General features: G+C 55.8%; 45 protein-coding genes (1 of these 45 running past the window's edge). 35 read left to right on the forward strand and 10 right to left on the reverse strand.

Features of this window, described 5'->3' with window-relative positions; genetic code table 11:
• Positions 1 to 205: 205 nt before the first annotated feature.
• Positions 206 to 1036 carry a late competence protein ComER gene (gene comER / locus DQG13_RS24225; RefSeq protein ID WP_113022757.1) on the reverse strand — a complete coding sequence of 277 codons (831 nt, stop codon included), beginning with the start codon at positions 1034 to 1036 and terminating at the stop codon, positions 206 to 208.
• A gap of 365 nt (positions 1037 to 1401) precedes the next feature.
• Between comER and DQG13_RS30575 the strand changes: the two genes are divergently transcribed.
• The 6 genes from DQG13_RS30575 (at position 1402) to holA (ending at position 8505) form a co-directional block, all read left to right on the forward strand.
• On the forward strand, positions 1402 to 1917 hold the full coding sequence (locus DQG13_RS30575; protein WP_181592969.1) for a ComEA family DNA-binding protein: 516 nt from the start codon (positions 1402 to 1404) through the stop codon (positions 1915 to 1917).
• Between the two features lie 153 nt (positions 1918 to 2070).
• Positions 2071 to 2583, forward strand: coding sequence for a deoxycytidylate deaminase (locus tag DQG13_RS24235; protein ID WP_113022758.1), 513 nt, complete (start codon positions 2071 to 2073; stop codon positions 2581 to 2583).
• 143 nt (positions 2584 to 2726) lie between these two features.
• Positions 2727 to 5270 (forward strand): DNA internalization-related competence protein ComEC/Rec2, encoded by a 2544-nt coding sequence (locus DQG13_RS24240; RefSeq protein ID WP_181592970.1) that lies wholly within the window; start codon positions 2727 to 2729, stop codon positions 5268 to 5270.
• A gap of 193 nt (positions 5271 to 5463) precedes the next feature.
• Complete coding sequence (locus tag DQG13_RS24245; protein WP_113022760.1) at positions 5464 to 6012, forward strand: RNA polymerase sigma factor; 549 nt, start codon at positions 5464 to 5466, stop codon at positions 6010 to 6012.
• Positions 6009 to 7250 carry a zf-HC2 domain-containing protein gene (locus DQG13_RS24250; RefSeq protein WP_113022761.1) on the forward strand — a complete coding sequence of 414 codons (1242 nt, stop codon included), beginning with the start codon at positions 6009 to 6011 and terminating at the stop codon, positions 7248 to 7250. Before DQG13_RS24245 ends, DQG13_RS24250 begins: the two co-directional genes overlap by 4 nt.
• Positions 7251 to 7485: 235 nt before the next feature.
• Complete coding sequence (gene holA / locus DQG13_RS24255; protein WP_113022762.1) at positions 7486 to 8505, forward strand: DNA polymerase III subunit delta; 1020 nt, start codon at positions 7486 to 7488, stop codon at positions 8503 to 8505.
• A 99-nt stretch (positions 8506 to 8604) separates the two neighbouring features.
• Here the strand turns inward: holA and rpsT are convergent, their stop codons facing one another.
• Entirely contained in the window at positions 8605 to 8874 is a 270-nt protein-coding gene (gene rpsT, locus DQG13_RS24260) for a 30S ribosomal protein S20 (RefSeq protein ID WP_113022763.1), read from the reverse strand.
• A 284-nt stretch (positions 8875 to 9158) separates the two neighbouring features.
• Here rpsT and gpr point away from each other — a divergent pair, with 284 nt between their 5' ends.
• From gpr to dnaJ, 11 genes are all read left to right on the forward strand, one after another.
• Entirely contained in the window at positions 9159 to 10172 is a 1014-nt protein-coding gene (gene gpr / locus DQG13_RS24265; RefSeq protein WP_113022800.1) for a GPR endopeptidase, read from the forward strand.
• A 663-nt stretch (positions 10173 to 10835) separates the two neighbouring features.
• Entirely contained in the window at positions 10836 to 11588 is a 753-nt protein-coding gene (locus tag DQG13_RS24270) for an HAD family hydrolase (RefSeq protein WP_113022764.1), read from the forward strand.
• A 151-nt stretch (positions 11589 to 11739) separates the two neighbouring features.
• On the forward strand, positions 11740 to 13005 hold the full coding sequence (gene spoIIP / locus DQG13_RS24275) for a stage II sporulation protein P (RefSeq protein WP_113022765.1): 1266 nt from the start codon (positions 11740 to 11742) through the stop codon (positions 13003 to 13005).
• Between the two features lie 28 nt (positions 13006 to 13033).
• Positions 13034 to 13450 (forward strand): hypothetical protein, encoded by a 417-nt coding sequence (locus DQG13_RS24280; RefSeq protein ID WP_113022766.1) that lies wholly within the window; start codon positions 13034 to 13036, stop codon positions 13448 to 13450.
• 95 nt (positions 13451 to 13545) lie between these two features.
• Positions 13546 to 15360 (forward strand): translation elongation factor 4, encoded by a 1815-nt coding sequence (gene lepA / locus DQG13_RS24285; RefSeq protein WP_113022767.1) that lies wholly within the window; start codon positions 13546 to 13548, stop codon positions 15358 to 15360.
• Positions 15361 to 15777: 417 nt separating this feature from the next.
• Entirely contained in the window at positions 15778 to 16944 is a 1167-nt protein-coding gene (gene hemW, locus DQG13_RS24290; RefSeq protein WP_113022768.1) for a radical SAM family heme chaperone HemW, read from the forward strand.
• A gap of 76 nt (positions 16945 to 17020) precedes the next feature.
• A complete protein-coding gene (locus DQG13_RS24295) occupies positions 17021 to 17479 on the forward strand; it encodes an N-acetyltransferase (protein ID WP_113022801.1) in 459 nt (152 codons plus the stop codon).
• A gap of 137 nt (positions 17480 to 17616) precedes the next feature.
• A complete protein-coding gene (gene hrcA, locus DQG13_RS24300; RefSeq protein WP_113022769.1) occupies positions 17617 to 18642 on the forward strand; it encodes a heat-inducible transcriptional repressor HrcA in 1026 nt (341 codons plus the stop codon).
• A gap of 178 nt (positions 18643 to 18820) precedes the next feature.
• Positions 18821 to 19381, forward strand: coding sequence for a nucleotide exchange factor GrpE (grpE, locus tag DQG13_RS24305; protein ID WP_397334017.1), 561 nt, complete (start codon positions 18821 to 18823; stop codon positions 19379 to 19381).
• Between the two features lie 31 nt (positions 19382 to 19412).
• Entirely contained in the window at positions 19413 to 21260 is a 1848-nt protein-coding gene (gene dnaK, locus DQG13_RS24310) for a molecular chaperone DnaK (RefSeq protein ID WP_113022771.1), read from the forward strand.
• Between the two features lie 626 nt (positions 21261 to 21886).
• Positions 21887 to 23011 carry a molecular chaperone DnaJ gene (gene dnaJ / locus DQG13_RS24315; RefSeq protein WP_113022772.1) on the forward strand — a complete coding sequence of 375 codons (1125 nt, stop codon included), beginning with the start codon at positions 21887 to 21889 and terminating at the stop codon, positions 23009 to 23011.
• A 210-nt stretch (positions 23012 to 23221) separates the two neighbouring features.
• Here dnaJ and DQG13_RS24320 read toward each other — a convergent pair whose 3' ends face one another.
• The gene (locus DQG13_RS24320) at positions 23222 to 24046 is read right to left on the reverse strand and encodes an undecaprenyl-diphosphate phosphatase (protein WP_113022773.1); all 825 of its coding nucleotides are present in this window, start codon (positions 24044 to 24046) and stop codon (positions 23222 to 23224) included.
• A 167-nt stretch (positions 24047 to 24213) separates the two neighbouring features.
• On the opposite strand from DQG13_RS24320, the gene DQG13_RS24325 reads away from it, so the two are divergent.
• The 9 genes from DQG13_RS24325 (at position 24214) to DQG13_RS32045 (ending at position 39712) form a co-directional block, all read left to right on the forward strand.
• Positions 24214 to 24369, forward strand: a complete 156-nt coding sequence (locus DQG13_RS24325) for a YfhD family protein (protein ID WP_113022802.1) — start codon at positions 24214 to 24216, stop codon at positions 24367 to 24369.
• The gene (locus tag DQG13_RS24330; RefSeq protein WP_309472254.1) at positions 24369 to 24743 is read left to right on the forward strand and encodes a hypothetical protein; all 375 of its coding nucleotides are present in this window, start codon (positions 24369 to 24371) and stop codon (positions 24741 to 24743) included. The genes DQG13_RS24325 and DQG13_RS24330 overlap by 1 nt, the downstream gene beginning before the upstream one ends.
• A 226-nt stretch (positions 24744 to 24969) precedes the next feature.
• Entirely contained in the window at positions 24970 to 25929 is a 960-nt protein-coding gene (locus tag DQG13_RS24335) for a carbohydrate ABC transporter permease (protein ID WP_113022774.1), read from the forward strand.
• Positions 25926 to 26765 carry a carbohydrate ABC transporter permease gene (locus tag DQG13_RS24340; RefSeq protein WP_113022775.1) on the forward strand — a complete coding sequence of 280 codons (840 nt, stop codon included), beginning with the start codon at positions 25926 to 25928 and terminating at the stop codon, positions 26763 to 26765. The genes DQG13_RS24335 and DQG13_RS24340 overlap by 4 nt, the downstream gene beginning before the upstream one ends.
• An 84-nt stretch (positions 26766 to 26849) precedes the next feature.
• The gene (locus DQG13_RS24345; RefSeq protein ID WP_181592971.1) at positions 26850 to 28568 is read left to right on the forward strand and encodes a cache domain-containing sensor histidine kinase; all 1719 of its coding nucleotides are present in this window, start codon (positions 26850 to 26852) and stop codon (positions 28566 to 28568) included.
• Positions 28569 to 28581: 13 nt separating this feature from the next.
• Positions 28582 to 30144: a response regulator transcription factor gene (locus tag DQG13_RS24350; protein WP_113022777.1), complete on the forward strand. Its 1563-nt coding sequence runs from the start codon at positions 28582 to 28584 to the stop codon at positions 30142 to 30144.
• A gap of 120 nt (positions 30145 to 30264) precedes the next feature.
• Positions 30265 to 31593, forward strand: a complete 1329-nt coding sequence (locus tag DQG13_RS24355) for an ABC transporter substrate-binding protein (RefSeq protein WP_113022778.1) — start codon at positions 30265 to 30267, stop codon at positions 31591 to 31593.
• A 99-nt stretch (positions 31594 to 31692) separates the two neighbouring features.
• Positions 31693 to 33750: a glycosyl hydrolase 115 family protein gene (locus DQG13_RS24360; RefSeq protein WP_397334018.1), complete on the forward strand. Its 2058-nt coding sequence runs from the start codon at positions 31693 to 31695 to the stop codon at positions 33748 to 33750.
• Between the two features lie 226 nt (positions 33751 to 33976).
• On the forward strand, positions 33977 to 39712 hold the full coding sequence (locus DQG13_RS32045; protein ID WP_113022779.1) for an S-layer homology domain-containing protein: 5736 nt from the start codon (positions 33977 to 33979) through the stop codon (positions 39710 to 39712).
• A gap of 346 nt (positions 39713 to 40058) precedes the next feature.
• On the opposite strand, the gene DQG13_RS24370 is transcribed toward DQG13_RS32045, so the two are convergent.
• A complete protein-coding gene (locus tag DQG13_RS24370; RefSeq protein WP_113022780.1) occupies positions 40059 to 41000 on the reverse strand; it encodes a hypothetical protein in 942 nt (313 codons plus the stop codon).
• 137 nt (positions 41001 to 41137) lie between these two features.
• Between DQG13_RS24370 and prmA the strand changes: the two genes are divergently transcribed.
• The 6 genes from prmA to deoC are packed head-to-tail and all read left to right on the forward strand — an operon-like array spanning position 41138 to position 46134.
• Entirely contained in the window at positions 41138 to 42109 is a 972-nt protein-coding gene (prmA, locus tag DQG13_RS24375) for a 50S ribosomal protein L11 methyltransferase (protein ID WP_113022781.1), read from the forward strand.
• Positions 42110 to 42116: 7 nt separating this feature from the next.
• Positions 42117 to 42824, forward strand: coding sequence for a site-2 protease family protein (locus DQG13_RS24380; protein ID WP_113022782.1), 708 nt, complete (start codon positions 42117 to 42119; stop codon positions 42822 to 42824).
• Between the two features lie 47 nt (positions 42825 to 42871).
• Positions 42872 to 43642 (forward strand): 16S rRNA (uracil(1498)-N(3))-methyltransferase, encoded by a 771-nt coding sequence (locus DQG13_RS24385; RefSeq protein WP_113022783.1) that lies wholly within the window; start codon positions 42872 to 42874, stop codon positions 43640 to 43642.
• Complete coding sequence (mtaB, locus tag DQG13_RS24390; protein WP_113022784.1) at positions 43642 to 44976, forward strand: tRNA (N(6)-L-threonylcarbamoyladenosine(37)-C(2))-methylthiotransferase MtaB; 1335 nt, start codon at positions 43642 to 43644, stop codon at positions 44974 to 44976. Before DQG13_RS24385 ends, mtaB begins: the two co-directional genes overlap by 1 nt.
• A gap of 29 nt (positions 44977 to 45005) precedes the next feature.
• Positions 45006 to 45473: an NUDIX hydrolase gene (locus tag DQG13_RS24395; protein ID WP_113022785.1), complete on the forward strand. Its 468-nt coding sequence runs from the start codon at positions 45006 to 45008 to the stop codon at positions 45471 to 45473.
• A complete protein-coding gene (gene deoC / locus DQG13_RS24400; RefSeq protein WP_113022786.1) occupies positions 45460 to 46134 on the forward strand; it encodes a deoxyribose-phosphate aldolase in 675 nt (224 codons plus the stop codon). The genes DQG13_RS24395 and deoC overlap by 14 nt, the downstream gene beginning before the upstream one ends.
• A gap of 32 nt (positions 46135 to 46166) precedes the next feature.
• On the opposite strand, the gene DQG13_RS24405 is transcribed toward deoC, so the two are convergent.
• Complete coding sequence (locus tag DQG13_RS24405) at positions 46167 to 47144, reverse strand: Na/Pi cotransporter family protein (protein WP_113022787.1); 978 nt, start codon at positions 47142 to 47144, stop codon at positions 46167 to 46169.
• A 145-nt stretch (positions 47145 to 47289) separates the two neighbouring features.
• Between DQG13_RS24405 and DQG13_RS24410 the strand changes: the two genes are divergently transcribed.
• Positions 47290 to 48660, forward strand: a complete 1371-nt coding sequence (locus tag DQG13_RS24410) for a class I SAM-dependent rRNA methyltransferase (protein ID WP_113022788.1) — start codon at positions 47290 to 47292, stop codon at positions 48658 to 48660.
• A 173-nt stretch (positions 48661 to 48833) separates the two neighbouring features.
• Positions 48834 to 49343: a ferritin gene (locus DQG13_RS24415; protein WP_113022789.1), complete on the forward strand. Its 510-nt coding sequence runs from the start codon at positions 48834 to 48836 to the stop codon at positions 49341 to 49343.
• A gap of 269 nt (positions 49344 to 49612) precedes the next feature.
• Here the strand turns inward: DQG13_RS24415 and DQG13_RS24420 are convergent, their stop codons facing one another.
• From DQG13_RS24420 to DQG13_RS24440, 5 genes are all read right to left on the reverse strand, one after another.
• The gene (locus DQG13_RS24420) at positions 49613 to 49813 is read right to left on the reverse strand and encodes a hypothetical protein (protein ID WP_113022790.1); all 201 of its coding nucleotides are present in this window, start codon (positions 49811 to 49813) and stop codon (positions 49613 to 49615) included.
• Positions 49814 to 49838: 25 nt separating this feature from the next.
• On the reverse strand, positions 49839 to 50711 hold the full coding sequence (locus DQG13_RS24425; protein ID WP_113022791.1) for a carbohydrate deacetylase: 873 nt from the start codon (positions 50709 to 50711) through the stop codon (positions 49839 to 49841).
• A gap of 127 nt (positions 50712 to 50838) precedes the next feature.
• Positions 50839 to 51849 carry a FecCD family ABC transporter permease gene (locus tag DQG13_RS24430; protein WP_113022792.1) on the reverse strand — a complete coding sequence of 337 codons (1011 nt, stop codon included), beginning with the start codon at positions 51847 to 51849 and terminating at the stop codon, positions 50839 to 50841.
• Positions 51827 to 52879 (reverse strand): FecCD family ABC transporter permease, encoded by a 1053-nt coding sequence (locus DQG13_RS24435; RefSeq protein WP_258525842.1) that lies wholly within the window; start codon positions 52877 to 52879, stop codon positions 51827 to 51829. The genes DQG13_RS24430 and DQG13_RS24435 overlap by 23 nt, the downstream gene beginning before the upstream one ends.
• The gene (locus tag DQG13_RS24440; RefSeq protein ID WP_258525843.1) at positions 52876 to 54849 is read right to left on the reverse strand and encodes an AraC family transcriptional regulator; all 1974 of its coding nucleotides are present in this window, start codon (positions 54847 to 54849) and stop codon (positions 52876 to 52878) included. The genes DQG13_RS24435 and DQG13_RS24440 overlap by 4 nt, the downstream gene beginning before the upstream one ends.
• A 236-nt stretch (positions 54850 to 55085) precedes the next feature.
• Here DQG13_RS24440 and addB point away from each other — a divergent pair, with 236 nt between their 5' ends.
• Positions 55086 to 57671 carry the 5' portion of a helicase-exonuclease AddAB subunit AddB gene (gene addB / locus DQG13_RS24445; protein WP_113022793.1) on the forward strand. It continues 1038 nt past the right edge of the window, so the window shows 2586 of its 3624 coding nt (coding positions 1–2586); it begins with the start codon at positions 55086 to 55088; the stop codon falls past the right edge of the window.

Consider the following 57671-nt stretch of genomic DNA (forward strand, 5'->3'; position numbering starts at 1 on the left):
AGGAGCCGCCTGTCAAAAAAGGACTTTGACAGGCTCTAGTTGGAGCATGCCAAAAACGAAGGTGCGATAGCGGCGCTTGACAGGTTTCGTTCATATCAGCGGAAATAAGCTTCCGCTATGAAGAACCTGTGTTTGGGGACCGGACAAACGAAAAGGAGGGCGCGGCGCCCTCCTTCGATGGATTGCTTTTGGCTTGTTGGCTGCCTTATTCGATAGCATTCAGAAAGGCTGCGTCCACCTTGGCCAGGTCCTCGTAAAACTTGGCGTGGGTGATGCGGATCAGCCTGTTGAACATGCTGTCCAGCTCATGGTCCATGAGCCGGAGGCCCTCCTCTGTAATGCCTCCCGGCACGGCAACCCTCCTCTGCAGGGTTTCCGGCGTAAAGCCGCCTTCCGTCAGCAAGAGCCCTGTGCCCAGCAGCATCCGGGACGCCATCCGTGTGGCTTCCTCGTAGGGAATGCCGGTTTCCACCGCCGCCGCATCTACAAACCGCTGGAGCAGAAGGGCAAAAAAGGCCGGACCGCAGCTGGACAAATCGGAGGTAATCCGGGTGTGTTTTTCATCGATGCGGATGGGTTCGCTGATGTGGGCCAACAGCTGCTCCAATGCCGCTTTATCCGCTTCCTCCATCCGAGCCCCGTACATGCACAGGGCAGCGCCGTTTTGGACGAAGTTGGTGATGCTGGGAATGACTTTGGCGATTTTGCAATTGAGCTGCTCCTCCAGATGGCGGATCAGCACGGGAGAAGTAATGGAGACGATAATTTGCTCCGGCATGGTGAGCTTCCTGATTTCATCCAGCACCCGCTTGTATTCGGCAGGTTTGACGCAGATAAAAATCAGATCCGCTTCCAGCACCACTTCTATATTGGAACGGGCGGCTAGAAGACCGGGATACCTTTCGGCCAGGACCAATACCTTGTCATGGGTCCGGTTGGCCGCGATCATGCTTGAGGGGGCCAAAGCGCCGGACTGGATCAGGGCTTCGATCAAAATGCTGCCCATGCTGCCGGTTCCAATGAAGCCGACCTTCATGAACTCCTCCTCCTCACTTTGGGTAGGTGAGCCCTATGGCTGTGGATAGGGACGTTTTGTGCATGTATATGCGCAGAGGTTGCCGATTATGCAAAAGACAGGGGCAAATGGCACGGACAAACATGGTCTTGAAGAAAACTGCCGGTTTGCGCTATAATGGGCACAGTTGAGCATATGGGAGCGGAAGCACCGCCGTCCAAAGCCTGAGGGCTTTGTGACGGCGGTTTTTTGTTGAAGTTTCAGAAAGTATAAACGGGGAAGCTGCTCAACTTCTTGACAAACGTTCGGCGCCAAAAGACGCCGCAGGCGTTTATCCTCGCCGGCAGACGCAGGAGCGCGCTCAATAAAGGGGGAGAAGCGAAGGGATGGAAATCTGGCTACGGCTTCATTGGAAGAAAATTGTGTTTGTGGCGCTGCTGCTGGGGGCGGCGGGCTTCGGGTTTGTACGCAAGGGAGTGGAGGAGCGTTTGGCATCGGAATGGACCGGGGTGAATCAGGAGATGCAATCCTTGCTGTCCGCGTCCGGTCAGGATAAGGCCGCCGCGGCTTCGCCCTCCCCGCCCGGGCAGACTGCGGCAGTCCCGTCTGCCGCTCCGGCGGCAACAGCCCCGCCGGGGGAAGCCGCGACGCCTGCTGCGTCGACCGGAAAGCCTCAAGCGGCAGCGCCTGCCAAAAACGGCCTGATCGATATCAATACGGCGTCGGCCTCCCGCTTGGATGAGCTGCCCGGCATCGGACCGGGCAAAGCCCAGGCAATTGTGGCTTACAGACAGGCGAATGGTCCTTTTCGCACCCCGGAGGAGCTGAAGAAGGTGAAGGGCATCGGTCAGAAAACCTATGATGGCTTAAAGGACCGGATTACGGCTTCGGCTGCGCCTTAGAGTGTGTTTGGAAGAAATTAGGTGACGGGGAAGGCAACCGGAACGCCCCATTGGCGAATGTTGGCGCCGATGATATAATGTAGGCCATAATCATCGGAGACACGGAGCCTTCGTGTCACGCCGGGAAAGCGAGGGCGGCATAGCCGCACAACCATGAGCATTCGCAAGGATTGGGATACCTATTTTATGGACATCGCCTATATGGCCTCCACCCGCTCCCAATGCTCCAGACGGCATGTGGGAGCCGTGCTGGTTCAAGGCAAAAAGCTATTGGGCAGCGCCTATAACGGGGCGCCTATGGGAGTGGCCGATTGCGGCGAAGCAGGCTGTATGATTGTTGAGGAATTTGAAGCCCGGATAGTGGACGGCAAGGAGGAGCTGGTTAAAAAGCAGCGCTGCATCCGCACCATCCACGCCGAGCAGAATCTGATCCTCTTTACGGACCGCAAGGACCGGGAGGGATCAACCGTTTATGTCACGGACGAACCGTGCTGGACCTGCGCCAACATGCTGGCCAACAGCGGCGTCAAGGAGATTGTGTTCCACCGCCCTTATCCCAAGGATACGGCCAAGGTGGCCAAGCTGCTGCAGGAGCGGGGGCTGGTATTCCGCCGTTTGGAAGCCTACGAGCCCCCCAGCGGATGTGTGGAGCCGGTTCAAAACTAACAGAGCATTCGATGAAGCGGGGAAGCACCCTGCTGCGCCAGTCCAGCGCGGCAGGGTGCTTTTTTGTTGAGTTGTGCATCGGAATAAGCATCGGAGCAAAGCGTCAATTATGGGGGGATTTATCAGTTAAGGGAGGAGAAACCATGAGCAGGACAGCGATTCAAACCGCGGCCGTGTTTGCGGCGGGAGCCGGGCTGGCGGCGGCCGGTTACCGGCCGTTGTTTTGGGGATGGGCCGTCATAGCGGCCATATGGATGCTTGCGGTGTTGGCCGGCCGCCGGAAGACGGCCATGCAGGTCCTATGGCTAAGCGCCGCGCTGTTGGCGGGCAATAGTTATTACGCCTGGGCGGATGCGCGGCTGTCCAGTTCGGTGGTGTCTCCGTCAACCGGCTGGAACGCGGCTGCGGACGAAGCGGGAGCCGAGCTGGCCGGACGGCTGGATACCCCTGTGGAGGTGGACGGAGACAGGGCAGTGTTTTATGTGCGGACGGAGGAATGGATATGGACGGATGGCGAAGCGGTCAGGGCCGGAGGAGAGCTGGTTTACGTGACGGTCCGCCTGCAGGAGCAACCAGAGCAGAAGGTGGCCGCAGGCTGGAGAAGAGGGGACCGCATCCGGTTGACGGGAACGGTCAAAATGCCTGAGCCCGCCAGAAATTTCGGGGGCTTCGATTTCCGCGAATATTTGCGGAAGAAGGATGTACATTGGATGGTCACCGTCAAAGGCGCCTCCGCCATCGAGCTATCCCCGCCCGGCAAATGGGACGCCGCCCGGCTCCTGCGCTGGAACGACAGTCTGCGGGAGGGAGCGGGCAGCCGGTTGGCGGAGCTTTTTCCCGGGGAAGAGGCGGGTTATATGAAGGGGCTTTTGATCGGCATCCGCGAGGACCTGGACCCGGAGCGCTTCCGGAATTTTTCCCGCTTGGGCCTAACCCATATTCTGGCGATCTCCGGACTGCATGTGGGCGTTTTCCTCTGGGCGGTCACGGCCTTGTGCCGCCGTTTGGGCGTAACCAAGGAAATGGCGGCGCGGATCGGCTTTTGGACCATCCCTCTATATGTGGTGTTTACCGGATCTTCGCCTTCGGTGGTGCGCTCCGGCTTGACAGCTATGGCGGGATTGTATGCAGCGGGCAAAGGCTGGCTCAAGGACGGATTATCCCTCCTGGCTCTGGCTTTATTGGGGATGCTGGTGTGGAACCCGCTGTACATTACCGATGTGGGCTTTCAGCTGTCCTTTCTGGTAACTGCCGGTTTATTGGCAGGGGTTCCCGCCATAACCAGACTCATCCCGGGCATTCATCCCCTTTGGAAAAGCAGCCTGTCCGTCGCCCTGACAGCGCAGCTGGTATCATTCCCTATTTCAGTATATTACTTTAACCAATTTTCCCTGCTTTCTCTGCCTGCCAATCTGCTGCTGGTGCCGTTGATCAGCTTCGTGGTGACTCCGCTGGGCTATGGGGTTTTGCTGCTGTCCTTTGTGTGGCCCTGGGCGGCAAAAGCGGCGGCGGTACTTGTTTCCCTATTGAATCGCTTCACATTCTATACGATAGATTTATCGGAGAGGCTTCCGTCGATGCATCTCAGTTGGCCCACACCCTCCTTCCTGTGGATAGCGGCCTATTATATGCTGCTGGTCTGGCTGGTTCTGCAGGCGGGAGTGCTGAAGCAGCACGGAGAGCTGAACCGGCAGCGGATTTTCCTGGTGCCGGATGGAGCGGGCTTCCGCCGCAGATGCATAAGGATGACGGTGCTTGCCTCCGCACTTTGGACAGGCTGCCTTCTGTATGGCTATGCCCCGACCCTGTTTACGGAACGGGGAATGGGAACTGTCTCTTTTTTGGATGTGGGACAGGGGGATTGCGCCTGGGTGCGGACATCGGAAGGAAAGCATATCCTGATCGACGGCGGCGGCACCATATCGTTCCGCAAAGCCGGGGAGGAATGGAAGGAACGGCAGGACCCTTTTGAGGTGGGCCGGAAAACGGTGGTTCCGCTGCTCAAAAAACGCGGAGTGCACAAGCTGGACACCCTCATTATCTCCCATCAGGATACCGACCACATCGGCGGTCTACAGGCGGTGCTGGAGGAAATTCCAGTGGGCCGGATTTTGTTCAACGGAACGTTGAAATCCAGCCCCGGCGCGGTGAAGCTGTTTCAGACGGCAGTAAGTCTGGGCATTCCGCTGATCCCGGTGCAGCAAGGAGACGAATTTACTACCGGAAAATCGGCTGTTTGGAAGGTGCTGGCCCCGCTCCCTGAAGAAGGGGGAACCCAGGTGCGGCTTCTCGAGGAGCAAAATGATGAATCTGTGGTTATGCTGCTGACTATGAAGGGGAGGCGCTTCTTATTTACCGGCGATATCGGGGAAAACCAAGAGAGGCGGCTGCTTGACGAGCTGTCCGATGCAGGAAATGCTTCTCCGCTGGATGTGATGAAGATTGCCCATCATGGCAGCCGGTATTCTTCCTCGGGAGATTGGCTGTGGTACTGGAGCCCAAGGCTGGCGGTGATCTCTGCAGGCAAAAACAATGTCTACGGCCACCCCAGCCCTTATGCCTTGGAGCGGCTGACAGAATCGGGCGCGGGAGTTTATCGGACGGACCGCCAGGGCGAGGTGGAGTTTTCCGTGCGCGATGAAGGCTTGTTTGTGCGGACGAAGCTTGCGGAGGGGCATGGAAAATAGTAGAAAGTTTGGATTGGGGGATGAAGTAAACGCCATTTTGCTATAAAATGAACATATTGAAGGAAAGCGCCGTCAAATACAATAAACGGTGTACGGAACTTTTAACCAATACCGGCGTATAAACTTTTCTTGAGTGCAATGCAACATTTCTGCAGCCTGGACCGTTTATAAGGTTGCAAGAAAGGGGGTTCCCGTGGTATCGATTGAAACCATTAAGGCTGCGCAAGCAGGGGACCGTGAGGCCTTAATTGCCCTTTTGCGAGATATTGAATCACATGTATACAGGACGGCTTATTACATTCTGGGCAATGAGCAGGATGCGATGGATGCCTCCCAGGAAGCACTTATCCGGATTTATACCAAAATTACATCATACGAGGAGAAGGCGTTGTTCAAAACCTGGGTGCAGCGGATTGTCACCAACATCTGTATCGACAAGTTCAGAAGGACCAAACCCTCGGTGTCCATCGACGAGCATGAGATGGTGTTTGCCTCCGAGCAGGACGTGGAATCCGCCGTTCTCCGCAAGGACGCGGCCAGAGACATTCACGCGGCCATCGAAAAGCTGCCCGAGCATCACAGGGCTGTGGTGGTGCTCCGTTATTTGAATGATTTTTCGTACAATGAGATTGCCGATACCCTTAATCTTCCCATCAACACAGTGAAGTCGTACCTGTTTCGGGCCAGACACCAGCTTCAGGGCATGCTGCAGGAATATCAGAAAGGAGGGGTGCGGGGATGAAATGCGAGGAGATGATGAATCTGATGCAACAAAGCCTGGATCAGGACTTGACAGCCGAAGAAGAGCGGGCCATGCTGGCTCATCTCAAGCAATGCCCCGGCTGTTCCGACCTGTATGTCCGGCTGAAGCTGCTCCACGAGGAATTGGCCCAGCTTCCCAAGGTGAAGCCCGCTTATAGTATTGTGGATGCCATTCTGCCGCAGCTGGAGGAGATGCCGCTGTGGAGCGTTGACTCCGCAGAAGGACCCGAGACCTCTGCCGCGGCCAAGGAGCAGGTTGTTGCGCTTCCAGAGGCGCCGGTCCGCCGCAGCAGGCGCGGTTTGATTTCCTGGAGGATTTTTTCCGGGGTGGCCGCGGCTGGCATTGTAATCGGCCTGCTCTTGTCCAATCAGGACAACCTTAACCTGAACAAAACCGCTTCGGAGAGCGTAGCGCTGGAGAGCCGGATGGGCGCACCCCAGGCTGCCTCCGGTGCGGAGGAATCCTCCGGAATAAATAATAAGGAGGCTCCGCCTTCAGAGGCGGGGGGCGCTCATAATTCCGCGGTGGTTCCCACCCAAACGGAGGCGGTAAAAGCGGCTCCGTCGGCGATGCCTGAACCATCCCCGGAGGCGGGTACGGAGCCGAAGGACCTTTCGGGAAGGGTAACCATGGCTTCTCCCGCGGATTCCTATATGAAGGATCAGTTTGGCCAGATGCAGCAGCAGTCTGCGGCTGAGGACCGGGGAACAGCCTACGGAGCCGCTTCCGAGCCTTCAGAGGTCAAGCAGGAGCAGGTGGCGGGCAATCCGGAGGCGGCTGATTCCGTACCGGAAAGTTTGCCTGGTGAAACTTCGGATGAAAAGCGCTTCTCCCTTACAATAGCGGATCAGGCCGGTGCCGGCGAGACAGCCCCGGAGCCGGAGCAAGGAGATGCGGCATCCTCCCTTTCTGCGGATGCCGACGCCAAGCGGGTAGAGGTTCAGTCGCTGGCAGGTCTTGCCGCTGCAGAAGCCCCGGAGCCGCTAACCTCCCCGGACGGGTTGTACACGGCATCGGTGGCCGACGGAAAAGTGACCATTACCAACAAGGACGGTGCGTCTGTATTTGTCTCGTCCATCCATCTTGGACCGGAGGTTCAGGTAAGATTTGGAGAATGGACGGATGCGCATACCTTCTCGTACACCGTCCGAACTGTTTCCGGTACGGAGACCGTCTATGTGATTTCCGCAGCCAAAGGGAAAGAATGGAAGAAATAAGCCGAAATTTAACCGGAACAAGTTTTGTTCCGCAAGCATAGAATAGAATCGTAACCCAATGAATCGGCTTTAAGGGTATGCCGCCCGGGCGGAGGTTTCTAGAGCCTTTGCCCCGGCGTTCACATATACCGCTTTTTGGTTGCCGGAACAAAAAGACAAAGCGTTTCTTTTTTGCGCATTGTCTTTTTGTTTTTTGGATGGGGGTTTGGTAAGATGGTAACCGGGGTGTTGAGAGATGGATGCCAGAACATGGATAAAAGAGCTGGACAAGGGAACGGTCCGGCCGCTCTATATTTGCTATGGTCCGGAAAAATACCGGATGCGGGAATTTATTGATTATGTGCTTCGCAAATGTGTGCCTGAGGATGTGCGGGAGTTTGCAGTAACCAAATATGATCTCACTGAAACTTCCTTGGACGATGTGCTGGAGGATGCCCAAACCATGCCGTTTATGGCGGAGCGCAAGGTGATTCTGGCATCCAATGCAGCCTTTCTGACCGGCGCCAAGGAGAATGCCAAGGTGGAGCACCGGCCGGAAAAGCTTCTGGATTATATGAAGGCTCCCGTCGATTTTTCCGTTCTGATTCTGACGGTGGATGCGGACAAGCTGGATGAGCGCAAAAAAATCGTCAAGCTGCTGAAGGACAACGGAAGCATGGCGCCCTTTGTGCCGCTTTCGGCGGATGATCTGCTTCAATGGGTGAAGCGGCAGGCGGAGGCTCTTTCCTTCCGGTTTGCGGCGGGAGCGGCAGAGGCGCTGCTGCTGTCGGCGGGAACGGATTTGCAGGCCCTGCGGTCCGAGCTGGAAAAGCTCTCGCTGTACGCAGGAAGCGGCGGCACCGTATCCGTGGAGGATGTGGACGGCATGGTGGCCCGAACCACGGAGCAGGATGTGTTTATGCTCATCGACCATATTGTGCGGCTGCGCAAGGAAAAGGCCATGACCGTGTTCCACGAGCTGCTGCTGAAAAAAGAGGAGCCCATCAAGATTGCCGCGCTGATGACGCGGCAGTTCCGCATGCTGCTGCAGGTGAAGGAGCTGGAGCGCCAGGGGTATTCCCAGCAGCAGATGGCCTCCCAGCTTGGCGGCCATCCTTACGGCATCAAGATTGCTTCGGAGCAGTCCAGGCGCTTCAGCTTTGAACAGCTGGCGTCCATTCTCTCCAGTTTGGCGGAGCTGGATTACGGCATGAAGACGGGCAAGGTGGAGAAAACGCTGGGAATGGAGCTGTTTATCCTGAAGCTGGCGGTGTAGCAGGCCGGACTGGCGTTCGTTATTGCCGGACCGGCGAATGTCAAAAGCCCGGGGCGCATCCAAATGGATGTACGCTCCGGGCTCTGTTGGCATCGGTTATTAGGCTTTGGTCAACGCGTTCAGCTTTTTGGCCAAACGGGACTTTTTGCGGTTTGCTGCGTTCTTGTGGATCAGACCCTTGGTAGCAGCCTTGTCCAGCTTCTTGGTAGCAGCAAGCAGCAATTCCTTCGCAGAATCAACGTTTTGATTATTCAGAGCACTCTCTGCGGACTTGACCGCGGTGCGAAGTGCGGATTTTTGGGAAGCGTTTTGCAGACGACGCTTTTCGCTGACCTTCACGCGCTTGATTGCGGACTTAATATTCGGCATATCGTTCACCTCCTACAACTACTGTACATCCTGCCGGTTCTTGCCGATTGGCAGAACCTTCCGGGCAGCGTCAACTATAGACAACTTTAAACATTCTATCACGGCAATTTTGAAAATGCAAGAGCCGAGGCGCACCTGCTCATGGAAAATCTCATGTTTCCTTTCCATTTGAGGGGCGCATAACCCATTGGTTTTGTTGGCAAACTATAGCGGCAATCTTCGAGAAGGGAGCGGAATCAATGGAGAGACGCATGGATATGCGCAGACGGACAATGGATTTCGACATGGAGGAGCAGCTGCACGATGATTTGCTGTCGGCATCCCACGCGGACCTGGCGCTGGAGGCCCGGGACTTGGCTTCTAAGGGAGCCGGCGTCCACGGGATAGAAGGTTTGCTGAGCCATGTGGAGGAAGACGGCGAGATCAAAATTACCCGCATCCGGGTGGAGACGGCCGAGGCCGGACGGCAAATCGGCAAGCTCCCCGGCAACTATATTACCATTGAAGTACCCGGTCTCCGCCAGCAGGATTCCCAGCTTCAGGACCGGGTTGCATCCAAATTCGCCGAGGTGTTCGAGGATTTCCTGGCGGATGCGGGCATTGCCAAGGATGCCAAGGTGCTGGTTATTGGCCTGGGAAACTGGAATGTGACGCCTGACGCCCTTGGCCCCATTGTGGTGGAGAATGTCATGGTGACGCGGCATTATTTTGAGCTGATGCCGGACCATGTGAGCCCGGGCTACCGTCAGGTCAGCGCCGTGGCTCCGGGGGTGCTGGGCACCACCGGCATTGAAAGCAGCGAAATTGTGCAGGGCATTGTGGAAAAATCCAAGCCGGATGTGGTGATCGCCATTGACGCTCTGGCCTCTCGTTCCCTGGACCGGGTTAACTCCACCATCCAGATTGCCGACACGGGGATTCATCCCGGCTCCGGCATCGGCAATAAGCGCAAAGGGCTGACCAAGGAGATTCTGGGGGTCCCGGTGATCGCCATCGGCGTGCCTACGGTGGTGTATGCCTCCACCATTGTCAACAATGCCATCGATCTGATGCATCATCACTTTTCCCGGCAAACCGCCAACACCAAGGAAATTATGGGGCTTTTGGACAACCTGCAGGAGCAGGAGCGGCTGGAGCTGGTGAAAGAGGTGCTGAATCCGGTGGGGCATGATCTTCTGGTAACCCCCAAGGAGATCGACCAGTTTATCGAGGATATCGCTAATATCATCGCCAGCGGTCTGAACGCCGCCCTGCATGAAGCGGTGGAGCCGGATAACGTGGCCGCGTATACCCACTGATTTGTTTGCCGGGCTTCCGGCTGATGCGCTTTGTTGGCGCATGGGCCGGAAGCTTTTTTGGGTCGGTTGCGAAGGGGGGAGTGCGGATGGGGGAGGCGTGTACTCGAAAAATCAGCTATAATTCCGGGAAAAGTGCTCAAGAAGAGTATTGTATATGAAATTTCATATATATTTCAGGCTTATGCCAGTTTAAGAGAGATATATATATGAAATTTCATGCTTATTAGGCTAAAATGGGCTACTTTCGAAAATTAAACTCGAAAAATCATATACAGCACCGGGAGTACGGGGCCCCTGCCGCAGGTCGGATAAGTAATGGACACCTCGAAATTGTTCGCATCAGCACTGCACCCACTACAGAGCCTCCCCTTCGCTGATCGGCATAAAAAGCTTCCGCTAAAGACGGACCCGCTCCTCCGAGCTGCTTCGGTCAGAAGCTTTTTTTCCCGCATCAGCACTGCACCCACTACAGAGCTTTCGCATCGCTGATCGGCATAAAAAGCTTCCGCTAAAGACGGACCTGCTCCTCCGAGCTGCTTCGGTCAGAAGCTTTTTTTACAATCCGCCCCAAATGCGCTATCATAATGCTTATCCGGTTCCATTGCCAGATGAAGCGCCGGACTCTGCGGCGCCAGACTATAGCCAGAACGGGAGGAGAGCTCTATGAATCAACCTAAACCGCAAATCATTCTGTTTGATCTGGATGATACCTTAATTCACTGCAATAAATATTTTGATATCATACTGGAGCAGTTTTCGGATTTGTTGCGGACCTGGTTCGCGGCTTATCCTTTGACGGACGAAACCATTAAAATGAAGCAGCTCGAGATCGATATTGCCGGGGTGCATATCCACGGCTTTTCCACGGACCACTTCCCTGCTTCCCTGGTGGATACGTACCGCTATTTCTCCGATTTGTACGGCCGCGCCACCTCGGTGATGGAGGAAGAAGAGCTGCTCCAACTGGGCAAATCCGTGTATGAGCTGCAGGTGGAGCCATATCCTGGCATGGAAGCCACGCTGGAGCGCCTCAAAGCGGCGGGCCACCAGCTTTACCTTTATACAGGCGGCATTGTTACCCACCAGCAGAAGAAAATCCATGCCGTACAGCTGGACCGGTTTTTCGGAGACCGCGTATTCGTGCGTCAGCATAAAACGGCGGAGGCCTTGGAGGAGATCCTTCAGCAAAACGGGTTTGACCGCTCCCGCACCTGGATGATCGGCAATTCCATCCGGACGGACATTGTCCCTGCCCTAAGGGCGGGAATCAACTGCATTCACATCCCCGCTATTACCGAATGGGAGTACAACATTGTGGAAATTAACGAAACCCCTAAGGGGCTGTTCCTGGAGCTGCCCAACCTGGAATCCGTTCCGGATGCCATTGCCCGCTCCATCGAAAGCGCCGCCAGCTGACGCATTTCCCCTTCTATATCTAGCAAATTGCCAAAGAAGTCTCGCATTTTAAAATGCGGGCTTCTTTTTTGTTCTACTCTCGCATTTCCATTCATAGATTGGTAGTAAAGTAAACAACCCCGCAAAAGACCATCTTCAAATGGAGGAATGGATGATGAAACGGTCGATGTTCACACTGGATCTGAGCAAATTGCGCAAACTGTCCCAAACCGCAGGCTTTTTCGGCAAAACCTACTTGGTGCTGACAGGCTGCACCTTTCTGATCTTCGTTCTGGTAGGGTTCATCGGCTTTGGCCAGCAGCGGCTGGGCATGACTCCCGTTTCCTCGATGAAGGGATTGGCTGCATCCGTCTCCGACGGCTTTTTTATGGATATGCTGGGCTTGGAGGTGCCGCATCTGGCGGAAACCCGTCAGGTCCCCTCTACCTTTTCCCAGGAAAATGTGCTTGGCTTTATCTTCCGGTTCGTCACCGATATTAATCCGCGTGATCCCAAAACACTTCTGGCCCGGGAGCTTCCCGGCATGGGCCTGGACACCTCGTACCTGATCCGCAAGCCTCCCGGCTCCCAGCAGATTGCCGGACCGCTGGAATATCCGCCGGGCAATGCCGCTCCGGAAGGAAGCTCTCCCGGCGGCCCGGGGGGCCAGGATAGCCAGCCGGTAACGGCGCCTTCCGCTTCACCCGCCGCGCCGTCCACACCTGCGGCTCCCACTCCTCAGCCGACCATCGGCCATCCCACCACCGACGGCAAAAAGGTAGTCCTGATCTACCACTCCCATAACCGGGAATCCTGGGTGCCGGAGCTGGGGTTGTCCGCCAAGGACGCCAACCTGGCCCAGGACGCCAAGCTGAACATTACTCTGGTAGGCAAAGAGCTGGCCGACCGTCTGGAGGACAAGGGTGTGGGAGCTGTCCATTATGCCACTGACTACGCCAGCAGCGTAGAGAAATACAATTGGTACTATTCCTATAAATACTCCAACAAAACGGTGAAAGAGGCTTTTGCCGCCAATCCGGAAATCCAGTTTGTGTTTGATCTTCACCGGGATGACTCCTCCAAGGAGAAATCCACCCTGACCGTGGACGGGAAAAATTACGCCAAGGTGTTCCTGATTCTGGGCCAGAAAAATCCCAAATGGCAGCAGAACGAAAAATTCGCCTCGCAAATCCAGGAGAAGCTGGAAAAGAAGCTTCCCGGCCTGTCCCGGGGAATCTGGGCCAAAGAAGCCCATGACGGCAACGCGGAATATAACCAGTCCCTGTCCCCCAACAGTGTTCTCATTGAGATCGGCGGCGTATACAACACCCTGGAGGAATGCAAACGGACAGCGGGAGTGCTGGCAGAGGTCATTGCGGATATGTACTGGGATGCGGCCAAGGTGGATGCGCCGGCCGCTTCGAGCAACCGGAGCTAAGAGAACAGAAGGGCAAGGGGGAGCATGTATGGGAAGAATCCGCCCGGGCAGGGTGCTGTTGACCATATTTGTACTGGGGTTCTGTTTGTTTTTCGGCATTGACCTGGTGAGCCGGAGCAGCGCTGTTCCCGCGGCGGAGCCGCCTGCGGCCACCCTCAAACCGGCGGCGTCCGCACCGGCGAAGACGGCCTCCGCCAACAGCCGGCAAGCCGTCCCGGCGGCAGCCAAGGCAAGCCCGCAAGCCGCCTCTGCAGCGAAAAACGGGGCTGTTCCGGCAGGGGCCAAAAGCTCCGAAGCCACGGATCAGGCGCAAGCCGCACCCCGGGTGAAGGTCAAGGAGTCCTTCATGAACCATCTGTCCAACCGCCTGGGGGATGCCCTGCACAATCTGGCCAAAGGGCTGATGAGTCTGGTCGTTTCCATTTTCAACGCGCTGATTTCCTGATCCATCACCCTAAAGCCCGCAGCCTCCATTGATGCGGCCCCTCCTAACTGCTATAATTGATCTATTGTTCAGTTGTTTTTACTCGGGAGGGACACATGAAGGACGTACAGGCTAGGCAGAAAAAAATCCGCAATTTTTCGATTATCGCCCACATTGACCACGGCAAGTCCACGTTGGCGGATCGGATACTTGAATATACAGGGGCGCTCTCCCAGCGGGAAATGCAGGAGCAGGTGCTGGACAAAATGGATCTGGAGCGGGAACGGGGCATTACCATCAAGCTTCAGGCGGTCCGTCTGCAATACCAGGCGGACGACGGGGAGCAGTATATCCTGAACCTGATCGACACCCCGGGCCACGTGGATTTCACCTACGAGGTATCCCGGAGTCTGGCGGCCTGCGAAGGCGCGCTTTTGGTGGTGGACGCCGCCCAGGGTATTGAAGCCCAGACGCTGGCCAACGTTTATCTGGCGTTGGACAACAACCTGGAGATCATTCCGGTGATCAACAAAATCGATTTGCCCAGCGCCGAACCGGAACGGGTGAAGCAGGAGATCGAGGATGTGATCGGCCTGGATTGCAGCGGGGCGGTGCTGGCATCCGCCAAGGCGGGCATCGGCATCAAGGAGATTCTGGAGCAGGTGGTGCGCAGTGTGCCGGCGCCTACAGGCGACCCGGAGCAGCCCTTGAAGGCGCTGATTTTCGACTCCCACTATGATCCGTACAAAGGGGTTATCGTCTATGTGCGGGTGGTGGACGGGTCCATCCGCTCCGGCTCCAAAATCAAGTTTATGGCTACAGGCGCTGTTTTCGAGGTTATCGAGGTGGGGGCGTTTATGCCCCGGATGGGCATTGTGGACGAGCTTCAGGTAGGGGATGTAGGCTTTATTGTGGCCGGCATCAAGAACGTGAAGGATACCCGTGTGGGCGATACGGTGACGGACGCCAGGAACCCTGCCTTGGAGCCCTTGCCCGGCTACCGGAAGATCAACCCCATGGTGTACTGCGGCTTGTACCCAATAGAATCCACGGAATACAACGATCTGCGGGACGCGCTGGAAAAGCTGGTGTTAAACGATGCTTCCCTGAAGTTTGAGCCGGAGTCCTCCACCGCCTTGGGCTTTGGCTTCCGCTGCGGCTTCCTGGGACTCCTGCACATGGAGATCATTCAGGAGCGGATCGAACGGGAGTTTAATATTCCGCTGATTACCACGGCGCCCAGCGTCGTGTTCAAGGTGACCCTGACCAACGGCGAGGTCATGACCATCGACAACCCCTCCAACTATCCGGAGGTGGGCAAAATCAACTTTGTCGAGGAGCCGTATGTGAAGGCGGCGATTATTGTGCCCAAGGATTATGTGGGCGTGGTGATGGAGCTGTGCCAGAACAAACGCGGCGACTTTGTGAATATGGAGTATCTGGACGCCAACCGGGTTACGCTGACCTACGAAATGCCGCTGTCCGAGATTGTATACGACTTTTTCGACCAGTTGAAGTCCAACACCCGGGGCTACGCCTCCTTCGACTACGAGATGTCCGGCTACAAGCAGTCCAATCTGGTCAAAATGGATATTCTCTTAAACAGCGAGCAGGTGGACGCCTTGTCCGTCATTGTCCACCGCGACCGGGCTTACCAGCGGGGCAAGGTGATTTGCGAAAAGCTCAAGGAGATTATTCCCCAGCAGATGTTTGAGGTGCCGATTCAGGCGGCTATCGGGCAGAAGATTATTTCCCGGGAAACCATCAAGGCCATGCGGAAAAACGTGCTTGCCAAGTGCTACGGCGGCGACATCTCCCGGAAGCGGAAGCTCCTGGAGAAGCAGAAGGAAGGCAAGAAGCGCATGAAGCAGGTGGGCAGCGTAGAGGTTCCCCAAGAGGCTTTTATGGCCGTGCTGAAAATCGACGAGTAAAGGATCAGACAGTAGCCATTTCCGACAATGGCTGCTGTTTTTGTTAGCGGCGCACCGAGGCTGGCAGAGATACTCCGGCCGCCGCGGCCCAAATGCAAAAGTGCAGTTATTTTCAGGGAAAAGGGCGGTTTGGCCCGGTTTCCCTGCAAAAGTGCAGTTAAATATTCAACTATGCACCCTTCAGGCCGCTCAAACACAGAAATAACTGCACTCTTGCAGGATGGACAAGCGGGATAGCTGAAGGTTGGCGAAATAGATGCACTTTTGGAGGATGAGTAAGCTGGTACTGTGCACTTACAGCGTGGAAACCAGCGATAAGACCCATGTATAGGCCACCGGCGGTCGGGAGAGGCCCCGCAAGGACTCCCTCACTCAACTCTGGAAGAATATATCCTGCGATACAGGAAGGAGCCGCTTATGACGGACTATCGGTTGGACCCGCCGACGGCGGTGTATATTCATATCCCATTCTGTTCGAACAAATGCCATTACTGCGACTTTACCTCCTATGTAGTGAAGGGACAGCCGGTGGATGAATATCTGGATGCCCTGGAGCGGGAGATGGAGCGGACCGTATCGCTTCTGCCGCCCGCCCGGGTGGAGACCATCTTCGTGGGAGGCGGCACGCCTACGGTGCTTACGCCCCCGCAGATGGAGCGTTTCCTGCGGATGACCCGGGATTATTTTCCCCATTGGGCCGAAGACATAGAGTTTACCATGGAGGCAAATCCCGGCACCACCGATCCCGACAAGCTGGCGGTTATGAAGGAGGGGGGCGTCAACCGGGTAAGCTTCGGCGTCCAGTCCTTCGACAACGGTCTTCTGTCCGGCATCGGCCGGATTCATCAGACAGAGGATGTATACCGGAGCCTGGAATATGCACAGCAGGCAGGCTTCCGCAATCTCACCATCGACCTGATGTTCGGCCTGCCGGGCCAGACCCTCCCCATGCTGGAGGATACCCTGGACAAGGCCTTGGCGCTGTCGCTTCAGCATTATTCCATCTACGGGCTGAAGGTGGAGGAGAATACCCTGTTTCATAACCTCTATATGAAAAACCAGTTGCTGCTTCCCGAGGAGGAGACGGAGGCGGAGATGTTCCGGCTCATTATGCGCCGGCTGGAGCAGGAGGGCTTCCGGCAATACGAAATCAGCAATTTTGCCAAGCCTGGCTTTGAAAGCCGCCACAACTCCATGTACTGGCGGAACCGGGCCTACTACGGACTGGGCGCGGGAGCCCACGGTTATGCCAACCGGGAGCGGCACATGAACCTGAAGGGAATCCGCCCCTATATTGAAGCCTGCAAATCCGGCCTGCCGCGGCTCACCACGGACCCGGTTGCCCGGGAGGAGGCCATGGAGGACTTTATGATGGTAGGCCTGCGGCTTTTGGAGGGAGTGCGGGGGGAAGATTTCAGGAGGCAATTCGGGACTTCCATGGAAGAGGCCTTCGGCCCGGTGCTGGAGAAGCTTATGGCGGACAAGCTGCTGGACAAAACCGCGGAGGGCTACAAGCTGCCCCAACATGCCGTCATGTACGGCAATGTGGTGTTCGGAGCGTTCATCGGGCATCTCACTGCATAAATTTTGCTTGTAACATTATACGTCATGTTGTATATTTATTCATATCAAAGATAGGGGTGGGATGTTGATGGCAACCATGGCGGTAACCTGCAGAAGGGCGGCGGAAAGTGACGTTGAAGCCCTGTACACGTTAATCAAGGGATATGCGGAGAAGGGGATTATGCTGTACCGGACCCGGGAAACCCTGCGGGCCATCATCGACACCTTCGTGATCGCGGAGGCGGACGGCAAGCTCATCGGCTGCGGCTCCTTAAGCAAGCTGGGCAAGGATCTGGTGGAGATCCGCTCCCTGGGCATGACGGAAGGCTTCAAGGGCCAGGGAATCGGCTCCCTGATTGTGGGAATGCTGGTGGAGGAAGCGTCCCGGCAGGGAATCCCCACCATAATGGCGCTGACCTACGAGGTGAAGTTCTTCGAGAAGAACGGCTTCGAGGTAGTGCCCAAGGAGATTTTTCCGGAGAAGGTCTGGAGAGACTGCATCCATTGCAAAAAGCAGCATTGCTGCGATGAAATAGCTGTCCAAAGACGCCTGTGATCACTTGACACAGGCGTTTTTCTTTGATATTTTTGTAATAACGGTTAGCACTCGTCTCGAATGAGTGCTAACGATTCGCAGAAAACATGGATACCCCGTTCCCGCGGACGGGAGGTTAAAGGGGAGGTCGGGCAAGGATGTTATCGGAACGCCAGAAGATGATTTTGAGCGCAATTGTAGATGATTATATCCGTTCGGCTGAGCCGGTAGGCTCCCGCAGCATTTCCAAACGGGGAGGTGTGGCCTTCAGTCCCGCCACCATCCGCAACGAAATGTCCGATCTGGAGGAATTGGGCTATCTGGAGCAGCCCCATACCTCGGCAGGGCGGATTCCTTCGGAGAAGGGGTACCGCTATTATGTGGACCATCTGTTGACCCAAGGAGCCCTCACCCGGCCGGATTTGAACCTGATGAAAACCTTTTTTGCCGAAAGACTGCAGGAGATGGAGCAGGTGATCCAGCAGGTGGCCACCATGCTGTCCGGCTTGACCAACTATACCTCCATTGTTTTGGGACCGGAGGTTTTTAATACAACCTTGCGGATGCTGCAAGTGGTGCCGCTGGATGAGGCCAGTGCCGTGGCGATTATCGTCACCAGCACCGGCCAGGTGGAAAACAAGGTGTTCCGCATTCCGCCCGGCGTGCGTATGGAGGAGATTGAGAAGTTTGTCCGCATCCTGAACGAACGTCTCAAGGGCGTCCCGCTGTTTCAGCTCCGCTCCAAGATTTATACGGAGATCAGCGAGGAGCTCTCCAAGCATGTCAGCGGCTACGATGATCTGCTGCAGGTATTCGAGGAAGTCGTGGTCAGCGACAAGCAGGACCGGATTTTCCTGGCGGGCTCCACCAATCTGTTGGTGCAGCCGGAGTTTAAGGATGTGGAGCGGGTGAAGAGCTTCCTTGACCTGCTGGAGGAGACGCCTACGCTGTTCAAGATTATCGGCTCCGCACCGGAGGGACTGCAGGTGCGGATCGGCAGCGAGAATACTATAGCCGCCATCAATAATTGCAGCCTGATTACAGCCACCTATGCCGTGGACGGCAAGACCCTTGGCACCATCGGCATTCTGGGGCCGACCCGAATGGAATATGGGAAAGTAATCGGCATTTTGAACCATTTTTCACAGGATATGGCCCAACTTATGCAGCGCTGGTACAAGTAAGCCGTACAATAAGCAATGATGAACGCAAAGACGGAAGCCGAAAGCGGCCATTGCGCCGCTTTTGGGTCTGCGTAAGAAACCCGGTATACGGTGATTCTACACGTAGAACATACAGATGGGCAGCTTACTATTTCAAGGAGGTGATATTCAGGTGAGTAAACAGACAGAGAACCAGGACTTGAATGAACAAACGGCGGAAGAGACCGCTACATATACAGAAGCGGAAGGCATTAAGGCGGAGGAAGCGGCGCCGGAGGCTCCGGAAACGGAGAACGGCGGCGGTGAGGCGGCGGCAGAGCTTGAAGCATTGCGCAAGCAGGCGGAGGAAAACCAGGAAAGATATCTGCGCACGCAGGCGGATTTTGATAACTTCAGACGCCGTTCCCGGCAGGAGAAGGAGGACTTTGCCAAGTACGCCTCCTCCAAGCTGGTGGAGCAGCTTTTGCCCGTGCTGGACAATTTCGAGCGGGCCATGGCGGCCAGCAAGGATTCCCGGGATTTTGACTCCCTGCTGAAGGGGCTTGACATGATCCAGCGCCAGCTTGGCCAGACGTTGGAGCAGGAAGGACTCAAGGCGATGAACGCCGAGGGAGAGCCCTTCAATCCGGAATTTCATCAGGCCGTGATGCAGGTGGAATCCGATGAGCATGGCGAGGGCATCGTGGTTGAAGAGATGCAAAAGGGGTATATGTTCAAGGACAAAGTGCTTCGCCCGGCAATGGTGAAGGTGTCCAAGTAAGATTATATTCTGTATGGGAGGAACCATAATCATGGGAAAAGTAATCGGTATTGACCTGGGTACCACCAACTCCTGCGTAGCCGTTATGGAAGGCGGCGAGGCTGTTGTTATCCCCAATCCGGAAGGAGCGCGCACCACTCCCTCCGTTGTAGGCTTCAAGAAGGACGGCGAGCGTATTGTCGGCGAAACCGCCAAGCGCCAAGCCATCACCAATCCGGAGCGCACCATCATCTCCATCAAGCGCCATATGGGCAGCAATCATAAGGAAAAGATTGACGACAACAGCTATACCCCGCAGGAAATTTCGGCTATGATTCTACAAAAGCTGAAGGCCGATGCGGAAGCTTATCTGGGCCAGCCTGTTACCCAAGCGGTTATCACGGTTCCGGCTTATTTCAGCGACAGCCAGCGCCAAGCCACCAAGGATGCCGGCCAAATCGCCGGCCTGGAGGTGCTGCGGATTGTCAACGAGCCGACAGCTGCCGCTTTGGCATACGGTCTGGAAAAGGACAACGACGAAACCATCCTGGTCTATGACCTGGGCGGCGGCACCTTCGACGTGTCCATCCTGGAGCTGGGCGACGGCACCTTCCAGGTGCTTGCCACCAGCGGCGACAACCACCTGGGCGGCGACGACTTCGACCAGAAGATCATCGACTGGCTGGTTGCCGAGTTCAAAAAGGAGCAAGGCGTTGACCTGTCCAAGGACAAGGCTGCCGTACAACGTCTGAAGGATGCCGCGGAGAAAGCCAAGAAGGAGCTTTCCGGCGTGCTGACCACCACCATCTCCCTGCCGTTTATCACCATGGTTGACGGCGTTCCGCAGCACTTGGAGGTGAACCTGACCCGCGCCAAGTTTGAAGAGCTGACTGCCGACCTGGTAGAGCGCACCATGGGCCCGACCCGTCAAGCCTTGAATGATTCCGGCCTGTCCATCGGCGAGATCAGCAAGGTGGTTCTGGTAGGCGGCTCCACCCGTATCCCTGCCGTTCAGGATGCTATTAAGAAGCTGCTGGGCAAAGAACCCCACAAGGGCGTGAACCCGGACGAAGTGGTTGCTCTGGGCGCCGCTATCCAAGCCGGCGTATTGACCGGCGACGTGAAGGATATTGTGCTGCTGGATGTGACTCCGCTGTCCCTGGGCATTGAAACGGCCGGCGGCGTATTCACCAAGATGATCGACCGCAACACCACCATCCCTACCAGCAAATCGCAGATTTTCTCCACCTACGCCGATATGCAGACCAGCGTGGAAATCCACGTGCTGCAAGGCGAACGGGCCATGGCCAGCGGCAACAAAACCCTGGGCAAATTTATGCTGAACGAAATCCCGCCGGCTCCCCGCGGCGTACCGCAAATCGAAGTCAGCTTCAACATCGACTCCAACGGTATCGTTAACGTGTCCGCTACCGACAAGGGCACCGGCAAGAGCCAGAAGATCACCATCACCTCCTCCGGCGGCCTGTCCGACGAAGAGATCGACCGGATGATGAAGGATGCCGAGGCTCATGCCGAGGAGGACCGCAAGCGCAAGGAGCTGGTGGAAGCCAAGAACAACGCGGACCAACTGGTCTATACTGTCGAAAAGACTATCAAGGATCTGGGCGACAAGGTGGACGCCGGCGAAGTGGAAAAAGCCAATGCCGCCAAGGAAGCTGTCAAGAAGGCCCTGGAGGGCGACGATGTGGACGCCATTAAGAAGGCAACTGACGAGCTGTCCGAGGTTGTGCAGCAGTTGTCCGTAAAGATGTATGAGCAAATGGCTGCCCAGCAGCAGGCTGGCGGCGCAGGCGCGGCCGAAGCCGGCGGCAACGCCGGACCCAAAGCCGACAATGTGGTAGACGCCGACTACGAAGTGGTTGACGACGAGAAGAAGTAAGGGACGGTCACCAAGCAAGAGACTGTAAACCAAGCAAGAGACTGTCACGAAATACGTACCGCTAATTTCCTGACGGCTCCTTAAGCTGCAGGTACATGCAGGCAATATAGCAGTTGCAGGCGGGCCAAAGCCGGTTTTTACCGGCTTTGGCTTTGCGCTTGGCGTAGACGGGGACTCGGCGCAGTTTGCTGTGGTATGGTCGCTGCCGGTCTAACGGCGGCAGGAGCCGCTATTTGTTCAAAAAGGGCGCCGGATTTTTTCTAACGGCGGTGAGAGACGCTATTTGCTGTGCGGTGAAGGTTATTTGGCCAGATAGGTCCAAATAACGGCGCTGACCGCCGTTAGATTTTACCGATGCGGTTTTTCGGCTAAATAACGGCTCTCACTTCCGTTAGAATCCCGGGGCGGGCTCCTTCAGTCACATATATCCGCTACCCAGCCTGCGTCAAGAAATGATATAGTAGTTTGGGGAAAAGCAGACAGCCCTCAAATTGGCTTTGCCAATTTCGAGGCTCCATAACATATCCGGGACCAAGCAGCATAATTTTGGGGTCCCCGCAAAGTACCAGGTGGCTGCTTCGAAGGCCGGCTTCACTTTGTGGGGAAAAGAATAGGGCGGTGGAAAAGTGAGCAAGCGGGATTATTACGAGGTGCTTGGCGTGGAAAAAGGCGCCAGTGCGGAGGATATAAAGAAGGCTTTCCGCAAGGCGGCGCGCCAGTACCATCCGGACGTGAACAAAGCCGCCGATGCGGAAGAGAAGTTTAAGGAAGCCAAGGAAGCCTACGATGTGCTGAGCGACGACCAGAAGCGGGCCACCTATGACCGGTATGGCCATGTGGACCCCAATCAGGGCATGGGCGGAGGCGGCTTCAGCGGCCAGGACTTCAGCGGCTTTGGCGATATTTTTGATATGTTTTTCGGCGGGGGCGGCGGCCAGCGGCGCAATCCCAATGCGCCCCAGCGGGGCAATGATCTGCAATATTCCATGACCATTGAGTTCAAGGAAGCGGTTTTCGGCAAGGAGCTGGATATTACCATCCCCCGGACGGAATCCTGCGAAACCTGCCACGGCAGCGGCGCCAAACCCGGCACCAGGCCGGAAACCTGCGGCGTCTGCAAAGGCACCGGCCAGCAGGAAGTGGTGCAGAACACCGCCTTCGGCCGGATTGTCAACCGCAGAGTCTGCTCCGCGTGCAACGGCCAAGGCACCATAATCAAGGACAAGTGCAATGATTGCCACGGCACCGGCAAGGTGAAGAAGCAGCGGAAGATTCATGTGAAGATTCCCGCCGGTGTGGATGACGGAGCCCAGCTGCGGGTATCCGGCGAAGGAGAAGCCGGCTCCAAGGGCGGCCCTCCCGGCGATCTTTACATCGTAATCCGCGTCAAGTCCCATGATTTCTTCGAGCGGGAAGGGGACGATATCTACTGCGAGGTGCCCCTTACCTTTGCCCAGGCGGCGTTGGGGGATGAAATTGAGATTCCCACGCTGACGGAAAAGGTGAAGCTGAAGATTCCCGCCGGCACCCAAACCGGCACCTTCTTCCGCCTGAAGGGCAAGGGTGTGCCCCGGCTCCGGGGCTATGGACAAGGCGATCAGCATGTGAAGGTGGTCGTTGTGACCCCCTCGAATCTTACCGACGAGCAGAAGGAACTGCTGCGCCAGTTCTGCGGCATGAACGGCGAGCGTATGCACGAGAAGCAGCAGTCCCTGTTTGAGCGGATGAAAAAAGCATTTTTGGGCGAGTAATGAAGAGCTTTCCGCAGGAAAGCCAGCATCATAAGCATAAGCTCGCCTCACAGCAGAAAAAAGCCGGTTTCCCAGAGTGGGAGCCGGCTTTTGTGCGCTTGGCATGGGCAGCATCATGGAGGGTCATTTCAGAGAAATAACGGATTCTCTGTCCGCTTGGGCCCGGGGGATGATACGAAAGACCGGTCAGGAGGATACGGAGGCAAACGGTCAGGCGAGCCAAAAAATAACCAGCACCAAGAGCCCCAGCACAATCCGGTACCAGCCGAACACCTTGAAATCATGCTTGCGGATGTAATTCATGAGGAAACGAATGATGACCAGGGATACCGCAAACGCCACCGCCATGCCGAGCACCAGCCAAACCAGCTCCTCCGCCGAGAAGTCAAAGCCGAATTTGACCAGCTTCAAGAGACTTGCCCCCAGCATGGTGGGCACCGCCAGGAAAAAGGTGAACTCCGCGGCGATGGTCCGCGAGACGCCCAGCATCAGCGCGCCCACAATGGTAGCCCCCGAACGGGAGGTGCCGGGGAAGACGGCGGCAATCAGCTGGAAAATGCCGATCAGGAGGACAATCCGGTAGGTCAGTCCGGCAATGTCGGTGACGGCGGCGGGGCGGCCCTTGTTATAGTTTTCGATGATGATAAACAGAATGCCTACCAGAACCAGCATAACCGCAACCGTCCAGTAGTTGTAGAAGATAGGGTTCAGCTTATCGTCCAGGGTTACGCCATAGATCCCGGCAGGGATGCAGCCTACGATAATTTTCGGCCACATGGAGAGAATATCCTTCTTGACCGTGAGGCCTCCCCGGAACGAAAACGGAACCAGCTTGCTCCAATACATGACCACAACGGCCAGAATGGAGCCGAATTGAATGACCACCAGGAACATTTCCATAAACGCTGCACTTGCGTGCAAGGACAAAAACTCGTCCACCAGAATCATATGTCCCGTGCTGCTGATGGGCAGCCACTCGGTTATGCCCTGGACAATTCCGAGAAAAATGACTTTCAAAAGCTCCAACACACCCATACTGTCGCATCTTCCTTTTGTTAGATTCATTGCCGCCGCGGCGCGTGCATCCCCATTATATACGCTTCGGACGGGGATAGTAAATCGGTCCTTGCATAAGAACAACTCCTCCGGCCTAACCTAAGCCTGACGATCCAACATGTGTTCCAAGGAGGAGGCGCATCAGCATGGAGAAGAAGAACCTGCAACTACCCAAAACCGCCCGGCGGCTTCCCATTGTAAAAGCCCAGGATGTGGAGTTTTCCATAGACGAGGCGGACGAGGAAGATCTGGAGGCCATGGAGCGGGCCGAGGCTGCGGACAAGCGGCAGAACGAATTCTGATGGAAAAAAATGTGCTGGCTTATTTCAAAACGCAGGAGGAAGCACGCGAGGTGCTGATGAAGCTGCAGGTCCTGCGCGTCGCGGAGGCGCGGATTGACCGCGTCACCCGGTACCCGCAGGAAAGCCGGGAGATTCAGATCAACCCGATTACCGGCAATGTGACCAGTCTGGCGGAGCTGACCCAGGACGCCGTAGGCGGCACCCATGAGGCGGGAGTGCTGATGGCCGCCGATCCCGCAGCCAGCGGCATGAGCCTGGGCGGAGGCGGAGGAGGAGGCGTCACGGGGCGGGACATTCTGTTGACCGCCATTGTGGATGAATCCATCCATCCCCAGGTGCTTCACCTGGTGGAGCAGACCGGGGGAATAGTGTAAAACTGCAGACTTCTGTGAAGGCGGACGGCGAATTTTGCTGTCCGCCTTCGTTTATCACTCGGCTGTTTTTCACGTCTTCTTTCCTTCATTGTGGCCGCAAATAGTGTGAGATAGTGAAAGAACTTGATTCATTGCGCAATTCAAGCAGCTGAGCGGCCGGCCTATAATAAAACTACAATACCAACGAGCGAATAAATGATCGCTTGGACAGGAGTGGAGCCGCTATATGAAAGGTCAAGTGCTGCAGACGGACACCGTCGCCTTCAAAAAGAAAAAAAGCAGCATCCCGTTTCTGAAGAGATGGGAATCCCCCATAGCCGGGTATTTGTTTTTATCGCCGTGGCTGCTGGGCTTTCTTTTGTTGACATTGGGTCCCATCCTGATGTCGCTGTATTATTCCTTCACCAACTACTCCCTTCTGGATGCGCCTCATTGGGTAGGGTTGAAGAATTACAGCTATATTCTTCAGGAGGATGATACATTCCGCACCTCCCTCAAGGTCACTCTGACCTTTGTGGTATTTGCGGTTCCGATCAGGCTGATTGCGGCCTTGCTGGTCGCAATGCTTCTGAACCGGAAGATAAAGGGAATTTCCTTTTACAGGACCATGATCTATTTTCCTTCCTTGATTGGCACAAGCATTGCCGTATCGATTCTGTGGAAGAATATTTTCAGCCAGAATGGCTTTATTAACCAGGTGCTGTCGCTGATAGGCATCCACGGGAAGGCCTGGATCGCCGATCCCGACACATCTTTGGGCACACTGGTGCTTTTGATGGCCTGGCAGTTCGGCTCGGCCATGATCATTTTCCTGGCGGGGCTCAAGCAGATCCCGACGGATTTGTATGAGGCTTCATCCGTGGATGGGGCGGGGAAGGTCCGGCAGTTCTTCAATATTACGCTGCCGATGCTGTCGCCGATCCTGCTGTTCAATTTTGTTCAGACGACCATCAACTCTTTCCAGATGTTTACACAAGCCTTCATTATTACCAACGGAGGACCAGTCAACTCCACTTATGTGTATGTGATGTACCTGTACGAAAGGGCATTCTCCAAATTCCAGATGGGTTATGCGTCCGCTCTGGCCTGGATTCTCCTGGTGATCATTGCCCTGGCGACTGCGCTGATCTTCGCTACTTCGAAATATTGGGTATACTATGAGACCCAGGGAGGAAAAGGGAAATGAAAACCAGAAAAAAACTTATTCCTCATTTTATCCTGCTGGTTGCCAGCGCCATTATGATGTATCCCGTATTCTGGTGGCTGGGCGCCTCCTTTAAAACCAATGATGAGATGCGCTCGCCGAATTTGTTTCCGAAGGTTTTTCACTGGTCCAACTACACGGAGGGATGGATTTCCGTTCCCAATTATAGCTTTGATGTATTTTATCTGAACAACTTGCAGTTGATCGGCGGCGTTTTATTTACCAGCCTTATCTCCTGCAGTCTGGTTGCCTTTGCTTTTGCCCGGTTGGATTTTCCGCTGCGGAAGGTTTGGTTTGCAGTGCTGTTGGTGACCCTGATGCTGCCAACCCAGGTTACAATTGTTCCCCAATACGTATTGTTCAGCAAGCTGAACTGGATTAATACCTATCTGCCGTTTTATGTGCCCCATTTGCTTGCCGGTGGAGTGGGAGGGCCGTTCTTCATTTACCTGCTGGTGCAGTTTATCCGCTCCATCCCGAAGGATCTGGACGAATCGGCCAAGATGGATGGCTGCTCCTGGTTCGGCATTTACTGGCGGATTATTATTCCTTTGACAAGACCGGCGCTGGTGACAGTTATGATCTACTGCTTCCTGTGGAACTGGGACGATTTCTTCGGACAGCTGCTTTATATCAACTCGGTGGATAAATACACCGTCAATTTGGCCCTCAAGCTGTTCATCGACTCCCAAGGGACTATACCGTGGGGGCAGATGCTGGCCATGTCCCTGGTATCCGTGGTACCCGCGGTCATCATCTTTTTTCTGGCGCAAAAACATTTTGTCGAAGGGATTGCTTCTGGAGCGTTGAAAGGGTAGATTAAATAAATACGGGAAGGCTGCTGCGGATGCCGCGGCTTTCTTTGCTTTCAAGGATTTCACCGGGACATTGGGGGAATGGGAATGCTGCGGAATCCATTCAAAAATTACCGAATTATTGCGGTTTTTTTCTTCAGTTCGGCTATTGTGATTGCAATTATGATCGGCATCGTGATTGCAGTCAGCTATTCGGGGACTTCGAATCAAATTGCTAAGAATACGTCATACTTTCAGACGAAGCTCTTAAATGAGCTGAGCAAGAAGGTCAGCACCAGCCTGGTGGGCATTGAGCAGACCTCCGGCACCTCGGCTAAAAATCTGGATCTCCTCTATAACAGACTCCGGGACGGAGACGCTTATGAGCGATTGCGGGGCGAGTCGGAGCTCCAGAGCCAGCTGAATTATACGGTGTTCGGCATTCCTATCCTGCAGTCCATCCACGTGTATTCGGATTACCCGTTTACATCGGAACCTCAGGGCCCTGTAACCTTTTTTAGCATGAGCCAGCTTAATTCGGAACCTTGGTATCCCGGAATCGTCGATACCGACAGCGCCTGGCTGGGGGAGCACAAGATTATGTCCAACGGGAGAGAGGAATCGGTCATCAGCTTTGCCCGCAAGGTCCTCAACAACAGCAACCGTTTCTATAATCTGATGGTGTTCAATATCAAGGTCTCCAGCATTAAATCCTTGGTTTCCACCGAAGATGACCATACGAACATCGCCATTCTTGATGCGGCAGGCAGGCTGTTGACCCATTCCGGCGACGGAGCCTTGCTGCAGCATGCCACCGCCACGCTTCAGGGAAGGATGAATGAGCCGGCAGGCTCCTTCCGTTCCGGGGACGAATTCTATGTCTGGGCCAAATCTCCCGATGCCCAATGGACCATTTTCGAAGCCAGCTCCTGGAGCGTCATGACCAAGGGCAGTACCAGCATGGCCCAGCTGTTCGTGGTGCTGGGGGTTACGACCATTGCGCTGGTTTTTATGCTGACGCTGTTTTTATCCAGACGCTTCATGAAGCCGATGAATCAGCTTCTGCGGGCAATGGGGAAATATACTCCGGGAGAAAAGCAGGAGTTGCCCCATGATTACAGCAACGAATTCGGTAAACTGTTCACGGGCTACCGCAAGCTGACGGAGCGGATCGAGGATTTGTACCTGTCGCTTCACGAGCAGCATGAGCGCCAGCGGAAAGCGGAGCTGAAATCCCTTCAGATGATGATCAATCCCCACTTTCTGTACAACACCATGGATCAGATCAATTGGTTTGCCATCGAAGCGGGGCAGCATAAGATCAGCAGCATGCTGTCCCAGGTGGCCGGGATGTTCAGGCTTGCCCTCTCCAATACGGACAGCCTGGTGACGGTGGATGAAGAAATTAGCCATATCGAGGCGTATCTCAAATTTCAACAGGTGCGTTGGGGGGACAGGCTTACCTATACTCTTGATGTTCAAAAGGAGGCGGCCAATTGTCTGATGCCGAAAATTTTCCTCCAGCCTTTTATTGAAAATGCGTTTATGCACGGCTTCCATGGTGTGCCCGAGGCGGAGATATGCGTAAGCATTCGCCGTAAGGATGAGGGATTGGATGTGAGCATCGTTGATAACGGAAAAGGCTTGAGCCCCGATTGGAGCAGCAAACCCCGCAAGCGGGGCGGATATGGGCTGCGTAATGTGAAGGAGCGGCTGGAGGCTCTGTTTGGCGAAAATTACAAGCTGGAAATATACAACAGGCCGGAGGGCGGCGTTCGGGTGGATATCTATTTTCCCACTTCCGAAAAATCGGACCACAAAACCTAGAGGGGGCATCCATATGTGGAGAATCGCAATTGTCGACGACGATTTTCAAGTGTTGAGAGGACTTAGGATGATCATTCCCTGGGCGGAGCTGGACGCCGAGTTCGCCGGGGAAGCCATAGACGGGGAGCAGGGGCTGGAGCTGGTCCGCCGGGAAGAGCCGGATATCGTCATCACCGATCTGTATATGCCCGGCATCAGCGGCATTGAGATGATCGAAAAGCTGCGCGGGGAGGGTTATCAGGGACGGTTCGTGATTCTGAGCGGGTATACAGATTTTGAATATGCCCGCCAGGCCATCCGATTGGGTGTGGAGGACTACGTGAACAAGCCGATAACCGTGGAGCAGATCCGGGATGTTCTGTTCCGGGTTATCAACCGATTGGAGGAACTCTATCTGGAGAAGATGGAGAAGAACGAGCTTCTTCAGTTCGTTCAGCATTACGAGAAGCAAATCTCCCGGGATCAGCTGGCTTCCTTGCTCAACGGCACCATTCATGCCAGCTCGGCCGAGGTCAAGCTGCCCCCTCCCATGAGCCGCTGGACGGATCACGATCAACTGGTGGCGGTGCTGGAGGTGGTACGGACGGATCGAGTGGCGAACATTTCCGCGGCAGATTGGCATTTGTTCCGCTTTGCCATGTCCAATGTGACGAATGAAGTGCTGGAACAGGAATGGAAAGAGTCGGATTTCGTATGGCTGTTTGGTCCCTATTCTGCCATTGTCCTGCATATTGACCGGGATGAGGCAGATGAAGCGGTCACCTTGCGCGCCGAGAAGCTGATTGGCACTCTGGTCCGCAATATAATGCAGTATTTGGGGTTGGCGGTCAAGGTAGCAACAGGGGAAAGAAAAACAAGCTGGATGGAGCTCAAGGTGTCGGCGGATGAGGCCTTTCAGGCCTTAGAGTCGGCCCCGGGGCAATCCCACGGCGTGGAATTTGTCCGGCGGCTTGCCCAATTGATGCAATCGGGACAAACGGATGGAATGTGGGAGCAAATCCGCGGATACATCAGCCGCCAGGAAGCAGCGGGCAGCGGAGGCGATTTAAAAGTCTTCTACAAGGTGCTGGCTACGGAAATGTGGACGCTGATTCAATATGCCGCCCAGCAGGCGGGCAAGCCCCTAGGCGAAGAAGAGGAGAATGTCCAGGCAGAGGTGGCGCAGGCGGAAACCGTCATGAACCAGGCGGATTTGTATGCTTTCCTGCAAGCCAAAGTGAAGCTGATAGGCATGAGGAAGGAGCCGCCCATCGGCCGCAAGCATAAGGCGGCGGTAGATTTCATGATGTCCTATATCCACGAGCATTATGCGGAGGATCTTACCCTGGACGATCTGGCAGGCCAGCTGTTTATCTCCAAAAATTACTTGAACCAGCTCTTCAAGAAGGTGACGGGAGAAACCTTCATGAACTACGTCATCCGCGTAAGGCTGGAGAAGGCCAAGGCGCTTCTGCTGGAGGGAAACCTTCTGATTTACGAGGTGGCGGAAAGGGTGGGCTACCAAAATGTTCCCTATTTCAGCACCTTGTTTAAGAAATATTGCGGGATGAACCCCAGCGATATATTGAAAAAGTGAAATGGGCAGGCCTTTTGTATCCAATACTGAAAGAGAATTGTTCGATCCTCTCCTAGACCGGAAACCCGTTCAGCGATACGATTAACTTGAAAATTCGTTCACACGAGAGGGGAAAAAACGATGAAAAAGACGTTATTCACTGCTGCGCTTTCATTGGCTGTTACCGCTTCCTTGACCGCATGCGGAGGAAATTCCGGGGATAGCGCCAAGCCTGGGAATTCCGCTCAGCCGTCCGCTTCGCAGCAGCCTGCCGAAACGGCCAAAGCCTCCAATGAGCCGGTTAAGCTGCGCATCGCCTGGTGGGGTTCCCAGGAGCGTCATGATGCCACGCAAAAGGCGCTGGCCCAGTATACGCAGCTCCATCCCAATGTAACCTTTGAAAGCGAATTCTCGGGCTGGGACGGTTATTTTGACAAGCTGGGCGTCCAATTTTCCGCCAAGAACGCTCCGGATATTATCCAAATGGATGCCGCTTATTTAAATGAGTATGTGGGACGCAATATGGTTGCGGATCTGGGCAGCATCAATGTGGCGGACATGGACAAGGCGCTGATCGAGTCCGGCAAAATCAACGGTAAACTGTATGCCATGCCCCTTGGAAGCGCTGCGTTCGGCATGGTTTACGACAAAACGGTGATCGAAAAGCTTGGATTAAGCGTTCCCGCCTGGGACTGGACCTGGGATGATTATTATAAGTTCGGCGAGGAAGCCAAAGCCAAGCTCGGAAAAGACAAATATGTGTTTGTGGACCAAAGCTCCGACCTGTATGATTACACGGCTTACCAGTTGAGCCAAGGCAAGGGCCAAGTATTCACGGACAATAAGCTTACCATTGACAAGAATACATGGCTTGCATACATGAATAAGCAAACAGAGATGAGAAAGGCTGGAATCGTCACCCCGGCGGATATGACCACTACGGACAAGGAGCTGGACCCCAAGCAGGATAATGTGGTGAATGGCAACGCCATTGCCCGCCATATTTTCTCCAACCAGGTCGGTTCCATCAATGCCCTGAAGCCGGATGCCTTCGGCTTTACTACCTTGCCGAAGGGATCGCAAACGGGAGGCTGGCTGAAGCCGGGCATGTTCTGGAGCGTCAATGCCAGCTCCAAGCAGTTGGAAGAAGCGAAGAAGTTTGTCGATTGGTTCATCAATGATCAGGAAGCGGGCAAAACCCTCGGCTTGACCCGCGGAATTCCCGGCAACTCAAAGGTCGTAAGCATGCTGCAGCCCAACTTTAGCGCAACGGATAAAGTATCCATGGACTTTATCAACAAAGTGGCTCCCAGCGCGCAAAAATTTGTGGCCGAGCCTCAAGGCTGGGGCAACTTCAAGAAGGACTACAAGACCATCGTGGAAAAAATTATGTTCAACAAGGCCACTCCCGAGCAAGCTTACGATGAGCTGATGAAAAAAGCGAAGGAATACGATTCAGGCATCCAATAACAAAATCCGCAACCGTGGCGCAGCCTTGCAGGGCATAGCGCCACGGTTGTTTTGGGAAAGGCAGGACGGTCAATTTTGGAACAGAATAATTCTGTCATGATGAAATTGGGCGGCACGGTCCGCATTTGCGCGCCCCATACCTTGAGCTCTCCGGTGCGCCATGCTTTGGACATGCTGATCCGGGATATGAATACGGTGCTGGGCCATGAGCCGTTGACGGGGAATGATCCGGGAGCAGCGGATATCATCATCCGCTACGCGGAGGAGGAGGACAATTGCGAAGCGCGTCCGGAAGCCTTCGTGCTTCGGTTCCGGGCGGATGGGAATCGGGTTTGGCTTACGGTGGCGGCCAGCGACGATCTGGGACTGGTTTACGGCATCCTCCATATCAGCCGGGCTTATCTGGGTATTCAGCCCTTCTGGTTCTGGGCGGATCAGACGGTTCCGGCCCGCAGCTTCGTCGAAGTTCCTTGCGAGGATTATGAAGCTCCGGCGCCCAAAGTAAGATTCAGAGGCTGGTTTGTCAATGATGAGGTATGCCTGATCGGCTGGAAGGAGCCTTATCCCCCGTCCAGGGAGGTATGGCTGCCCGTATTCGAGGCATTGCTCCGCTCCGGCGGCAATATGGTGATTCCGGGCACCGATCTGCCCAAAACCGGTGTTCATCTGGCGTTAGCCGCCGAGATGGGGCTGTGGATCACCCATCACCATGCCGAGCCCCTGGGAGCGGAGATGTTCCTGCGGGCGTATCCCGGCAAAAGGGCCAGCTACAAGGATGAGCCGGAGCTGTTCGAGCGGCTTTGGCGCGAGGCTATCGAGAAGCAGCGGTATCACAAGGTACTGTGGGTGCTGTCCTTTCGCGGACAGGGGGACAAGCCCTTCTGGGAGAACGACCCAAGCTTCGATACGCCGGAGAAGCGGGGGGCCATGATCAGCCGGGTAATCCGCAGGCAGTATGACATGATTGCGGAGAAGGTAGAGAAGCCGGTATGCTGTGTGGCTCTGTACGGAGAAATTTCCGAGCTGTATAAGGGAGGGCATATCGATCTTCCGCCGGATGTGATCCAGATTTGGGCAGATAACGGCTACGGCAAGATGGTATCCCGGAGGCACGGCAACCTGAATCTGCGCATTCCGGCTTTGCCTGACAACCGTGTTTCCGGCAAACACGGCATCTACTATCATGTAACCTTCCATGACTTGCAGGCGTCGAACCATCTGACCATGTTCCAAGGCCCGGCCGGCTTCCTGAGGCAGGAGCTTCAAAGCGCATTCGATGCGGGCGCCACTGAATATCTTCTGGTGAACAGCGGCAATATCCGCCCCCATGTGTATACCCTTGATCTGGTCCAAACCATGTGGAATGAAGGCGGACTGGACCCGGATAAGCATCTCCGCCAGTTCGTCGAAAGCTACTATGGCGGACATCATGAGGAGATTGCCGAATTGTACCGGAGCTATGCGGATGCCTCCATCCCTTATGGCCCCCATACGGATGATCTGGCCGGTGAAGAGTTCTATCATCATCCCGCCCGGAGAATAATCGGACATTGGCTTCAGGGCAAGATGGGCTCACCGGACGAGGGGCTCTTCTGGGCAACCGGCAAGCTTCCCTTTCTGGAGCAGGTTCGCTGGTTTGAAGAACGCTGCGCGGCAGGACAGAAAGCTTGGGCCGATTGGCTAACCCATTGCGAGAAGCTTATGGACAGACTTGCGGAGGACGACAAGCGCCGGGTGGCTGACCACCTGAGATTCCACGGGGTGCTGCACCAATCCGGGGCGGAGGGCTTCATGTGGCTTTGCCGTTCTTTTGCCGCATACTGCGGGCAATTGTACCCGCAGGCCTTTGTACTCGCCTCCCAATCCATGTGGGCATACAGCCGCGGACTTCAGGCGCTGCGGGATGCCGAGCATGGGAAATGGGAACGGTTCTACAGCGCCGACTGGCTGACCAATATCGAAAGCACCGTGAGCAACGTGGACACTCTGCGGCGGTTTTTGCGCATGCACGGCGATAGCCCCGATTTTTTCCTGTGGTACAAGGAATATTTGATGCCGGAAACGGAGAAATACATCTATCTGGAGAATACGCACCGCAACCCGCTGTCTGACGATGAACTGGCGGCGAGGCTGAAGGATTGTTTCAAAAGCGGGTAAATTTAGATAACGGATGGCGTCCTTTGACGCCGTCCGTTTATTTTTGAGTTTTTTGGAGTTGGGAAGGGGGCAGTTTTCTTCTTCACAATGTTTTTTGTTCTTTAGTGAAAGATTCCAGTTCAATCGTCTACTTTTAATTTGCAAAAAAATGAAACTATAATGGGGCGTACACTTGATAGTTCTGGGAATTTGTTTCGTAAATTATTGTAGATGGGAGTGTTGAATTTTGAAAAGGGCTTTATACGGTTTCTTTCTGTTCTTGTTTTGTTTTGGCATATCTCTAACGTCTTCTTCCGGCAACCTGGTGCTGGCCGCAGATGACGCATTCTTCCTTAAGGAGGATTTCAACTACAGCGCAGGCACCTACAGCAATGCCGCCAGTTTGGGAACGGCCTGGACAGTCTATAACCAAGACGACAAAGGCATTGTGGAAGTCAAGGAAGAAAGCGGCGGCAATAAATATTTGCATTTGCAAAACTATAAGGATGCAAGCAATAAAGGAAAGGTAAGCGTATACAACAACGCGCCGTTGAGCCAGCAAACAGGAACTGTCACCGCGGAGCTTCGTGTACGGCGAGCTGTTGGCGTGAAGGCATCGAATACTTATCCGGAGCTGCGCATCTTCAACAGCAAAAGCTTATTCAGCACCTCATTGGGTTCATGGGACCAAAACAGGCCCAACGCCGGGGTTGTGGCAATCAGCGAAGGATTCTGGACGATTAACAACACCTACTATAGCAGCACTCCACAGGGGAACCATAAAAACTCCGGTGCAGTCATGGAAGCGGACAAATGGTACAATCTAACCCTCGTAGGCAACCTGAGTACCAAAAAATATGATTTTTATGTGGACGGCAAGCTGTACCAGAAGAACGAGTCTATGCGCGAATATGCAAGCTCCGGCAGCACTGTCGATTGGTTTGCCGTCATGGCTCTCCAGATTCTGGATACCAGCGCGAACGCAGACATTGATTTCGATTATCTTTATGTATATGGCGGTCAACCCCGCATGAACGCCGCTGCAAGCGGTATAACGGCAACGGATGGCAGCGCTGCAGTCGCTTTAACCTATGATGCCGGCACCAAAACTTACAGTGCCGTCAATGTCACAGCCGAGTCTGTTGCGTTGACGGTCAGCCCTTATGCCCAAAGTACAAACAGCGTGGGGAAAAATGAGTCCCTTGCCGTCACGGGTGTGAGCATCAACGGACAAGCGGCGGAAAAGATCAGTGATACGGCATACACCGCCACTGTTAGCCTTGTGGATGGAGTAAACACTATTCCGGTGGTTCTCGCAGCGGCCGACGGGCAGACAACGGAGACCTACTCTGTCAAACTCACTAAATCTCAGATTTCCAACCCCCATACTGCTCCCAGGGCTTATTATGTAAGCAATGATGGCAATGACAGCAACCCCGGAACCGAAGACCAGCCCTGGAAAACGATTGAACGGGTTAATATGGACACCTACATACCCGGGGACAGCATTCTTTTCAAGGCAGGGGATATTTGGGAGGACGCAGCTCTGGCACCCAAGGGCTCAGGCACGGCCGACGCGCCTATCACCGTCGGCAAATACGGTGAAGGCAAACGGCCTTATTTGAAGGGCAATGGCAGAACCTACGATGATCCCTATTTTGATGATAGTGTGAAGGATAATTATAAGGATGCCAACGGCAACACTCAAACGGCCTACTTAAACAAAAATGTGGGCAATGTTATCCGGTTGCACAACCAACAGCATTGGACCATTCAAGACCTGGAGATTTCCAATATGGTGGCGGGCTTTACCGGTACGCGGGACGACTCGGAGGGCGGAAACGGCAGCAAGCTGCGGGATCTCCGCGGCATCCATATTACTGGCGACAACGGCCAGGAGCTCACTGGTTTTACTCTCCAACGCTTGTACATTCATGATGTCACCGGTTTTGTCAGGTGGATTGGCGGTAATTTTGCCTACCCTGGCATCATCGGCAGAGGCGGTTGGAATGTATCCAAACGCACCGGCGGCATTCTGATGGAAACGATGCTGGGCGATGGCGTACATCCCACCACGTTTAAGGATGTAACCTTGCAGGATAACCGGCTGGATAACAACTCCTTCGGCGGCTTCACCATCAAACAATGGAGCAAGGATTCTCTGAGCATTGGCAACGGCGGCACCGCAAAGAATGACTGGGCTGCCCGAAGCACCAATCTACCGCCGGAATATTATGATCCCCAATGGGCGCCCCATACCAACATCAAGGTGCTTAATAATACCATTGACCAGGGCGGCTCCGATTACGCCAACAACGGAATTTACATCACCAGCTCCAGAGGTGTGCTGGTTGAAGGCAATACCATCCGCAATCCTGGTGTCTGCGGGATAGAGCTTTACTATGTTGACGACGGGATCATTCAGAAAAACGAGGTGTGGGGCTCTCAACGGAAGGCAGGCGGCGGAGATTCCAACGCCATCGACCCGGATGGCTGGACTTCGGACATCATCGTCCAATACAATTTCGTACATGACAACGGCGATGGTATCCTCTTTTGCGGATTTTCGTACAACTCGGTCATTTTCCGGTACAACCTGATTAAGGACAACAACGAAATCGTCTTGCGGGACTCTGTGGGCGACGGGTTGATTCAGATCTACAATAATGTAATCTACCAAGATAAGAAAACGCCCAATACGTTCATCAATAGCGGGGGCGGCAGCAATGACCAATGGTATATCCGGAATAATGTATTCTACAGCACCAATCCAATCTCTTCCGATAAATTTACCGGATCTTCAAACGTCAGCTATGGCACAAGCAACTCCAATCACTTTTACAACGTTGCACCCCCCAGCAAGTTAGGCGGTGTTTACCGGTCCGGAGACCCGCTGTTTGCCGGTCCTGCCCCTTCTGGATACGACATTCTGCCCAATAACGGGGAGCACATGCCGCCTCACCTGGACTGGAGCGCATTGAAGCCGAAGGCCGGATCGCCGCTTATCGGCAACGGTGTATCCTATGGGCACATGGCCAGCGAAATCAATGTCCAGCCTAACGGATTGGACGCCGCCGGTGTTCAGGTAGGAAGCCAGCCCAGCATCGGGCTGTTTGAAGTCGCCTATGACGGTACCCTAGCGGGGGTGGTTACCAATGCGTATGGTGAACTCGTGGAAGGCGTTGCTGTTACGGTAAAGCAGGGCGATACCATTTACAAGAACGCCGTTACAGATGCCCAAGGCCGTTATGTAATCAGCGGCGTTGAAAAAGGCACATACACCATCATTACGGAAAAAAGCGGCTATGCAGGAGCAACACAGGAAATCTCGATTACGGATGCCACCGGTGCGGTCAATCTGTCAGTCGGGGCACTGGTTGATATCAATCGTGCCGTAACCGGCGTTGTAACTGAATGGGGTGGCGGCGTACTGGAAGGAGCAACGGTGGCTATCAACAAGGATGGCAGCGTTGTCGCTTCATCCGCTACTGATGCCTCCGGCCGGTATACCTTGTCTATTCCTTTGGGCGACGGCTATACCCTGACGGCCACTAAAGTAGGCTATCGGGCCAAAACCTTGAAAAATGTTGTTGTTGGGGCTGAAAGCGGAAATAAGTATGATATTGTTCTTCGGTCTGAGGCCAATATGGTTTTCTTTGAGGATGACTTCAACGGCTATGTGTTAGGCAGCTTTACGGGAGGCGACTCGTGGGGAGTTGCAGGCACTAGCGGCAATGTTCTGGAGATCACCCAAGACCCGGATGATCCGAATAATAAGGTGCTGCACATGAAGCGGAACACCGGCAGCTTTTTCGGCCTTTACAACAAATCCCCTCTTGGCGTCGATGGCCAGTTTACCATCGATATGCGCCTCAAGCGGGGAGCAGGCAGCGGTAACCAATATGCCTTATATTCATTTACCGAGGCCGTATTCAGAACGGATGCTGTTCCGGGAAATCCGATGGCGACTATTGTCACCAATGCCGGCCAAATCCGAACCCATAATGTAAGAAGCAGCTCCAATGTAGTGAATGTGGCTCCGTACACCGCTGATACCTGGTATAAGATCAGCAATGTGGTGAATCTGGACACGGGTACCTTCGACTTCTATGTGGACGGTGTAAAGCTTCTGGAGAACCAGCCTTTGCGGACATGGAGCGACACGCTGGATCGCATGTTGATCTTCACGAGCGATGGCAGCGGTGACTTCTACGTAGACTATATGAAAGCTTATTTCGGCACATCGGATGCGGATACGACGAAGCCGGTGATTGCGCTGAATGGCGATGCTGCCGTTACTGTAGCCAACGGATCGGTATATCATGATGCGGGAGCTACGGCGACGGATGACCGCGACGGCGACATCACCGACCGGATTGTAACGGCGATTACCTACGGCGGAAATATCGTTCCATCCATCAGCACGGTGACCGAGGCAACGTACACGTATCATTACAACGTAAGCGATGCCGCTGGCAATGCAGCGGCGGAGATAACGAGAATGGTATATGTAGGGTCAACTGTGGAGCCTGTACCGGATACGGTGAAACCGGTGATCACCCTGCTGGGCCAAGCCATCGTGAATGTGGCTAATGGAACGGGCTACACCGATGCGGGAGCAATTGCGACGGACGATCGGGACGGCGACATCACCCATCGGATCGTGACCACGATTACTCAGGGCGGAAGCAGCGTAGCAACGCTGGATACGACAGTGGCGGGCACGTATGTGTATCATTACAGTGTAAGCGATACGGCAGGCAACGCGGCTGTAGAGGTGACCCGGACGGTTATCGTTGCGGCAAGGAATGATTCGTCTGACGACGGAGACAGCGATGAAACCGGCACACCGGCACCTTCGCCTGCGCCAGCGCCTTCGCCAGCATCGGAATCTGCGTTGACGCAGGAGCTGACAGCGAATGATCTTAAGGCGGATGGTTCAAAGGTTACTGTCGAGATGGCGGAGGGCAAGGAATCGGTGCTGCTTCCCGGCAACCTGTTGGATATCATCGATGACCAAAGCCTGCGTGTGGTGAAGAACGATATAACAATCGAGCTTACCAACCAGACACTGATAGACCTTCAGCAAGCAGATACTAAGATCAAACTCACAGCTGTTTCCGCATCCCGCAAGGCCGTCTCCGATCAAATTGATCAGGCTGCCGCCGGAAAATCGCTGAAGCTGGCCATCGCCAGCGCGGTCTACGATTTCAGCTTGAGTGCAGTTGCCTCAAACGGAAGCGAAGTGCCTGTGTCAACCTTAAGCGATTCCTTTGTCCTTGCGTTTAAGGCCGATCCTAAGATGAACCCCGATTTGCTGGGGATCTACTCCATCGCACCTGACGGCACCTATAAATATGCGGGAGGAACACTGTCAGAAGGAGTGATAAGCGCCAAGGTTCATGAGTTGGGCCGCTATGCGGTACTGGAGTACAATAAAGTGTTTTCGGATGTTGATGAAAAGCTGTGGGCCCATGATGTGGTAAAGGCTATGGCGGCCAAGCATGTGATTGAAGGCGTCAGCGACACGCAATTCAATCCGCAAGCGCATGTGACCAGAGCCGAATTCGCGGCCATGATTGCCCGCACACTGGGGATGGAGGTATTTGGAGGTGCGCAATCACCGTATGCCGATGTGGATTCCCGCGCATGGTACGGAGGAGTCGTAGCGGCCGTGAGTCAGGCAGGAATCGTGCAGGGACGGGATCTGGAGACATTCGCTCCCGACGCTTCCATCACCCGCGAAGAGATGGCGGTTATGATCGTTCGCGCTTATGAATATATGAAGGGTGAAAAAGCGGAGGCAGCCATCCCGGGAGCGTTCAACGATCAAGATGAGATTCAGAACTGGGCGCAGGAGGCGGTAAGCGTTGCGCAAGGCTTGGGCCTTGTCAATGGACGGGAACATAATCAATTTGCCCCGCAGGAACGGATGAGCCGTGCGGAAAGCGCGCAAATATTGTTCAATCTGCTGAAAAAGTAATTAGGATGGCCCACAAAAGAAACCTGGGAGCGAAGCGGCTTGTTTTCGCTTCGCTCCCGGGTTTTTGCAGTGGTGCGCCCGGCATGGGCGATAACCTTGCGTGCAGGGACAAAAACTCGTCCACTAGAATTGCGAACTCATCCCCCCCGGCGGCTTCCCATTGTAAAAGCCCAGGATGTGGAGTTTTCCATAGACGAGGCGGACGAGGAAGATCTGGAAGCTTTGTGGATGAAGCCATCCATCCCCAGGTGCTTCACCTGGTGGAGCAGACCGGGGGAATGGTGTAAAACCAAAAAAGCAGGACCCCTTCATCGGGCAGTCCTGCTTTTTGTCTGCCCGTCAAAGCTTAGGCATTCTCCACCAATGCCTCTGAACGGGCTTTCAGCCGGCGCCAATGAACCTCTGTTTCGGAAGCCTGCTGCTCCAGAGCTTGAACGATGGCGGTAACCTGGCGGATATAGCTGTGCAGCTTCACGTCAGCCTGCTCAATCCGTTCCTGAACGAGAAAATCGGTAATCCAGCCGTCCATAAAATAGTCGCCGAGACGAAGAGTATCGCTGATATCCGTATCAAAAGCCGATAGCTGCATCTTGACGTCATTCAACTCATCCCGTAGACGCAGCAGCTTCTTCCCGGCTTCCTTGGCATAGGTTTGGGCGGCCTGGAGCCTGCTGTGCTTCATGTGAGTGGCGATGAAGCCGCCTCCGAGAATATCAAAGGTGCTCCAATTTTCCGCGGAGTTCAAATTGGAGTCGGCAATCTCCAACGCGCCCAGAGCATTCCGGCCCGCCACGATGGCTTCATTAAGCTCCTTCAGCCTGATCCCGGCTTCCGATGTTTCCTCGGACAACCGGACCAATTCTTCGGCAAGCTCCGGCTTGAACCGGTGGATCAGCCGCTCTTTTTCCCGCAGCAGCTCCTCCAGCGCCTCTTCCGCGGGACCATTGGCCAAAAGCCGCTCCCGCAGCTGCTCCTGCTCCAGCCGGGCGGCTTCCAGCAATGCTGCGGCCTGGTCAAACTTCAGCCTGGCCTCCAGCACCTCTTTTTCCTCCTGCCCCAGCTTCTCGTCCTTTTGACCGGTCAGCGTGTACCACAGATTGGCTATATTCATGGACAAGAGGCGTTCCACATCCTCTTCTTCCCGCACCACCATTTCCCGCCATAAGACGGTCTGCCTCTCCAAATCCCGGCACCGTTTCTCTACGGCTGCAAGCTGCTGCTCCCACTTTTCTTTGTTGCGGATGTTTTCTTTGCATTCTGCAAACCGGCGGTTCCACTCTTCAAACATCGGATCATCCTCCGTTCCATATGTTATCCTCATAATACGCGTTTTTTGCCTACATCGTTTCGGTTGTAGTAGAATAGAAGGACGTGCGGCCAAATTGCCGCTTTATCCATGAGAACCTACCGGGAGGATTTACTGATATGCGTTGGCATGAAATAACGGTTCACACTACGGAAGAAGCAATCGAAATGATCTCCAACTTTCTTCATGAGCTGGGCGCCGGCGGCGTCACCATCGAAGAATCGGGCACGCTGAACAAGGAACGGGACACGTCGCTGGGCCAATGGTACGAAAAGCCGCTGAACGACATTCCCGAAGGCCGTGCGGTGATTCAGGGGTATTTTCCCCAAGGCACCGGAATGGATGAAATTTTGGCTCAATTGAAAGAATCGGTAGCGGAGCTTTCGGACTACGACATTGATACCGGCAACCCCCAGTTCAGCATGAAGGAAGTGGACGAAGAGGACTGGGCTACGGCGTGGAAGCAGTATTTCAAGCCGCTGCGGATTTCCGACCGGCTGACCATCAAACCCACCTGGGAGGAATACGAGGCAGGTCCGGAGGAGATTATTCTGGAGCTGGACCCGGGGATGGCCTTCGGCACCGGGACCCATGCCACCACCGCCCTTTGCCTGCGCACCCTGGAGGGTGTTGTCAAGCCGGGAGATGAAGTTATCGACGTAGGCACCGGCTCCGGCATTCTGTCCATTGCCGCCGCCAAGCTGGGCGCAAGCCATGTGCTTGCCTTGGACCTGGACCCGGTGGCCGTATCCAGCGCCTCGGAGAATACCCGCCTGAACGGGCTGGAGGACCGGATTACGGTGGCGGAAAGCGATCTGTTGAAGGCAATCCGTACCCAGGCCGAGGGCAAGTCGGGCTTGGGGGTTACCCTGCCGGTGCAGGTTGTGGTTGCCAATATTTTGGCGGAAATTATTCTTCTGTTCGTAAGCGACGTGTTCGAAGCGCTGCAAAGCGGCGGCACCTATATCGCTTCGGGCATTATCAAGCAGAAGCAGGCGGAGGTGGAACGGGCTCTGGCTGAAGCCGGATTCCGGGTGGAAGAACGTTACGAGGAGACAGATTGGGTGGCGATTGTTGCCAGAAAGCCGTAGGTGAGGGATGAATAATCTGTTCGGCATTGATTTTGGCGAGCTGCCGTTTTTTCTGATTGCCACTGTGCTGGCGTTTACGCTGCATGAATTTGCCCACGCTTATGTGGCAGACCGCTTCGGGGACCCGACTCCCCGGTCCATGGGCCGGCTGAGCCTGAATCCCCGGGGCCATATTGACATCATGGGCATTCTGCTGGTCCTTCTGGCCGGCTTCGGCTGGGCCAAGCCTGTCCTGATCCGCTCCAGCTTCTTCAAAAAACCGCGGCTTGCAAGCGTGCTGGTTTCCGTAGCCGGCCCGCTGTCCAATCTGCTGCTGGCGGTGCTGGGAATGCTGACGGTCTTCCTGCTGGCCCACTTTCACGCCTATGACGGCATGTCGATAGGTGTGCTCAAGGCAGTTTCCCTCTTTTTGCAAATCCACATCCTGCTCAATTTGGGGTTGTTTATTTTTAACCTCCTGCCGCTGCCGCCGCTGGACGGCTACCGGATTATTTATGAATTCCTGCCGATTCAATGGCGGGAGCGGATGCGGACCTTTGAGCAGTATGCGGTTTTGGTTTTTCTTGTGATTGTGCTGATCCATCCGTTGTACAGCGTTACCCTGGGACCCATCCTGGATTTGCGGTGGGACTTGCTGAGAGGAATGAACCAGATTTTTGTGATGCTGTTCGGAGACCAGGGGCAGCTGTCCAAAATCGGCATTCTAATGCTTTAAATTTCATTTGGGGGATTGTTTTTCAACAAGAAAGGCAGGCGTAGGCCATGCAACGTTATTTTGTGCCGCCGGAGCAATTGGCAGGAGGCCTGGCCAGGTTGATCGGCGAAGACGCCCATCATCTGGCCAAGGTGATGCGCGCCGAACCCGGCGAGGAGATCATTGTCACAAACGGCTTGGACCGGGAGGTGCTGGTCCGGGTATCGGTTATTGACAAGGGGCTGGTGGAGGCCCAGGTGGTGCGGGAGCTTCCCATGGACAGGGAGGCGGCCGTAGAGGTATGGATTGCCCAAAGCCTGCCCAAGGGAGATAAGCTGGAGACGGTGATCCAGAAGTGTACCGAGCTGGGAGCAGACCGGTTTATTCCCTTTTTGTCCAAACGGACTGTTGTGCAATACGATGAGAAAAAAGAAGCCAAACGGCTGGAGCGTTGGGCCAAAATCGCCAAGGAAGCGGCGGAGCAGGCGCACCGCAACCGGATTCCGGCCATAGACGGGCCGGTAGGCTGGAAGCGGCTTCTGGAGCTGGCGAAGGAAACGGATCTGGCTCTCTTTTGTTATGAGCTGGAGAGCGGGTTTGCCCTGCGGGAGCTGCTGGCGAAGCAATTGGCCGTTCCTTCAGCGGACGGGCGCCGTCCAAGGATTCTGGTCATGGTTGGACCGGAGGGCGGCTTTACGGAGCAGGAGGCGGCGGAGGCGGAGGCGGCCGGCTGCCGGAGCATCAGCCTGGGCAAGCGGATTCTGCGGACTGAAACGGCCGCAATGGCGGCGTTGACCTGTATCATGTATGAATCGGGAGAAATGGGGGTGAAGGGCTGATGGCGAAGGTTGCGTTTCATACCTTGGGCTGCAAGGTGAATTTTTATGAGACGGAAGGGATCTGGCAGCTCTTCCGCAATGAGGGTTATGAGAAGGCGGATTTTGAGGAAACGGCGGATGTTTATGTGATTAATACCTGTACGGTGACCAATACGGGGGACAAAAAAAGCCGCCAGGCCATCCGCCGCGCCATCCGCCGCAATCCCGAGGCGATTATTGCCGTTACCGGCTGCTACGCCCAGACCGCTCCCGCGGAGATTGCCGCCATTCCCGGGGTGGATATTGTCATCGGCACCCAGGACCGTGACAAGATCATGGAGCTGGTGCATAAATACCAGGCGGAGAGGGCGCCTATCAACGCCGTCCGCAATATTATGAAAACCCGGGAGTTCGAGGAGCTGGACGTTCCCGAATTTACCGGACATACCCGGGCGTTTCTGAAAATCCAGGAGGGCTGCAACAACTTTTGTACCTTCTGCATTATTCCCTGGTCCAGGGGGCTACTTCGCAGCCGCAAGCCGGAAAGTGTGCTGGCCCAGGCCCGGCAGCTGGTGGAGACAGGCTACCAGGAGATTGTGCTGGCCGGGATTCATACCGGCGGCTACGGGGAGGATCTGGACGGCTACAGCCTGGCTATGCTGCTTCGGGATCTGGATAAGGTGGACGGTTTGAAGCGAATCCGCATTAGCTCCATTGAGGCCAGCCAGATTGACCGGGAGATTCTGGACGTGCTGGGCTCCTCCTCCAAGATGTGCCGCCACTTGCATATTCCGCTGCAAGCGGGAGACGATGCGGTGCTGTCCGCCATGCGCCGGAAATACACCACTGCGGAATATGGCCGCAAGCTGGAGCTGATCCACCAGACTATGCCCGATGTGGCGGTGACCACGGATGTGATCACCGGATTTCCCGGCGAAACCGCGGAGATGTTTGAGAGCGGCCTGCATTTTATGGAGCAGATGCGGTTTGCGGATATGCATATTTTCCCCTATTCCAAACGGACGGGCACACCTGCGGCACGTATGGACGGGCAGATTCCGGAGGAGGAGAAGAACCGGCGGGTCGGCTTGCTGATGGAGCTGTCCTCCCGGATGCGGCTGGACTATTCCAGGCGGTTTGCCGGAGAAATCCTGGAGGTTATTCCGGAGATGGGCTCCTATGAAGGCGACGGGGATGTGGAGCTGATCGGCCACTCGGACAATTATTTGCATGTTGCCTTCAGCGGCCCCAAGGAGCTGGCAGGGCGGATGGTGCAGGTGCGTTTGACTGAAGCGGAAATCCCTTATTGCCGCGGCGTTCTGCTCAAGGATGCAGTGCCGGCCGGATTTCGTTGAAGACAGGTTTTAAAGTTTGCAGTAAGGGGATGAATAAAAGCGTGAAGGAAATATCCGCCGGAGGAGTGGTGTACCGGAACTTCGAAGGACGCCAGCAAATCCAGCTGATTCAGGACCGGTACGGGAAAATTACCCTTCCCAAAGGAAAGATGGAGCCCGGCGAAACCATCGAGGAAACCGCGCTCCGGGAAATCCGGGAGGAGACGGGGATTACGGGCCGCATTGTGAAGCCGCTGGATGTGATCCGGTACCAGTACCAGCTTCCGCGGATAGGGCTTGTCCATAAGGAGGTCCATTATTATCTGGTGGAGGCGGCAGGAGGCAGGCTCAAGCCCCAGCTGGAGGAAATCCGCGGGGTAGAGTGGCTGGAGGTGCCGGATGCGGCCCGGCGGCAACGGAAAAACGGCTATGCCAACAATGATTCCATCCTGCACAAGGCGTTGTGGGAATTGGGATATGACGAGAAAGGGATGAAGCGAAACGATGGAATCCGTTAATTTGGCGGGATATATCGACCATACGCTGTTAAAGGCGGATGCTACAGCGCCCGGAATCGAGAAGCTGTGCCGGGAGGCGGTGGAGCATGGCTTTTACAGTGTGTGCGTCAACGGGGTTTGGGTTCCTTATTGCAAGGAACTGCTGAAGGGCTCGCAGGTTAAAATCAGCGTGGTCTGCGGTTTTCCCCTGGGGGCCAACACGTCCCGGGCAAAGGCGGCGGAGGCGGCTGACGCCGTAGAGCAAGGCGCCAACGAAATCGACATGGTGCTGCAGATCGGCCAACTGCTGGAGGGCCGTCTGGACCTGGTGGAGGATGACATCCGCCAGGTGGTGAAGGCTGTAGAAGGCAGCGCCATTGTGAAGGTGATCTTCGAAACCGGCTTCCTGAACGATAAGCAAAAGGAAGCGGCTTGCCGGATTTCGGAGCAGGCCGGAGCCCATTATGTGAAAACCTCCACCGGCTTCGGACCGGGTGGAGCGACAGTGGAGGATATCCGGCTGATGCGCGCCTCCGTTTCGCCTCATATCGGGGTTAAGGCATCAGGGGGCGTGCGGGACAGAGCGGCTGCGCTCCTAATGATCGAAGCGGGCGCAACCCGCCTGGGCACCAGCTCCGGCGTGGCCATTGTATCCGGAACGGCAGGCGGCAGCGGCTACTGACCGGCAAAGCCCCTTCGCCGCAGCGGTGCTTCCTAAACCTGCGGCGGGGAAGCGGCATCGGGTTGGATGCGGCGCAAGCCGGGCAGGTAGCATAGCGGCAGCGCGATAAGCGAGCAGACGATATTGAAGATGGTCTGGGCATGGGCGATTTGGGCGGCGGGGTCTGTGGTGAGCAGCGCGGTCAGACGGTCCAGCACGCCGGTAAGCGGGAAGAACAGAAGCGCGCCGCCGGCGTTAAGCAGGATATGCGACCAGGCTACATACAGGCCGAAGCGGGAGCCGCCGATGCTGGCGATCAGGGCGGTGACGCAGGTGCCGATATTGGCGCCGATGACGATGGCGATGCCCAGCTCCGGGGTGATGGCCTGAATGGAGGCCAGCCCCATGGTCATGGCGATGGTCACGGCTCCGCTGTGGAGCAGGGCGGTTACGGCGGCTCCGGCCATCACGCCCCAGAACAGGCTTTCCTGGGCCTTCTGGACGAACCAGCCCAGCATGCCCATGGATTGTAAGGCGGGGGTGATGCTTTGCATCACCTGCATCCCCAGGAGCACACAGGCAAAGCCCATCACAGCGATGGGGGCTAGCCGCAGGGAGCGCAGCCGGCTGGAGGAAAAACGGCGGTCCGGCAGGCTCAGGGCGCTGAACCAGAACACGGCGGCTCCAAGCAGGATGGGCAGCGCCAGCCGGGTCAAATCCAGGCCCACCAGCTCGGTGGTCATGCAGGTGCCGATATTGCTGCCCAGAATAATGCCCAGAGTCTGGGGGAATTTCATGACCCCGGCGTTGACCAGGCCGATGGTGATGACGGTGACGGCGGTGCTGCTTTGCAGAACGGCCGTTATTCCCGTTGCGGTTACAAGGCCTCTGGCGGGAGTGCGGGTGAAGCGCTCCAGAATCGTCTGAAGGTAGTGTCCGGCCCAGCTGTGCAGCGCCCATTCCATGGCCTTCATGCCGAAGAGGAAGATGGTTAAACCCGCCGCCATCGGCAGAATAATGAGTGAGAACAAAGAAATCCTGCTCCTTTCTAACTGGGGGCTAACGGCTTCAGGTGTGGAAGATGTATGGTTATATGTATGACAAGCCGTGGCCGGACATGTTGGGTTTGTCCGGTCTGGGCGCATAAATTGGGTATGAGGGACAGGAGAGGTTTGAATGGCAGCGTCTGTTTATTTGGTACGGAAGCGCAAGAAGCGGCTGGAGGAAGGGCATCCGTGGGTGTATGCCAATGAGATTGAGCGGGTGGAAGGGGAGCCGGGTCCGGGAGAGCTGGTCCATGTCCGCACCCATGCGGGACAGTTCCTGGCTTCCGGCTACTATAACGAAGCCTCGCAGATTCGGGTGCGGGTGGTGGGCTACGAGCCTTTGGAGGAGCTGACCAAGGAGCTTTTGACGGAGCGTCTGGTTCGCTGCCGGGAGCTTCGTGAGCGGTTTCTGCCCGGCGCCGCCGCTTACCGGGCGGTGTACGGGGAGGCGGATTTCCTGCCCGGCCTTGTGGTGGACCGCTTCGGGGATATTCTGGTGGTGCAGATTCTCACCCTGGGCATGGACCTTCGCCGGGAGCTGATTACGGCGGCGCTTGCGGAGGTATTCCATCCGGCGGGGATTTATGAGCGCAGCGATGTGTCTGTCCGGGAGCTGGAGGGGTTGAGCCAGCGCACGGGAGTTCTCTATGGAGACTGTCCGGAAAAGGTGCAGATCACGGAAAACGGGTTGCTGCTGGAGGTGGATATTGTCCATGGTCAGAAAACGGGATACTTCTTCGACCAGCAGGCCAACCGGGCTTTGCTTGCCCCTCTGATGAAGGGCTGGGGAGCGAGAAGCGGCATCCGGCTGGAGGAGCGGGAAAGGTCGAACGGCCGGCAGACTGTTCCGGTGAATCCCAACGGCAAGGCGGTCACCTTTCCCTACTGGGACGGGGCTACGGTGCTGGAATGTTTTTCCCATACGGGGAGCTTTACGTTGAATGCCTGCAAGTTCGGGGCCAAAAAGGTGACCTGCCTGGATATTTCCGAACTGGCTGTGGAGTCTGCGCGGCGGAATGTGGAACGAAACGGCTTCCAGGACCGGGTGGAGTTTGTGGTGGCCGATGCTTTTGAATATTTGCGCGCTCAGGTGAAGGGGCTGGAGGAACGGAAGGAACGGGCTGCCGCCGGGGAAAAGAAGGTGGATACCTCCGCCAAGCTGGCCCAAGGGGGCCGGACCTGGGATGTAGTGATTCTCGATCCTCCGGCTTTTGCCAAAACCCGGGGAGCGGTGGAAGGCGCCTGCCGCGGGTACAAGGACATTAACCTGCATGGGCTGAAGCTGGTGAATGAAGGCGGTTTTCTGGTTACGGCCAGTTGCAGCTATCATGTGCGTCCAGACCTGTTCCTCGCCACCATCCAGGAGGCGGCCAAGGATGCGGGCAAGATACTGCGTCTTCTGGAGTTCCGCGGCGCGGGCAAGGACCATCCCCAGATTCTCGGGGTGGATGAGGGCAACTATTTGAAATTCGCCATTTTCCAGGTGCACAGCCGGAGGTAGAGGGCAAGCGGGGGCGGCGGACGGAAGCGGAGACTTCAGGCGATAACTGACCAGGCGAAGGATAAAATTGGGTGTTCAATTTGACAAAAACAGACGAGTTGTTCATCATAAAGTTTAGATAGATAAAGAACCCCAGAATTTTAAAAAATTCTTCTTGAAAGGGGAAATGGAAAATGGTTAGCGACAATCTGTTGAAGGAATTGAACGAGCAGCTGAATTTCGAGTTTTACTCCGCCCATGTGTATGTGGCTATGGCTGCATACTGCTCCTCGGAGAATTTGGACGGATTCGCCAACTTCTTCCTGGTCCAAGCGGAAGAGGAACGGTTCCACGCCATGAAAATCTACAACTACATCAATGCGGTTGGGGCGAGAGCCACCATCAGCGGGATGGGCGACATTTTCAACGGCTACGAATCGGTGCTGGACTGCTACAAGAAGGGCTTGAAGCACGAGAAGGAAAATACCCGCCGCTTCTACAAGCTTATGGACATTGCCATGGAGGAGCGGGAGCATGCCACCATCGGCTTCCTCAAGTGGTTCGTGGACGAGCAGGTGGAGGAAGAGGATACCTTCGAGAAGCTGATTCAAAAGCTGAAGCGCATCGACAAGGACAGCAGCGCATTTTATGCCTTGGAGCAGGAGCTGGCAACCCGGGTGTTCACTCCCCCGGCCAATGCTTAAGCTCAAGGCTGTATAAACGGATGAAACGGACAACCCTTCGCTTTAGGCGGAGGGTTGTTTTGTTGGGGTAAGGTTGGTGAGGTTGGGTTAAGCGCGGGTGGAACGGATGGGCGTGTTGGGGTGGATTTGGCCGATTTGGCCGGATTTGGCGGTAACGGAACTCAGCGACGGTTATGAGCCGTAATCGGGCATTTCTCCAATTTAACGGAACTTAGCGACTGTTGCAGCACAGAATTACAGAAAAATAGGGGGAATTAGCCCGATTTTCCCTAATAAGGGCGTTTTAGTTCCGTTACAGCGCCGGGAGTGCAGATTCCGGCCTTTAAGAGCCGCTGAGTTCCGTTGTCCACCATCCAGACATCCACGACCACCTCCACGGCCAACTCAACAACCAAACCAACAACCAAACCAACAACCAAACCAACAACCAAACCAACAACCAAACCAACAACCAAACCAACAGCCTGCAACCAACAAGTCTCATCCAATCGTCCTTCAACAAATCAAATCGCTCCAGGAGGTTAAGATGATGCTGCGCTCCCTCAACAGTCCCCAGAAATCCTCATCCAGCGCGATCCTGTACTCCCACTCCCGTTTGAGCCAATGGCTATCTGCCTCCTTCATCCCCTCGTCCGGCAGGGCGGGGTGGAGAGTCAGCTCTGTTATGGTGCCGGGCATAAGAGTAGGCAAGGCACGGAGTATGCCGTTTTTATACTGGTTATAATCCTCGCCTGGAACAATGTGGTAGTCCGGGACGATCAGATCATCGATCAAGGGAATCTGCTGCTTCTCCAGCCAATCTACCAAACCGCCCAGCCGGGTACGGACCGCCGGGGGAAGGGCAGGGGTATGTACGGTTTGCCGGGGCAGCTTGAAGGGCAAGCGATAGTCCCGGCATAATTGCCGGATGACGGGGAACAGCCGCTCATCGCCGGAGTGTATGCCAAGCAGGCAGCCCTGGTGGCTGTCCAAATGGGTCAGCCGGATACCGGCAGCCAGGAGAAAGCGGATTTGCGCACTCATCTCCAACTCGATTTCAGCGGGGTCCCCCTCTTGTTCCAAAGCAGACAGCGGTCTCAAAAAAGCGCCTCCGCTGTCCGTCAGACTGGTCACCGACTGGGCCGGGGCAATAGGGAAATCGCCGAAGGACAAGGACAAATGGGCTCCCGTGCAAAAGCTGGGGTGCAAAGCGGCAAAATGGCATGCCTCCCTAACCGCAGGGCCGACCGCCAGCATGGAGGCGGAGGTGACGGCCTGCTGCCGGATCAGGGAATGGATAGCTTGATTAACAGCCGGATGCTGTCCCCAGTCGTCGGCATGGATAATCAGACGGATGGCTTCGGAAGAATGGTTGTAAGCTTTGGACATTGGAATCACACTCCTGTTTAGATGAAAAAAAATGCGAAGACCCAAAAAAGGGCCTTCGCATTTCAAAAGGTAGTGTATCACGACTTTCCGGAATGTCAAGCTAATCCCGCCGCTTGCAAGCTTTTGTTCAGCGGGACAATGGGCTGCTCCGGCGCGTCTTGTACAGCAGGTACAGGAAAAACGGAGCGCCGACCCCGGCTGTAAAAACCCCCGCCGGTATATCCAGCGGCGCAAACAGCATCCGGCCTGCCAGATCGGCCAGCAAGAGGATGATACCGCCCAGCAGCGCCGACAGCGGAAGCACGCAGTGGTACGATAACCCGGCCAGCTTGCGCGCCATGTGAGGGGTCATCAGGCCGATAAAGGACAACATCCCGGCCACGCCCACCGCCGCACCCACCAGCGCTGTACAAACTGCAAGCGACGCCAGGCGGTTCCCTTGCAGCCGGCTGCCAAGGCCAATGGCGGTTTCATCGCCAAGCGCCTGCACGTTCAGACCGTTTGCCAGCAGCAGCGAAAGCGGGAGAAACAGCGCCAGCCACGGCCATAACATGCCGATATACGACCAGTTGACGCCGTAGAGGCTTCCCGTTGTCCAGTTCAGAATCTGATTGGCCAAATAAGCCGGACCGCTGATCAGCAGGAAGGTTGTGAGGGAGCCGGCCGCCGTGGACAGGCCGATGCCGATCATAACCAGCCGGGCAGGCGCTATCCCGTTCCGCCAGGCCAGCGCATAATTAAGCGCAGCTGCACAGAGGGCTCCGGCCATGGCGATGAAGGGAATCAGATGGATGCTTATGCCGGCAAATATCGTCATGAACCCCACCACAAATACGGAAGCGCCTCCCGTTACTCCGAGAATATCCGGCGAAGCCAGGGGGTTGCGGATGACGCCTTGCAATAGCGCTCCCGCCGTTCCCAGCGCCGCTCCCACCATAATGGCGGCAAGCACGCGGGGCAGCCTGAGCTGCAGCACAATCATGTTATTCTCAGCACTTCCCTGACCGAACAACGCCCGGGCCACGTCTACCGGCGGCAATGCAATGGCGCCAAGGGTAAGGGACAGGAGCGCAACGGCAGCCAGAAGCAGCGAGGCGGCGGCAAATACGGCAAGCTTAGACGATGCCCGTGCGCGCATGTTTTCGCCTCCTGGCAACATAAATTAAAAAAGGAACGCCGATCAAGGCCGTGGTGATGCCTACAGGCACTTCTTTGGGCATCAGCACGAACCGGGACAGCAAGTCGGCGGCAACAAGCAGCAAAGCCCCGGCTGCCGCACACCAGGGCAACAGCCATCTATGATCGGGACCGGTAAAGAAGCGGCACAGATGGGGCACCATCAACCCGACAAAAGCGATTGGCCCCGCCGCTGCCACCGAGCTTCCGGCCAACAGAATAACGGACAAAGCGGCGATGGCCTGCACCAGCCGCAGCCGCAGTCCAAGCCCTCTGGCATTATCCTCTCCCAGCGTCAGCACATTAAGCGACTCCGCGATTAGCCCTGCCAACAGCCAGCCTGCCGCCATATAAGGGAATACCTGCTCCAGATGCTCCAGCTTCCTGCCGGACACGGAACCAAGCATCCAGAACAAAGCATCGTCCAGCGACTGGTTGTTCAGCAGAATCAGGCCCGAGGTCAGGGAGGCCGCAAAAGCGGCGATGGTGGAGCCGGCAATCGTCAGCCTGGCAGGTTCCAGCCGGTTGCCGCCCGTCAATCCGAGGGCATATACAACAGCGGCTGAAGCCGCCGCTCCGCCCAATGCAAAGCGGATCATTCCGTTCATGGTCAAAGAAGGGCCAAGCCATACCAGCGCGGCAACTGCGCAGAGGGATGCCCCGGCGTTAATTCCAAGTACGGAGGGCGACGCCAGATCGTTGCGCGTGACCGCCTGCATGACAGCGCCCGCCACAGCCAGGCTGGCTCCGACGGCTGCTGCCAGCAGCGTTCTCGGCACCCGGCTGGTGGTAATGATCAGATGCCCGTTGGAGCCGTCGAACCGGCTGTAGGCCTGCCACACCTGGCCGAAGCCGAACATGCGAACGCCCAACATGACACTGGCGGCCATGGCTGCCAGCAGCGCCAGAACAACCAATGCCAGTCCTGCCGCCAGCACCCGCCTGCTCGTCAACCGGCCGCCCGTCACCCGCCTGTCCATCAGCCGGTTCAATGCTTCTCGAAGTAGGCTACGATCTCATCCAGCAGCAGATTGGCCGCTTCATAACCGCCCGCCGTATTCCAGACCGCTTCGTCTACCTGCACTACCTTGTTGTTTTTAGATACGTTCAGGTTCTTGAAGAGCGGATCATTCATCCATTCCTCCACAACCTTGGAGACCTTATTATCGCCTGTCGTATCCGTGGCAAAATAGAACATCACATCGCCGTCCATATCCGGAATGGTTTCTTTGGACATGACCTCAATGAAATTATCCTTATCCTGTGCAGCCGGTCTGGCAAAGCCCAACTGCTCAAGGAGTACGCCGGAGAAGGTTTGCTTCTGGTAGATGCGGACCTGGGTCGGCGAAAAGCGGACGACGGATACCTTGGTATCCAGCTTGCCGGCAAGCTTCGCTTTGGCTTCTTTTACGCGCTGATCGAAGGCCTCCATCATTTTTTTGCCCTGCTCCTCCAGATTCAGCGCTTCGGAATATAAGGTGAAGTTGATTTTCCAATCCCCGGCAAGATCCTCGGAAAAGACCGTAGGCGCAATTTGCTTCAGCTGTTCATATATCTTCTCCTGTCTCACTTTGTTGCCGATAATCAGATCCGGCTTCAAGCTTGCGATCAATTCAATATTCGGCTGCAGCTCGTCTCCCACTACGGTCACATCCCGCATATCCCCCTCGATATGCTTGTACCATGGCTTTTGATACCAGGATTGCACGGCGCCTACCGGTTTCACGCCAAGCGCCAGCAAAGCCTCCGTACCCTCATTGGTCAAAATCACAATGCGTTCCGGCGCACCCTTCAGCGTCGTCTCACCCATGGCATGTTTGATAGTGCGCGAAACATCGGCTGCATTCGTTCCGGCCTGGGCCGTCTGCGCTGCGGCCGCGGCCGGCGATGCGCTTGCGTCCGCAGGAGAACCGGCCGGCGCTGCGCTTCCGCAGGCGCCCAACAGCAGCGACAGGCAAATCACAAGCGCCGCCAAAGCTCTTCTTGATCTGTAATTCATGGTTGAATCTCCCTCTCCACGATAATGATAATGATTATCAAATTCATTATCACTATAGCGTGGCGCATTGGCTGCGGCAATGGATAATAGCGACGCGGCCAATGGATAATGCGGACGTTCGCCGCCGCGCGCCGGGCGGTACAGCTCGCGGTAGCGGCCGGGAGACAGGCCCTCATGTTTTTTGAACAGCCGGCTGAAGTAGTAGCTGTCCGCATAACCCACACTTTCGGCGATTTCCTTTAGCTGCGCCTGCGTACCGGCAAGCAATTGCTTCGCTTTGCGCAGCCGGATGCCGATCAAATAATCGATGGGGGAAAGCCCCTGTTTATCGCGGAATTTGCGCAGCAGCTGGCGCGGGCTGCAATGGAGCAGCTCCCCCAGCAGCTCCAGACTGATCGGTTCGCGGTAATGCTCCTCCATATAGCGGATGCTTTGGGATACGGGATCGGGGCGAATGGCTGCAAGCTGCTGACGGCCGAGCTGGCCCATAATCTCGTGGACGAATTGTATAAACAGCGATTGCGCCATAAGCTTGTCCAGATCCCCGGCGGCCTGCCAGCGCTCCAGCATCCGCTGCGCCTTGTCCAGCAGATAGAGGGGCTGCGAAGCCTGCAGCACATATTGCGATTGAAAGGGATTGCTGCGCGTCAGCAGGTCCGACAGATCGCGGCGGGCGGGTACGGGAAGCGACGCTTTGTACAGAATAAGATAGTAGGATAGCGCTTCCTCCGGCCTGACAGCCAGATGCGCTCCCTTCCCGCCATGCACCACCGAATAAGGTCCCGCCATCCAGGATTTTCCGTCCATGCGGATATCCGCCGAACCCTCCGTGACATACAGATACGCACTTGAAGGCAACAGCAAGGCGGGAACGGTCTTTCCCGGCTGCAGGTTTTGCCGCCGGATATCCATGATCCGCACATGTGCGGAATTCCACAATTTGATATATGCAGCTGTATCCATCGTTCTTTAGCCGCGCCTCCTTTTCCCTCCGATCTGTCCTCATGCTCTATTTGAATTTTATTGATAACCATTCTCAATGTCAATGATAACGCAGCATATGCCGCATCGCCATCATACAGGGAAAACCAGGAAAGTCAAAACATGTGTTCTCATGACGGTGATATGATATAATGGAACAGACTCAAATAAGCAACGGCGCAGGAGAACTGCGATGCGGTAAAGGAGCGTTTACGCAAATGGGCATGCGGTTTGTGATTGGCAGGGCGGGCAGCGGAAAAAGCACACTTTGTCTGGAAGAGATCAAAAGCAGGCTGCAGGAGAGCCCGGACGGGCATCCCCTGGTGCTGCTGGCGCCGGAGCAGGCTACCTTCCAGGCGGAGCTGGCTTTGGTGTCAGCGCCTGGGGTGAAGGGGCTGATCCGGGCGCAGGTTCTAAGCTTCCGCCGCCTGGGGTGGCGGGTGATGCAGGAAACGGGCGGAACCGCCGGCACCCCTATTGATGATCTGGGCAAGAAAATGCTGCTGCACAAGCTTTTACATAAATATAATCAGGAATTGCGGCTGTTTCGCCAGGCCTACGACAAAACGGGCTTTGTGGACCAACTGCACAGTCTTGTGGGGGAGTGGAAGCGCCATAATCTGACGCCGGATGATCTGGAGGGTTATTACCGCCAAATTGGCCAAAATCTGCCGGACTCGGCGGCGGCGTTGGATAACAAGCTCCATGACCTGATTCTGGTTTACAGGCGCTACGAAGAGGAGCTGGAGCGGGAATATCTGGACGGAGATTCGTTTCTGACCCGGTTGGCCCAGCGCGCCGGGGAATGCGGCTGGCTGGCGGACGCCGAGGTGTGGATCGACGGCTTCAACAGCTTTACCCCCCAGGAGCGGACGGCGGTGGCGGTGCTGGCGCAGCATTGCCGGAGCGTGACGCTGACCTTGACCCTGAACCGTCCGTATGCGGCAGGCGAGCATCCCGGCGAGCTGGATCTGTTCCATCCCGCCGCCAATGCCATGCGCAAGCTGCAGGAAGCGCTGGCGGAGCGGGGGCTGCCAAGAGCGGATGTGCAGGTGCTGGACAAAGGCGCGCCGCCCCGGTTTGCCGGGAGTCCCATGCTGGCCCATCTGGAGCGGCAGTATGAGCACAGGCTTTCCTCCGCCCGGCGGGTTTATGGCGCTGCCCCTTCCGAGGCTCCGCAGATTGCCGTCCGCGGAGCGGTAAACCGCCGGGCCGAGGTGGAGGCGGCAGCCAGGCAGATGATCGCGCTGGTGCGGGACAAGGGCTGCCGCTGGCAGGACATGGCCATCCGGCTGCGCAGCCTGGAGGCGTATGCGGACCTGCTGGAGACGGTATTTTCCGAATGCGGGATTCCGTATTTTATGGACCACAAGCGCCAGGTGCTGCATCACCCGCTGGCGGAGCTGATCCGCTCCGCATTGGAGGCGGTGGGCGGTTATTGGCCGTATGAAGCGGTGTTCCGCTGCATCAAAACCGGTTTTTTCCTGCCCTTTCCGGAGGAGGACGACGCTCCCCGCCAGGAGGATTGGGATGCCTTTGAAAATTATGTGCTGATGTACGGCATACACGGCAGGCGTTTTCTCGATGAGCGGAGCTGGAGGCTCCGGAAGCTTGCGCCACTGGAGGATACGGTGCCCGAAGCGGCTGACGAGGCCGGCGCAGAAAAAGCGGAGGAGGAAACGGGACAAGCGGAGAACGAAGCCGACCCGATGATTGCGGCATGTGCCCGTCGGGCTATCGAACCCCTGGAACGGCTGCAAAAGCGGCTGGCCCAGGCCGAAGGAGCGCCGGAAATGGCGGAGGCGCTGTTCCTGCTCCTGGAGGAGCTGCGTGTGCCGGAGCGCCTGGAGCTGTGGATGCAAGAGGCGGTAGCCGAGGGCCGTCCGGAGAAGGCCAGAGAGCATTCGCAAATTTGGGAGCTGTGTTTGGATGTGCTGGACCAGCTGGCCGAGCTGCTGGATGAGGAGCCCATGAAGCCGGAGCTGTTCGCCCGCCTGATGGAGACGGGGCTGGACAGCCTGCGTATGGGGCTGGTTCCGCCGGCGGTGGACCAGGTGCTGGTAGGCACCATCGACCGGACCCGCTCCGCCCAGGTGAAGGCGGTGTTTGTGCTGGGGGCCAATGACGGCGTGCTTCCCCAGAAAATCAACGACGACGGCATCATTGCCGAGAATGAGCGGGAATTTTTGCTGGACCAGGGCGTGCCTATGGCTGACAGCGGCCGCAGGCGTCTTTTGGACGAGCAGTATCTCATTTATACAGTTCTCTGCGCTCCTACGGACCTGCTCTACGTGAGCTATGCCCTGGCCGACGAGGAAGGCAAAACGCTGCTTCCCTCTGAGGTGGTGAAGCAGATCGGCTGGCTGTTGCCGACAGTCAAACCAACCTTTGCGGAAGCGCGGCCCCATGCGGCTATGCCCGATGCCGACCAACTGGAGTTTGTGGCCTCGCCAGGCAGAACGGTGGCGGATACGGTGGCCCAACTGCGGGAAGCCAAGCAGGGGAAGAGCGTTTCCCCGGTATGGATTTTGGTATACAATTGGCTGCTGGGAAAAGCGGAATGGAGGAACCGGCTGGCGGCTTCCTCCCGCTCGCTGTTTTACTTCAACCGGGAGGAGCCCCTGTCTGCCGGTACGTCTCTGCTCTTGTTCGGCGACAACCTCCGGGCCAGCGTTTCCCGGATGGAACGGTTTGCCGCCTGTCCCTTTTCCCACTTTGCCGCTTACGGGCTGAGACTGCGGGAGCGCAGGATTTACCGGCTGGAGGCGCCCGACATCGGGCAGCTGTACCATGCGGCCTTAAGC

The sequence above is a fragment of the Paenibacillus sp. YN15 genome, from assembly GCF_003285005.1.
Lineage (GTDB): Bacteria > Bacillota > Bacilli > Paenibacillales > NBRC-103111 > Paenibacillus_AR.

Bases quoted from the DNA above. Each gene is read 5' to 3' on its own strand.
- prmA (WP_113022781.1), top strand. From the start codon at position 41,138: ATGCGTTGGCATGAAATAACGGTTCACACTACGGAAGAAGCAATCGAA.
- DQG13_RS24410 (WP_113022788.1), top strand. From the start codon at position 47,290: ATGGCAGCGTCTGTTTATTTGGTACGGAAGCGCAAGAAGCGGCTGGAG.
- hrcA (WP_113022769.1), top strand. From the start codon at position 17,617: ATGTTATCGGAACGCCAGAAGATGATTTTGAGCGCAATTGTAGATGAT.
- DQG13_RS24430 (WP_113022792.1), bottom strand. From the start codon at position 51,849: ATGCGCGCACGGGCATCGTCTAAGCTTGCCGTATTTGCCGCCGCCTCG.
- comER (WP_113022757.1), bottom strand. From the start codon at position 1,036: ATGAAGGTCGGCTTCATTGGAACCGGCAGCATGGGCAGCATTTTGATC.
- rpsT (WP_113022763.1), bottom strand. From the start codon at position 8,874: ATGCCGAATATTAAGTCCGCAATCAAGCGCGTGAAGGTCAGCGAAAAG.
- spoIIP (WP_113022765.1), top strand. From the start codon at position 11,740: ATGATGAAACGGTCGATGTTCACACTGGATCTGAGCAAATTGCGCAAA.
- DQG13_RS24370 (WP_113022780.1), bottom strand. From the start codon at position 41,000: ATGTTTGAAGAGTGGAACCGCCGGTTTGCAGAATGCAAAGAAAACATC.
- DQG13_RS24425 (WP_113022791.1), bottom strand. From the start codon at position 50,711: ATGTCCAAAGCTTACAACCATTCTTCCGAAGCCATCCGTCTGATTATC.
- DQG13_RS24395 (WP_113022785.1), top strand. From the start codon at position 45,006: ATGAATAAAAGCGTGAAGGAAATATCCGCCGGAGGAGTGGTGTACCGG.
- lepA (WP_113022767.1), top strand. From the start codon at position 13,546: ATGAAGGACGTACAGGCTAGGCAGAAAAAAATCCGCAATTTTTCGATT.
- holA (WP_113022762.1), top strand. From the start codon at position 7,486: ATGGATGCCAGAACATGGATAAAAGAGCTGGACAAGGGAACGGTCCGG.
- DQG13_RS24325 (WP_113022802.1), top strand. From the start codon at position 24,214: ATGGAGAAGAAGAACCTGCAACTACCCAAAACCGCCCGGCGGCTTCCC.
- deoC (WP_113022786.1), top strand. From the start codon at position 45,460: ATGGAATCCGTTAATTTGGCGGGATATATCGACCATACGCTGTTAAAG.
- DQG13_RS24345 (WP_181592971.1), top strand. From the start codon at position 26,850: ATGCTGCGGAATCCATTCAAAAATTACCGAATTATTGCGGTTTTTTTC.
- DQG13_RS24295 (WP_113022801.1), top strand. From the start codon at position 17,021: ATGGCGGTAACCTGCAGAAGGGCGGCGGAAAGTGACGTTGAAGCCCTG.
- gpr (WP_113022800.1), top strand. From the start codon at position 9,159: ATGGAGGAGCAGCTGCACGATGATTTGCTGTCGGCATCCCACGCGGAC.
- DQG13_RS24440 (WP_258525843.1), bottom strand. From the start codon at position 54,849: ATGGATACAGCTGCATATATCAAATTGTGGAATTCCGCACATGTGCGG.
- DQG13_RS24330 (WP_309472254.1), top strand. From the start codon at position 24,369: ATGGAAAAAAATGTGCTGGCTTATTTCAAAACGCAGGAGGAAGCACGC.
- mtaB (WP_113022784.1), top strand. From the start codon at position 43,642: ATGGCGAAGGTTGCGTTTCATACCTTGGGCTGCAAGGTGAATTTTTAT.
- DQG13_RS24355 (WP_113022778.1), top strand. From the start codon at position 30,265: ATGAAAAAGACGTTATTCACTGCTGCGCTTTCATTGGCTGTTACCGCT.
- DQG13_RS24350 (WP_113022777.1), top strand. From the start codon at position 28,582: ATGTGGAGAATCGCAATTGTCGACGACGATTTTCAAGTGTTGAGAGGA.
- DQG13_RS24360 (WP_397334018.1), top strand. From the start codon at position 31,693: ATGAAATTGGGCGGCACGGTCCGCATTTGCGCGCCCCATACCTTGAGC.
- DQG13_RS24240 (WP_181592970.1), top strand. From the start codon at position 2,727: ATGAGCAGGACAGCGATTCAAACCGCGGCCGTGTTTGCGGCGGGAGCC.
- DQG13_RS24270 (WP_113022764.1), top strand. From the start codon at position 10,836: ATGAATCAACCTAAACCGCAAATCATTCTGTTTGATCTGGATGATACC.
- DQG13_RS30575 (WP_181592969.1), top strand. From the start codon at position 1,402: ATGGAAATCTGGCTACGGCTTCATTGGAAGAAAATTGTGTTTGTGGCG.
- DQG13_RS24320 (WP_113022773.1), bottom strand. From the start codon at position 24,046: ATGGGTGTGTTGGAGCTTTTGAAAGTCATTTTTCTCGGAATTGTCCAG.
- DQG13_RS24340 (WP_113022775.1), top strand. From the start codon at position 25,926: ATGAAAACCAGAAAAAAACTTATTCCTCATTTTATCCTGCTGGTTGCC.
- DQG13_RS24335 (WP_113022774.1), top strand. From the start codon at position 24,970: ATGAAAGGTCAAGTGCTGCAGACGGACACCGTCGCCTTCAAAAAGAAA.
- DQG13_RS24235 (WP_113022758.1), top strand. From the start codon at position 2,071: ATGAGCATTCGCAAGGATTGGGATACCTATTTTATGGACATCGCCTAT.
- DQG13_RS24385 (WP_113022783.1), top strand. From the start codon at position 42,872: ATGCAACGTTATTTTGTGCCGCCGGAGCAATTGGCAGGAGGCCTGGCC.
- DQG13_RS24415 (WP_113022789.1), top strand. From the start codon at position 48,834: ATGGTTAGCGACAATCTGTTGAAGGAATTGAACGAGCAGCTGAATTTC.
- DQG13_RS24280 (WP_113022766.1), top strand. From the start codon at position 13,034: ATGGGAAGAATCCGCCCGGGCAGGGTGCTGTTGACCATATTTGTACTG.
- DQG13_RS24250 (WP_113022761.1), top strand. From the start codon at position 6,009: ATGAAATGCGAGGAGATGATGAATCTGATGCAACAAAGCCTGGATCAG.
- DQG13_RS24380 (WP_113022782.1), top strand. From the start codon at position 42,117: ATGAATAATCTGTTCGGCATTGATTTTGGCGAGCTGCCGTTTTTTCTG.
- hemW (WP_113022768.1), top strand. From the start codon at position 15,778: ATGACGGACTATCGGTTGGACCCGCCGACGGCGGTGTATATTCATATC.
- dnaK (WP_113022771.1), top strand. From the start codon at position 19,413: ATGGGAAAAGTAATCGGTATTGACCTGGGTACCACCAACTCCTGCGTA.